The organism is Mucilaginibacter sp. PAMC 26640, assembly GCA_001596135.1.
Lineage (GTDB): Bacteria > Bacteroidota > Bacteroidia > Sphingobacteriales > Sphingobacteriaceae > Mucilaginibacter.
On the sequence record CP014773.1, the window covers coordinates 5,476,613 to 5,534,283 of the forward strand.

At 42.2% G+C, this 57,671-nt stretch carries 57 protein-coding genes and 2 pseudogenes (2 of these 59 running past the window's edge); 28 read left to right on the top strand and 31 right to left on the bottom strand.

Annotated features, from left to right (window positions below; genetic code table 11):
• From A0256_23880 to A0256_23890, 3 genes are all read left to right on the top strand, one after another.
• A protein-coding gene (locus tag A0256_23880; GenBank protein AMR34273.1) for a hypothetical protein crosses the window boundary here: on the top strand, positions 1-167 show its 3' portion. The gene continues 1,393 nt to the left of window position 1, outside the view; 167 of the gene's 1,560 nt are visible here — the last part of the coding sequence; its start codon lies beyond the left edge, outside the window; it ends in the stop codon at positions 165-167.
• Between the two features lie 299 nt (positions 168-466).
• Positions 467-1,216 carry an oxidoreductase gene (locus A0256_23885; protein ID AMR34274.1) on the top strand — a complete coding sequence of 250 codons (750 nt, stop codon included), beginning with the start codon at positions 467-469 and terminating at the stop codon, positions 1,214-1,216.
• Positions 1,217-1,304: 88 nt separating this feature from the next.
• Complete coding sequence (locus A0256_23890; GenBank protein ID AMR34275.1) at positions 1,305-1,886, top strand: TetR family transcriptional regulator; 582 nt, start codon at positions 1,305-1,307, stop codon at positions 1,884-1,886.
• A gap of 63 nt (positions 1,887-1,949) precedes the next feature.
• Here the strand turns inward: A0256_23890 and A0256_23895 are convergent, their stop codons facing one another.
• The 5 genes from A0256_23895 to A0256_23915 all read right to left on the bottom strand — a co-directional run bounded on the left by A0256_23895 (position 1,950) and on the right by A0256_23915 (position 6,056).
• The gene (locus tag A0256_23895; protein AMR34276.1) at positions 1,950-3,029 is read right to left on the bottom strand and encodes a hypothetical protein; all 1,080 of its coding nucleotides are present in this window, start codon (positions 3,027-3,029) and stop codon (positions 1,950-1,952) included.
• A 28-nt stretch (positions 3,030-3,057) separates the two neighbouring features.
• Positions 3,058-4,479 carry a hypothetical protein gene (locus tag A0256_23900; GenBank protein AMR34277.1) on the bottom strand — a complete coding sequence of 474 codons (1,422 nt, stop codon included), beginning with the start codon at positions 4,477-4,479 and terminating at the stop codon, positions 3,058-3,060.
• A gap of 130 nt (positions 4,480-4,609) precedes the next feature.
• Positions 4,610-4,978 carry a hypothetical protein gene (locus tag A0256_23905; protein ID AMR34278.1) on the bottom strand — a complete coding sequence of 123 codons (369 nt, stop codon included), beginning with the start codon at positions 4,976-4,978 and terminating at the stop codon, positions 4,610-4,612.
• Positions 4,979-5,084: 106 nt separating this feature from the next.
• Positions 5,085-5,375, bottom strand: a complete 291-nt coding sequence (locus A0256_23910) for a hypothetical protein (GenBank protein AMR34279.1) — start codon at positions 5,373-5,375, stop codon at positions 5,085-5,087.
• A gap of 96 nt (positions 5,376-5,471) precedes the next feature.
• Entirely contained in the window at positions 5,472-6,056 is a 585-nt protein-coding gene (locus A0256_23915) for a thymidine kinase (protein ID AMR34280.1), read from the bottom strand.
• 77 nt (positions 6,057-6,133) lie between these two features.
• On the opposite strand from A0256_23915, the gene A0256_23920 reads away from it, so the two are divergent.
• Positions 6,134-7,276, top strand: a complete 1,143-nt coding sequence (locus A0256_23920; protein AMR34281.1) for a hypothetical protein — start codon at positions 6,134-6,136, stop codon at positions 7,274-7,276.
• 2 nt (positions 7,277-7,278) lie between these two features.
• On the opposite strand, the gene A0256_23925 is transcribed toward A0256_23920, so the two are convergent.
• From A0256_23925 to A0256_23955, 7 genes and pseudogenes are all read right to left on the bottom strand, one after another.
• The gene (locus tag A0256_23925; protein AMR34282.1) at positions 7,279-8,178 is read right to left on the bottom strand and encodes a hypothetical protein; all 900 of its coding nucleotides are present in this window, start codon (positions 8,176-8,178) and stop codon (positions 7,279-7,281) included.
• Between the two features lie 54 nt (positions 8,179-8,232).
• Positions 8,233-9,507, bottom strand: a complete 1,275-nt coding sequence (locus A0256_23930) for a rod shape-determining protein RodA (GenBank protein AMR34283.1) — start codon at positions 9,505-9,507, stop codon at positions 8,233-8,235.
• A 103-nt stretch (positions 9,508-9,610) separates the two neighbouring features.
• Positions 9,611-11,500: pseudogene (locus A0256_23935) on the bottom strand (penicillin-binding protein 2).
• Positions 11,497-12,015: a rod shape-determining protein MreD gene (locus tag A0256_23940; GenBank protein AMR34284.1), complete on the bottom strand. Its 519-nt coding sequence runs from the start codon at positions 12,013-12,015 to the stop codon at positions 11,497-11,499. Before A0256_23940 ends, A0256_23935 begins: the two are co-directional and overlap by 4 nt.
• A complete protein-coding gene (locus A0256_23945) occupies positions 12,008-12,841 on the bottom strand; it encodes a hypothetical protein (protein AMR34285.1) in 834 nt (277 codons plus the stop codon). The genes A0256_23940 and A0256_23945 overlap by 8 nt, the downstream gene beginning before the upstream one ends.
• Before the next feature lie 96 nt (positions 12,842-12,937).
• Entirely contained in the window at positions 12,938-13,960 is a 1,023-nt protein-coding gene (locus A0256_23950) for a rod shape-determining protein (GenBank protein AMR34286.1), read from the bottom strand.
• Between the two features lie 419 nt (positions 13,961-14,379).
• A complete protein-coding gene (locus tag A0256_23955) occupies positions 14,380-15,906 on the bottom strand; it encodes a bifunctional phosphoribosylaminoimidazolecarboxamide formyltransferase/inosine monophosphate cyclohydrolase (protein ID AMR34287.1) in 1,527 nt (508 codons plus the stop codon).
• A 168-nt stretch (positions 15,907-16,074) separates the two neighbouring features.
• On the opposite strand from A0256_23955, the gene A0256_23960 reads away from it, so the two are divergent.
• Complete coding sequence (locus A0256_23960) at positions 16,075-16,482, top strand: hypothetical protein (GenBank protein ID AMR34288.1); 408 nt, start codon at positions 16,075-16,077, stop codon at positions 16,480-16,482.
• Positions 16,483-16,752: 270 nt separating this feature from the next.
• Here A0256_23960 and A0256_23965 read toward each other — a convergent pair whose 3' ends face one another.
• Together A0256_23965 and A0256_23970 are read right to left on the bottom strand one after the other, a co-directional pair.
• Positions 16,753-17,331: a phosphoribosylglycinamide formyltransferase gene (locus tag A0256_23965; GenBank protein ID AMR34289.1), complete on the bottom strand. Its 579-nt coding sequence runs from the start codon at positions 17,329-17,331 to the stop codon at positions 16,753-16,755.
• Between the two features lie 45 nt (positions 17,332-17,376).
• On the bottom strand, positions 17,377-17,886 hold the full coding sequence (locus A0256_23970; protein ID AMR34290.1) for a hypothetical protein: 510 nt from the start codon (positions 17,884-17,886) through the stop codon (positions 17,377-17,379).
• Between the two features lie 177 nt (positions 17,887-18,063).
• Here A0256_23970 and A0256_23975 point away from each other — a divergent pair, with 177 nt between their 5' ends.
• Together A0256_23975 and A0256_23980 are read left to right on the top strand one after the other, a co-directional pair.
• Positions 18,064-19,050: a 2,3-diketo-L-gulonate reductase gene (locus tag A0256_23975; protein ID AMR34291.1), complete on the top strand. Its 987-nt coding sequence runs from the start codon at positions 18,064-18,066 to the stop codon at positions 19,048-19,050.
• A 55-nt stretch (positions 19,051-19,105) separates the two neighbouring features.
• Positions 19,106-19,462, top strand: a pseudogene (locus A0256_23980) (DNA-binding protein).
• A 234-nt stretch (positions 19,463-19,696) separates the two neighbouring features.
• Here the strand turns inward: A0256_23980 and A0256_23985 are convergent.
• The 4 genes from A0256_23985 to A0256_24000 all read right to left on the bottom strand — a co-directional run bounded on the left by A0256_23985 (position 19,697) and on the right by A0256_24000 (position 21,933).
• Complete coding sequence (locus tag A0256_23985; GenBank protein ID AMR34292.1) at positions 19,697-19,990, bottom strand: hypothetical protein; 294 nt, start codon at positions 19,988-19,990, stop codon at positions 19,697-19,699.
• A complete protein-coding gene (locus A0256_23990; GenBank protein ID AMR34293.1) occupies positions 19,990-20,220 on the bottom strand; it encodes a hypothetical protein in 231 nt (76 codons plus the stop codon). Before A0256_23990 ends, A0256_23985 begins: the two co-directional genes overlap by 1 nt.
• A 62-nt stretch (positions 20,221-20,282) precedes the next feature.
• Positions 20,283-21,005: an RNA pseudouridine synthase gene (locus A0256_23995; GenBank protein AMR34294.1), complete on the bottom strand. Its 723-nt coding sequence runs from the start codon at positions 21,003-21,005 to the stop codon at positions 20,283-20,285.
• 112 nt (positions 21,006-21,117) lie between these two features.
• The gene (locus tag A0256_24000; GenBank protein AMR34295.1) at positions 21,118-21,933 is read right to left on the bottom strand and encodes a 3-methyl-2-oxobutanoate hydroxymethyltransferase; all 816 of its coding nucleotides are present in this window, start codon (positions 21,931-21,933) and stop codon (positions 21,118-21,120) included.
• Between the two features lie 505 nt (positions 21,934-22,438).
• On the opposite strand from A0256_24000, the gene A0256_24005 reads away from it, so the two are divergent.
• Positions 22,439-23,539, top strand: coding sequence for a carbamoyl phosphate synthase small subunit (locus A0256_24005; protein ID AMR34296.1), 1,101 nt, complete (start codon positions 22,439-22,441; stop codon positions 23,537-23,539).
• A 183-nt stretch (positions 23,540-23,722) separates the two neighbouring features.
• Here the strand turns inward: A0256_24005 and A0256_24010 are convergent, their stop codons facing one another.
• On the bottom strand, positions 23,723-24,262 hold the full coding sequence (locus A0256_24010; protein AMR34297.1) for a hypothetical protein: 540 nt from the start codon (positions 24,260-24,262) through the stop codon (positions 23,723-23,725).
• A gap of 246 nt (positions 24,263-24,508) precedes the next feature.
• Here A0256_24010 and A0256_24015 point away from each other — a divergent pair, with 246 nt between their 5' ends.
• The 5 genes from A0256_24015 (at position 24,509) to A0256_24035 (ending at position 27,803) form a co-directional block, all read left to right on the top strand.
• Entirely contained in the window at positions 24,509-24,835 is a 327-nt protein-coding gene (locus tag A0256_24015) for a hypothetical protein (GenBank protein AMR34298.1), read from the top strand.
• A gap of 25 nt (positions 24,836-24,860) precedes the next feature.
• The gene (locus tag A0256_24020) at positions 24,861-25,094 is read left to right on the top strand and encodes a hypothetical protein (GenBank protein ID AMR34299.1); all 234 of its coding nucleotides are present in this window, start codon (positions 24,861-24,863) and stop codon (positions 25,092-25,094) included.
• A gap of 369 nt (positions 25,095-25,463) precedes the next feature.
• The gene (locus A0256_24025) at positions 25,464-25,676 is read left to right on the top strand and encodes a hypothetical protein (GenBank protein AMR34300.1); all 213 of its coding nucleotides are present in this window, start codon (positions 25,464-25,466) and stop codon (positions 25,674-25,676) included.
• Between the two features lie 105 nt (positions 25,677-25,781).
• Positions 25,782-26,546, top strand: coding sequence for an ABC transporter ATP-binding protein (locus A0256_24030; protein AMR34301.1), 765 nt, complete (start codon positions 25,782-25,784; stop codon positions 26,544-26,546).
• Positions 26,547-26,645: 99 nt separating this feature from the next.
• A complete protein-coding gene (locus A0256_24035) occupies positions 26,646-27,803 on the top strand; it encodes an ABC transporter permease (GenBank protein AMR34302.1) in 1,158 nt (385 codons plus the stop codon).
• 117 nt (positions 27,804-27,920) lie between these two features.
• Here A0256_24035 and A0256_24040 read toward each other — a convergent pair whose 3' ends face one another.
• Positions 27,921-29,882, bottom strand: coding sequence for a potassium transporter Kup (locus tag A0256_24040; GenBank protein AMR34303.1), 1,962 nt, complete (start codon positions 29,880-29,882; stop codon positions 27,921-27,923).
• Between the two features lie 498 nt (positions 29,883-30,380).
• On the opposite strand from A0256_24040, the gene A0256_24045 reads away from it, so the two are divergent.
• The 9 genes from A0256_24045 to A0256_24085 all read left to right on the top strand — a co-directional run bounded on the left by A0256_24045 (position 30,381) and on the right by A0256_24085 (position 36,792).
• Complete coding sequence (locus A0256_24045) at positions 30,381-30,881, top strand: hypothetical protein (protein AMR34304.1); 501 nt, start codon at positions 30,381-30,383, stop codon at positions 30,879-30,881.
• A 137-nt stretch (positions 30,882-31,018) separates the two neighbouring features.
• The gene (locus A0256_24050; protein ID AMR34305.1) at positions 31,019-31,630 is read left to right on the top strand and encodes a 2-hydroxyhepta-2,4-diene-1,7-dioate isomerase; all 612 of its coding nucleotides are present in this window, start codon (positions 31,019-31,021) and stop codon (positions 31,628-31,630) included.
• 126 nt (positions 31,631-31,756) lie between these two features.
• The gene (locus A0256_24055; protein ID AMR34306.1) at positions 31,757-33,514 is read left to right on the top strand and encodes a peptidase M23; all 1,758 of its coding nucleotides are present in this window, start codon (positions 31,757-31,759) and stop codon (positions 33,512-33,514) included.
• Positions 33,515-33,516: 2 nt separating this feature from the next.
• The gene (locus A0256_24060; GenBank protein AMR34307.1) at positions 33,517-33,978 is read left to right on the top strand and encodes a peroxiredoxin; all 462 of its coding nucleotides are present in this window, start codon (positions 33,517-33,519) and stop codon (positions 33,976-33,978) included.
• A gap of 62 nt (positions 33,979-34,040) precedes the next feature.
• On the top strand, positions 34,041-34,595 hold the full coding sequence (locus tag A0256_24065; GenBank protein ID AMR34308.1) for an RNA polymerase subunit sigma: 555 nt from the start codon (positions 34,041-34,043) through the stop codon (positions 34,593-34,595).
• Between the two features lie 51 nt (positions 34,596-34,646).
• On the top strand, positions 34,647-35,570 hold the full coding sequence (locus A0256_24070) for a hypothetical protein (protein AMR34309.1): 924 nt from the start codon (positions 34,647-34,649) through the stop codon (positions 35,568-35,570).
• A gap of 9 nt (positions 35,571-35,579) precedes the next feature.
• Positions 35,580-36,080, top strand: coding sequence for a hypothetical protein (locus A0256_24075; GenBank protein AMR34310.1), 501 nt, complete (start codon positions 35,580-35,582; stop codon positions 36,078-36,080).
• Between the two features lie 64 nt (positions 36,081-36,144).
• Positions 36,145-36,537, top strand: coding sequence for a hypothetical protein (locus A0256_24080; GenBank protein ID AMR34664.1), 393 nt, complete (start codon positions 36,145-36,147; stop codon positions 36,535-36,537).
• A gap of 39 nt (positions 36,538-36,576) precedes the next feature.
• Positions 36,577-36,792: a hypothetical protein gene (locus A0256_24085; protein ID AMR34311.1), complete on the top strand. Its 216-nt coding sequence runs from the start codon at positions 36,577-36,579 to the stop codon at positions 36,790-36,792.
• Positions 36,793-36,904: 112 nt separating this feature from the next.
• On the opposite strand, the gene A0256_24090 is transcribed toward A0256_24085, so the two are convergent.
• Positions 36,905-39,355 carry a hypothetical protein gene (locus A0256_24090; GenBank protein AMR34312.1) on the bottom strand — a complete coding sequence of 817 codons (2,451 nt, stop codon included), beginning with the start codon at positions 39,353-39,355 and terminating at the stop codon, positions 36,905-36,907.
• A gap of 201 nt (positions 39,356-39,556) precedes the next feature.
• Here A0256_24090 and A0256_24095 point away from each other — a divergent pair, with 201 nt between their 5' ends.
• Positions 39,557-40,843, top strand: coding sequence for a hypothetical protein (locus tag A0256_24095; protein ID AMR34313.1), 1,287 nt, complete (start codon positions 39,557-39,559; stop codon positions 40,841-40,843).
• Positions 40,844-40,901: 58 nt separating this feature from the next.
• On the opposite strand, the gene A0256_24100 is transcribed toward A0256_24095, so the two are convergent.
• The gene (locus A0256_24100; protein ID AMR34314.1) at positions 40,902-41,375 is read right to left on the bottom strand and encodes an ABC transporter; all 474 of its coding nucleotides are present in this window, start codon (positions 41,373-41,375) and stop codon (positions 40,902-40,904) included.
• Positions 41,376-41,470: 95 nt separating this feature from the next.
• Between A0256_24100 and A0256_24105 the strand changes: the two genes are divergently transcribed.
• Positions 41,471-43,249, top strand: a complete 1,779-nt coding sequence (locus A0256_24105) for a hypothetical protein (GenBank protein ID AMR34665.1) — start codon at positions 41,471-41,473, stop codon at positions 43,247-43,249.
• Between the two features lie 58 nt (positions 43,250-43,307).
• Positions 43,308-43,499 carry a hypothetical protein gene (locus A0256_24110; protein AMR34315.1) on the top strand — a complete coding sequence of 64 codons (192 nt, stop codon included), beginning with the start codon at positions 43,308-43,310 and terminating at the stop codon, positions 43,497-43,499.
• Between the two features lie 50 nt (positions 43,500-43,549).
• Here the strand turns inward: A0256_24110 and A0256_24115 are convergent, their stop codons facing one another.
• The 6 genes from A0256_24115 to A0256_24140 form a co-directional block, all read right to left on the bottom strand.
• Positions 43,550-43,870 (bottom strand): septum formation initiator, encoded by a 321-nt coding sequence (locus A0256_24115; GenBank protein AMR34316.1) that lies wholly within the window; start codon positions 43,868-43,870, stop codon positions 43,550-43,552.
• Positions 43,871-44,022: 152 nt separating this feature from the next.
• Positions 44,023-45,384 carry a DEAD/DEAH box helicase gene (locus tag A0256_24120; GenBank protein AMR34317.1) on the bottom strand — a complete coding sequence of 454 codons (1,362 nt, stop codon included), beginning with the start codon at positions 45,382-45,384 and terminating at the stop codon, positions 44,023-44,025.
• A 405-nt stretch (positions 45,385-45,789) separates the two neighbouring features.
• Positions 45,790-46,314, bottom strand: coding sequence for a hypothetical protein (locus tag A0256_24125; GenBank protein AMR34318.1), 525 nt, complete (start codon positions 46,312-46,314; stop codon positions 45,790-45,792).
• Positions 46,315-46,504: 190 nt separating this feature from the next.
• Positions 46,505-47,803: a phosphopyruvate hydratase gene (eno, locus tag A0256_24130; protein AMR34319.1), complete on the bottom strand. Its 1,299-nt coding sequence runs from the start codon at positions 47,801-47,803 to the stop codon at positions 46,505-46,507.
• Positions 47,804-47,903: 100 nt separating this feature from the next.
• On the bottom strand, positions 47,904-48,626 hold the full coding sequence (locus tag A0256_24135; protein ID AMR34320.1) for a hypothetical protein: 723 nt from the start codon (positions 48,624-48,626) through the stop codon (positions 47,904-47,906).
• Positions 48,627-48,801: 175 nt separating this feature from the next.
• Positions 48,802-50,520, bottom strand: coding sequence for an amino acid transporter (locus A0256_24140; protein ID AMR34321.1), 1,719 nt, complete (start codon positions 50,518-50,520; stop codon positions 48,802-48,804).
• Positions 50,521-50,601: 81 nt separating this feature from the next.
• Here A0256_24140 and A0256_24145 point away from each other — a divergent pair, with 81 nt between their 5' ends.
• The gene (locus A0256_24145; protein AMR34322.1) at positions 50,602-51,261 is read left to right on the top strand and encodes a hypothetical protein; all 660 of its coding nucleotides are present in this window, start codon (positions 50,602-50,604) and stop codon (positions 51,259-51,261) included.
• Between the two features lie 3 nt (positions 51,262-51,264).
• Here A0256_24145 and A0256_24150 read toward each other — a convergent pair whose 3' ends face one another.
• Entirely contained in the window at positions 51,265-51,912 is a 648-nt protein-coding gene (locus A0256_24150) for a hypothetical protein (protein ID AMR34323.1), read from the bottom strand.
• 433 nt (positions 51,913-52,345) lie between these two features.
• Positions 52,346-54,046 (bottom strand): oligoendopeptidase F, encoded by a 1,701-nt coding sequence (locus A0256_24155; GenBank protein ID AMR34324.1) that lies wholly within the window; start codon positions 54,044-54,046, stop codon positions 52,346-52,348.
• 582 nt (positions 54,047-54,628) lie between these two features.
• Between A0256_24155 and A0256_24160 the strand changes: the two genes are divergently transcribed.
• Entirely contained in the window at positions 54,629-55,897 is a 1,269-nt protein-coding gene (locus A0256_24160) for an asparagine synthetase B (protein AMR34325.1), read from the top strand.
• A gap of 190 nt (positions 55,898-56,087) precedes the next feature.
• Complete coding sequence (locus A0256_24165; GenBank protein ID AMR34326.1) at positions 56,088-57,524, top strand: hypothetical protein; 1,437 nt, start codon at positions 56,088-56,090, stop codon at positions 57,522-57,524.
• A gap of 10 nt (positions 57,525-57,534) precedes the next feature.
• Here the strand turns inward: A0256_24165 and A0256_24170 are convergent, their stop codons facing one another.
• Positions 57,535-57,671: the 3' portion of a hypothetical protein gene (locus A0256_24170; GenBank protein AMR34327.1), read on the bottom strand. The gene runs 1,963 nt beyond the window's last position; only the last 137 of its 2,100 coding nucleotides appear in the window; its start codon lies off the right edge, out of view; its stop codon occupies positions 57,535-57,537.

The following is a 57,671-nucleotide window of genomic DNA, read 5'->3' on the forward strand; positions in this document are numbered from 1 at the left end:
CCCGTACGCACCATAGCAACCTGGACGATTACGACCACCTGCAGATAGCCGATCTCAAACAGGCCGCGATAATTGTAGCCTCTTTTGTTTACCAGGCCGCAAACCGCCAGGACATGATGCCGAGAAAACCGCAGGTTAAGGAAAGCTTCGTCTTTGACGGGTTTTAACAATTCTTCAAAATATTACAGAAAAAGCCGGGGAGATCCGGCTTTTTCTGTTTTCATTTAGCTACAACTAGTTCCAGGGCAACCGAGTTCCGCCTGATATATCCCAGCTTATCTGTAATGGATCCCCCACTAATGATTAATATTCTTCAATACTTGGTCGAAAATGAACGTTAAAACCGGTCATCGAAAAGCTATTTGTCATCTGCTTCTAACAATAAAATATTAATTGGAACAATCATTCCAAATCTCTATACATTTGCGGAACGATTATTCCAAAAACAAATCTTAAAACAAACAAAATGACAAAATTAGCAAACAAGGTAGCAGTAGTTACCGGCGCATCTAAAGGTATAGGTGCCCAAATAGCAAAAAGTTTAGCAGCAGATGGTGCTTCGGTTGTGGTAAATTATTCATCGGCCAAAGACGGTGCTGATAAAGTAGTTGCGGAAATTGTTGCCAACGGCGGCAGCGCCATTGCCATTCAGGGCGATGTTTCCAAATCAGCAGATGTAATTAATCTTTTCAATCAGGCAAAAAGCAGCTATGGCCCCGTAGATGTACTGGTGAATAATGCAGGTGTATACCAGTTCACAACATTGGCCGATGTTACCGAAGAAGAATTTCACCGCCAGTTCAATATCAATGTATTAGGCCTGCTACTGGCATCGCGCGAAGCGGTAAACAATTTTAACCCAAATGGTGGCAGCATTATCAACATTGGCTCGGCGGTAACCGCTATTACCCCTCCGGGCAGCGCTATTTACACGGCTACCAAGGCAGCTGTCGAATCGATCACACACGTATTGGCTAAAGAACTGGGCGCAAAAAACATCCGCGTAAATTCGCTTAACCCGGGCATGGTAGAAACAGAGGGCACACATACCGCTGGATTCATCGGCAGTGATTTCCACCATGAAGCAGTACGTACTACACCTCTGGGCCGTATCGGCCAGCCGGAAGATATTTCCCTGGTGGCATCCTTCCTGGCTTCTGACGATTCCCGTTGGTTAACAGGCGAAACACTGATAGCAAGTGGCGGCGTAAGATAATTCCTTTAAAGCAGGCTGCCGGGCAGCCTGCTGTTAATTTCATTTAAAATAGATAGCTTTGCTCTTTAAAGGGCAAAGCTTATCTGCTATGGCAAGAACTAAAGATTTTGATGAGGATGAGGTGCTGAAAAAAGCAATAGCACTTTTTTGGCGCAAAGGCTACAGCGCAACCTCCATGCAGGACCTGGTGGATGGGTTGGGTATCAGCCGCTCCAGTTTATATGATACCTATGGCGATAAGCACACCTTATACCTCAGAGCCCTGGAAAGCTACCAGGCCGCTGGCTCCGGCCAAATGTGTAACATCATTAGTAACGCTACATCTGCAAAAGATTCCATCAGGAAATTATTGGGGCTTGTAATTGGTCAGCTGGAGGCAGATGCTGAGCGTAAGGGTTGCTTTATGGTGAATGCTGAAGTAGAAACCGCCCCGCATGACGAACAGGTAAATTCGATGATCTGCCGGAATGACGAACAGGTAGAAAATGCTTTTTACGCCGCCATAACAAAAGGACAGGCTAACGGCGAGATCCCGGCAAATAAAGATGCACGGGCACTGGCCCGCTTTACGTTTAATACGGTAAAAGGTATCCGGGTATCAGCCAAATCAACTAACGATAAAGCATTTTTTGATGACATCATTAATGTATCGATGTCGGTATTTGATTGAGTCGTTCAAGATTTGACCAAGGTGGCGGTTGCCGCCGGCAATTTCGCTTGTTCTAGTGTACTATCAAGATTTTGTCTTCACCATTGTATGCTTCCTCAGCAAGTTAATCACTACATAAGCACCGATCATAGCCGGGAAAAACAATAAGAACGAGCGTTGTAACAGCGTGAAGATCGGCAGTAATGCGGCTGGCACAATTCTGCCAAACAATACCGAGATACCCACCTCGGCAAATCCACTACCACCAGGACTTGGTGCAAAATAGATCATGAACTGGATAAGCACCTGGATGGAGATTACCTGGATGAGGCTGGCCTGTACCCCTAGGCCCAGTAAGATCACATATTGCAAACAATATTTGTTCAGATACAGGCAGGTGGTGATCAGCAAACTTAACGGAAACAGCGATGGGTTTTTGGTAAGAATAACACTGCAGGTTTTTTGGTAACTGCTGATGCCTTTGTAAGAACTTTCGGCCCAGCGGGTAAGCTTGGGGCGACTTTTTGGAAAGATAGATGATAAACCCGATGCCAATTTTTTGATAATGATCCCCATCCAAACCGGTTTCCAGAAAGCAAGCAAAAATGCCATAAGGAATAGCAGGAAGAAAGTGAAGCCATACTTAAGCATAGCAGGAATGATACCGCTGATTTCCCCGGTATCCATCAGCATAATAGCTACAAAACCAGCCAGCGGCATAAAAATAAGTGTAGCGCCGAGGTTGATTAGGTTAATGGCGAAGGAATCAATAAAAGATACGCCAGCACTGGTATAAACGTAAATTTGAGCAGGGCCGGCGCCGCCATGGGCCGGTGTTACTGCGCCCATAAACATATTGGCTACATTTGCCCTGAAGCTTACCCAAGCCGATACCTCAGGGTTTAGTTTGCGAATATAGATATGGTTACGCCAAGCTCCCATCGTTAAATCTGCAGCGAGCATCACAAAACAAATGGCTATGTATTTATAGGAGATATGCGTTAAAGCATTGAGTGTATTACCTGTATTGGTGTAAAAGAAAATGCCGGCAATGGTAATCACCGTTATCAGAGCAAACCATACAATACCTTTGATGATAATACCCTTGTTAAAAACCCTGTTAACTTCTTGCTTCTGTTCCTTAACAACTTCCTGCTCAGTCATTACTAATACTCAAATTTTGCCTAATATATTAAAATAATGGTTCGCCTTCAGATTTTTCAGGAGTGATACCTTTCCACTTCAGAATGGTATCGAACAGATCTGCAGTACGTGCCGGGCGGGTGGCCCAATTCTTTTGATTATAGATCAAGGGTACATGAATATGCTGGCGATGCAATGAACCGTGTGAGCCTACATGCTCCGGATATTCCCAAAAGTCCCGCAGATCATAACCCACTGCTGCACTGATTACGATATCACCCGCTCTGCGGCTTTGAAACAATTGATAGATCTGGAAAACGGCATCCGGATAATCAGTATCAAAAGTAGCTTCTAAAATACCTCTGTGGCCGTGGGCGGTAACTACACCGCCGTATTTTAACACGTCTGCTGTTAGAGGGTCATAGGTAAATACATCGTCTTTAACCGAGATTTTAGCTTTTCCATCGCGGTTGTGTACAGTAAAAGTTTGTGGGCTGTCGCCCCGGTAAATGGCAAAATCCACGGCCTCTTCTTTTATCAACTTTTCCAGCTTATCACTTCCCATAGTTGCCATGATCTCGCTTTCGCGGAGCACATGGTCGCCTTCATGGTTCAGCAAGTGGATACTTCCAAAGGAGTTACCGGAGATCATCACTGCAGATTTCGGATTACTTTTCCAGATAACAGGGTAATAAACAGATTTAAGGCCGTTGTTGGTCATCCAGTCGCCCAGGTCAAGGTGCTTGGTGGTAGGCGTAAGACCATGGTCTGATGTAAGCACAAACAAGGTATCATCCCACCAGCCTTTTTGTTCCAGCTTGGCCCTAACGGTGCCCAGGCTGTCATCAACTATTTTATATGCCTTAATTGTACGCTCATCACGAATATCATGATAATGCGAATCCCAGTCCACGCTCGGGAAGACAGCAAAGAGGAAGTCAAAATCTTTTCCGGAATTAAGCATGTCCATGATTCTATTATGACCCTGCAAATCAACCGGATGATGTATTTGTTTAAAATGTGCTTTGGTGTAAAGCCAGCCCTTTCCCTTTTTACCCAGATCGTATTCGTCCGGAACGCTGCGGGTAATCATGTTATACACATTATACGATTCGCCCATTAGCTCAAACAGCGTGGGTTTATCGGGGTGCATATCGGTATTAAACCAAGCTGCCTCGGGGCCGCAATAACTGCGCATGGCATTTTTATTCCAGCGGGTACGTTTAAATTCCTTTTTATCAAACCAGCGGATACCGGTAATATCTTGTGTACCCGGAAAATGTCCGGTAAGGAAGGGCAGGTAGGCTGGCCCTGTAGTAGATGGAAAACAAGTAGTAGCTTTACGATAAGTACCCTCGTCAATGATTCTTTTTATATTAGGAAGAATGCCCCTAGCCAACAATTCGGGTAATACTTCACTATGGGCGCCGTCTACCAAATAAAACAGCACACGCTTTTTGCTTTGTATCAAAGTAAATTATATTTGCAACAACGCCAAAATGCAGCATATGTCGTTTTCAGTCAATGGTGCAAAGGTAAAGTAATTTAATAATACAAAATAGGCCGGTCTTACCAATAAAAGTTAAAATACGTTAAGGACTTTATTGGATATGTTTTTTAATGATAGCCGAGAGATCCACCAAGTCGAATGGTTTTTTCAAATATCCATCAGCCATCCCCGCTTCAGCAATTTCTTTAATATTGCTTACTGCAGATAGAATAATAACCGGGATATTGCCAGTGGCCGGGTTAGATTTAAGCTGCTTGCTTAATTGCTGGCCATTAGCATCACTGCTCCACTCAGTAAGCCAATTATCAAGCAGAATGATATCAGGCTGATGCTGATCAATCGATTTCAATATTTTTGCATCTTCAGAAGAGATCACTTCGTACCCCTCCTCCTGAAGGAAATAAGTAACCGTATCCCTAATGTCTTTGTCATCTTCAATAACTAAAACTTTCTTAGCCATAATAGTGTCCTGGTAGGTTGTAAAATATATCTGTAATTAACGTATCGGAAAATATATATTTTAACAGTTACATTTAAATTTTGTTTACACCGCTCATTAAACTGTGCTAAATTAGACGTGTTAAAATCTTAACATCTGCAGGGCTAACCAACAAAGCCGGGGATATATGAACAAAGTATTTGTAGTGCGAAGTCTCCATGTGCATTGCTAAGGCGTCTTCATCCTTCCATTCCTCTTCAATAACGTACCGGTTGGTTTCGTCTTTATATTGGTATAGTTCGTAAGCAATACACCCTTCTTCTTTCACAGAAGCGTTAACTAATTTTTTCAATTCGGTATCTAACGCGCCCTCTGCATCTTTTTTGCAGTGCAAAGAGGCCAATAAACTAATGCTCATAAGCTGTTTTTTTAAAATAAACGGCCAACAGATATTGTTTGTTTAGCAACTAATTGTAAAATTTTTTAACCATGCCTATATGGCATTGCTAACCGGTTAACCTATAGCGCCATCCAGATTGAAACAATTGCGGCAACGGGGTTCGTAGCTTTCTTTTTCACCTAGCAAGATTTGGCTTTCATCAGGAACCAGGCGGTAAGAGTTGAGGGCGGGGCTGCCACATTTTACGCATACGGCATGCAGCTTGGTAACAGATTCGGCCATGGCCATTATTTCGGGCATCGTGCCAAATGGGCGGCCTTTAAAATCCATGTCCAAGCCTGCTACTATTACGCGTACACCACTGTTAGCCAGGGTACTTACTACCCGCGGCAGGTCCGCATCAAAAAATTGCGCTTCATCAATACCCACTACCTGTACCTTACTTCCCAAAGGCAAAATAGCAGCGGCTTTTTCTACCGCGTTTGATGGTATAGAGTTAAGATTATGAGATACAAGAGCGCTTTTATCATAACGGGTATCAGCCACGGGGCTGTAGATCTCTACATTTACTTTTGCTATCCGTGCACGGTTAACCCTCCTGATCAATTCTTCGGTTTTGCCCGAAAACATCGATCCGCAGATCACTTCTATACTCCCGCCAATCTCATTACGCCTTCTAAAAACTTCCTCGGTATACAAATCTCAAAACTTTTGTGGGGGGCTAATATCAGAATTTTATACTATTTTTGATTAGCAATTTTCCTAACAAAATAGTGATGAAGCAACAGGAAGTTTTTAAGAAGATAGGTGTAATTATACAGGAAATAAATGAACAATATGAGTACCTGCAGGGTACAGCAGAAAACCTGAACGACCTTGAACTTGAGCTATTTGTTGCCAATACGCACTTTTTAAAAGACCATGGCGAAATACTGAGAAAGCTTAACGCGATAAAAAGCCAGCCCATTACCAAAAGCAGTATTAAAGACGAACCTAAGTGGTTTGAGCCCGTTGTGCAACCCGCAAAACCTGTTGCCGCGCCTTTCAAGCCGGAGCCCGCCAAACCTGCAAATAATGAACAAATCAAATTTGAAATAATAAAGTCAGAAGATGTAGCGCCTGTTGTGGAACCTGCTGCATCGATCGATTTAAGCAGCGATACCTCCGACGGCAGCTATTCTTTTGAACGGGAAGAACCAGAAGCCATAAGACATGAATTGGTGCTGGATGAGGCTGATACCTTTGAAGACGAAGGGGAAACACCCAGCCAGGATGAGATATTGTTAACACCAGTTGCCGAAATTGAAACTAAAGAGAAGGCAACAGAGGAAGAAGCTGAACAGTTAGACGAGGTTGATGCAAAAACAGAGGTAGTTAAATACCGCAAAGAACAAACAGCCCCGGAATTGCAAATTATTGTATTGCCTGAATCTGAAAAAGCAAATGAGCCTATCAGCTGGCAGCCAGCAAAAGATGTAACCAAAAACGCTGTCGCTGAAAGTATGGAAGACATCCAGGTAGACAACTTAAAGGCCTATGTAACAGAAGAACAAACCATTGTAGCGCTTCCTGCTCATCAGGATTCGCCTGCAATTGAAGAGGATGATAAAGTACTTACCCTCAATCAACGATTATCTGCACAGCGCAAAGAACAAGCTGTTAAACCAACAGAAGCTATAGAACCACTTGCAGATATTAAATCAGCCATCAATTTAAACGACAAATTACTCTTTGTAAAAGACTTGTTTAAAGGCTATAACCTGGCATATACCGAGGCTATTGAAATAGTGAACCGCTTTAGCACCTTTGAAGAAGCCGACCGCTTCCTGAAAAATAATTACGTTACCAAAAATAACTGGGAAGCCAAAAAAGAAACCTCGGATAAGTTTTACGCGTTGTTAAAGCGGCGTTACGCTTAACATTATCTGGCGTTTATTATTCTGCGTTTGTAAAGCTGCCTGAGTATTTCATGCCGCCCGGTATCTATAACTCTGTCCATTTGGAGCAGACTGTCCTTTGTGAAGCTATAGGTATAGCTGATTTTCTGATGATTGCCGGTGGTGAAATTTAATTGGTGCTTATGCTCGTCCAATTCGTAGTTGATACCATTCTGCTCATAAGTGGTATCAATAAGTTCGGTATAACTACCATAGGCACCATAATAAGCCTTCAACTCTTTCGGCTTTTGCAAACTACCGCCTATAGATTCTGAAATAAGCGTCCATTCGTTCGGATGATGATTTAGCCAATCGCCTGTCAAAAAATTGCGCTGTGACCGATACGCCAGCAATTGATTCAACGATAAAAAACAAGCACATCCTACCAGCAAAACATTTATCAATATTTCCCAGGGTGCAAATCTCAACTTCAGCCTGCCAACCACTATCCATAAAATCGCACCTATCCTTCTACATTCAAAAACCAATATCAGGCAGTTTAACAGCAATAATACCAGGGATAGATTTTTAGTGCCTTCCCACAGGTTGAGCGCCATATTGATCAGGTATATATTTAAGGTAACTGGTAGCATTAAAATAGCACCTGCAAGCGTAGTTCGCCTGAATAATAGTAACAATGCAGGAATTAGTTCCAAAAACCCTAATAATATTTGAAACCAATCAGAATAGCCCAGAAACGCCCATGCAATATTTTTTCCGGAAACAGACTCGAGAGGACGCTGCCAAAGGGCAAATGGTAAAATGACAAATTGGGTCCTTAAAATTTTTGAAAGTGCATAAGCGATCATGCGAAGGCCCAGCAGATATCTTGCTATACCGAGATAAAGGTCCTTTTTTTTTAGGAATGCCAGAATGCTATTCATTGCAATAATGTTAGATCAGTATCCTAATGTAACTATTAATATCGGCAATAAAAGCTAAGCGTATATAATCCCCATCCGGTTACTATCCAATTTTAGCAGAATAAAAAGCAGGATGGTAAAGCTCCATAAAGATGAACCCCCATAGCTGATAAACGGTAAAGGAATACCTATAACGGGCATTACGCCTATAGCCATAGCAATATTGATGAGCACGTGGAAGAAAATAATGGATGCCACACCATATCCATAAATCCTGGAGAAGGGCGCGCGCTGCCTTTCGGCAATTAAAATGATCCTGAGCAATAAAAAAAGGTAAAGACCCAACACTACTACTGACCCTGCAAAGCCCCACTCCTCCCCAACAGTGCAAAAAATAAAATCGGTACTTTGAGCAGGTACAAAAGCATATTTGGTTTGTGTGCCCTGTAAATAACCTTTCCCGAACACCCTGCCGGAACCGATAGCAATCTTAGCCTGGTTTTGGTTATAACCTACGCCCCTGTTATCCTTGGTAAGCCCAAGCACTACATCAATACGTTTCTTTTGGTGCGGCTTTAGTACATGATCATACAAAGGTTTCACACCAAAAACAAATGCTATACTAATAGCGGCCCCAATAATGATCTTGAAAACCAACGGCCTGTTACGCTTAATAGAAAGCACAATAAGGCTGGTAACAGCTATAATTGCTATCACTACATAAAAATGATTCAGCAATAGCGATGACACAAAAAGGGTGATTAGCAGCCCTATTACAATTAAAAAGTATGGTGAAAGCCCCTCCCTGTACAACACAAATATCAGCGAACAAAACACCAGTGTAGAGCCATCATCCGGCTGCATCTTAATCAGCAACATAGGCAGCAGGATAATGCCACCCGCTATGAGGAATGATTTTGGATCTGTTACCTTAACATTGGTTGCGCTCAGGTATCGCGCCAGCAGCAAACAGGTTGCAAATTTTGCAAATTCGGAGGGTTGGAGCCTGAAACCGCCGCCTATGTTTATCCAGGCCTGGTTTCCCCCAACGTTTCTGCCGACGACCAGCACAACCAGTAGCAGCAACACCGTAATGATATACACAGCCGGTGCCAGTGCCGATAAGAACTGGCTCTCTAACAACAAAATAACGGTAGCTAAAACAAGCGCCGTCAAAATAAACACGAATTGTTTACCGTACTCCGTATCCAGATCGATGATACTGGGATTATTTTCATCAAAAACTGCGGCATGAATATTAAACCAGCCAATAATGCAAAGGCACACGTAAATCAATACCGTTAGCCAATCTACATTTAAAAAAAAGCTGCGCTGCTGATTATTGCTCATCTTCCTTTCGTTTTGGCAACATAGCAGTAGGCTTAGCTAAAGGCTCTTTTTTTACAGGTAGGTTTGATGCCGCCTTCAATTTGAGGTTAGCTAAAGAATCAGCTTTTATTTTTTTCAAACTATCAGCTATATGTATTTTCCTTTTTTCTGCAGGCGTTAATGTTACTGCCGGCATCAGGTTAGCATTCATATAATATTCCGGATAAATGCCGGACGGCCTCGTGGTGATGGTATCTTTCAAATACTTTTCAACAATAAAGCTGGCAATAGGCGCCGCCCAGGTAGCCCCCTGACCGGAATTTTCAACAATTACCGCAATTGCAATTTTAGGATTATCGCGCGGAGCAAAGGCAACAAATACAGAGTTGTCACCCTTATTTTTCACTTCCGCCGTTCCGGTTTTACCGCACATGATGATGCCCGGGATTTTTGACCCGGCGGCCGTACCCACATCCACCACACTTTGCATACCAGATATTGCGGGTGCAAAATACTGCGAATCTACACCCACGTAATTACGCACCGTATATTCATGCTTAATTACCTGCTTATCGCCAATGGCCCTGATGAGGTGAGGATTATAATAAAATCCGCGATTGGCTATCGTAGCTTCAATGTTGGCCAATTGCAGCGGTGTTGCGGCTAACTCGCCCTGGCCAATACCTAAGGAAATAACGGTGCTCGAGCGCCATCCGCCTTTGCGGTACAACTTGTCGTAAAAAGATGCTTTGGGCAAATAACCTTTTCCTTCGCCCGGCAAATCCAAATCCAGGCGTTTACCTAGCCCAAACTTACTCACACTATTCCGCCAGCTAGTAAAGCTGGTATCGGTTTTACGGGGACCATTACGGTTGATCAGTTTCTCAAATACCATATCAAAATACCCATTACAGGAATGCGCTATGGCTTCGCTCAACGTAACATTACCGTGCACCTCGCCATGGAAACACTTAATCTTGCGATTGCCGGCTATGTAATAACCCCTGCAATAATAGGCTGTTTGCGGTGTTATCAAGCCCTCTTGCATGGCGATCAAAGCACTTAGCGGTTTAAAGGAAGAACCCGGCGGGTAATACGCCTGGGTCGGTCGGATAAAAAATGGTTTGTGTGGATCTTTATAAAGTGCAGCTGCATTATTGCCGCGCTCTTTGCCAACCAACAGGTTGGGGTCATAGGTAGGGCTGCTCACAAAGCACAGGATCTCACCGGTGGATGGTTCGATCGCTACGATGCTGCCAACCTTTTTACGCATCAATTCTTCCCCAAGCTTCTGGATCCGCATATCAAGCGAAGAAACCAAACGTTCACCCGCCACTGCACTGGTATCGAAAGCGCCGTTGGCATAAGAGCCCTTATTGGTATTGCGCGAATCTACCATCATGTTTTGTACACCGCGCTGGCCTCGCAATGCGGTTTCGTAAGATTTCTCAACACCGGTTATACCAATATAATCACCGGGTGTGTAGTAACCGCCTGATCTTTTAATTATAGGGTCGGTAACTTCACCGATATAACCCAAAAACTGCGCTGCTGAAGAATCAGGGTATTTACGAATAGGGCGCTGCAATGGAAAAAAACCCGGAAATTCTGAATACCGCTCCTGAAAAGCCGCATAAAGTTGGGGCGAAAGTTGTTTTTCAAAAACGGAGGCCCGCCATGGGGAATACTTTTTGGCTTTGACAATCCGCTTATCATAGCCTTCCCTGTCGATACCTAAAAGCTTGCAGAATTCTACGGTATCAAATGGTTTTACCTGCTTAGGGATCACCATAATATCGTAAACAGATTCGCTCTGCACCATTATTTTACCATGCCTGTCGGTTATAGGGCCCCTGGCAGGGTACTGGATCATTTTACGGATAACATTTTGGCTGGCGTAAAGGGCATACCGGTCATCAACCACCTGGATATAAAACAAGCGGCTCAGCAGAATTAAAATAAAAGCTATAAAAATGCCGGCAACAACGTACCGCCGTCCAAAAAAGATATTCATTTACGCTCTTTACTTTTGAAAAACAACAATCCAGAAACCAACATTAAAAATACGGTTAATATTGAACTTAATAAAAAGCGACTTAGTGTGTATTGAATTTCCGAAAAGTGAAATACCTCCAGGTTGAAAAGGAAAAAGTGATGGACTGCAGTAAGGATCAGCGCATATGAAAAAAACCACCGGAAACCCATAATACGAAGTGTCGGTTCCGGCTCATTGTCAAAACCATCCTTCTGTACGGTTATACTAATGAATAGCACTCTTATCAGCGCTAAAAAAACACATGCCGCAGCATGTAAACCCGGGGTATCGTAAAACATATCGATAACTATTCCCAAGATAAAAGATAGTAAAAACAATACTATATTAGGTGTTTCGAAGGGTAGTAAAAGAATAAAAAGGATATATAAATAGGGAGTACTCAAATCATATAGCGCCACGTTTTTTAGCAGAAATACCTGCAAAAAAACCAGCGTTACAAAACGGATTAAGTTTACCAGGATTATTCTACTCATCTTTCTTCTCCTGGGCCTCCAGTCCCGCTTGTTCGGTAGCCATTTTGTTATTTACCACGTAAACATATTCCAGTTTACCAAAATCAACAGCAAAGTTTATCTCCATATTGAGATAAAGCCCCACGCCTTTTGCATTTAGCTTAGCAACCTTACCAATTGGGATCCCTGCCGGAAAAAGCGACAACTGCGATGTTACCACCAGCTCGCCAATTTTAGGCTGCGCACTGTTAGATACATCCACCAGCAAACCCTTTTTAGGATCAAGATTATCGCCCCATTCGGTGTACCCTATTTCTTTTGTGCCGGCAAGCATAGAGCTAAAACGTGTATCCTTGTGGAGCATGGATTGCACGATGGACAAGTGCTCGCCCACATAAACAACCTTGCCCACAACCCCCGTACCGGATATTACACCCATGCCTTTGGCCACGCCATCTTTACTGCCACGGGCAATCGTTAAATAGTTATTTCGCTTATTTACCGAGTTGTTAATCACCTTTGCATCAATATATTCGTATTGCTGCTTATAAATAGTATCGTTAACTACATGCCGGCCAACGGTATCCAAATATTTTGATGATCTGAGCTGGTTTCTCAGCAAGGCATTTTCCCGGGCCAAACTATCATTTACTTCTCTCAGTGAAAGGTATCCTTTAAATTCATCAGACCGAGCGTAAAATTCGCTGGTAAACTTATTAGTACTGTTGATGAAACTGGCCTTTTGAAAAGAATTGTACTTAATATAGATAATAAGCGAGATGATCTCGAAAATGAGAAATAAAAAGAATGCGTTGTACTTATTAATGAAACTCCAGAGGTTACGCATGCTTGGGAGGTTTGAAAGCTGAGTCGGGATATCAAGAACCGGGAATCAGGAAAAGACTTTCTTGGTTCTTGATTCTTGATATCTAATGTCTCTTCTCTATTGCATTAAGAACTTAAAGTTACCAATATTTTTAAGGGCTGTGCCGGTACCCCGTACTACCGCGCGAAGCGGATCTTCGGCAACGTGCACCGGTAATTTTGTTTTGGCAGCAACGCGCTTATCAAGGCCGCGCAACAATGCACCACCACCAGTAAGGTAAATACCCGTTTGATAGATATCCGCAGAGAGCTCCGGGGGCGTTATCTCTAATGCTTTCAAAATCGCTTCTTCAATTTTAGAAATTGATTTATCAAGACAATGAGCTATTTCGGTGTAAGAAACGGTAATTTGTTTTGGCACACCGGTCATTAAATCACGGCCCTGTACAGCAAAATCTGCAGGTGGTTCCGATAATTCCGGTAAAGCAGCACCAACTTCTATTTTAATCTTCTCCGCAGTACGGTCGCCTATCATGATATTATGCTGGCGGCGGATGTATTGTACAATATCCGAGTCGAAGTTATCCCCCGCTACGCGGATCGACTGGTCGCAAACGATACCCGACAATGCAATAACCGCAATCTCGGTAGTACCACCGCCAATATCGATAATCATGTTACCCATAGGTTCTTCTACGTCGATGCCGATACCCACGGCTGCTGCCATTGGTTCATAGATCAGGTATACTTCTTTGGCACCGGCAATTTCGGCGCTGTCACGTACAGCCCGTTTCTCCACTTCGGTAATACCCGATGGAATACAGATCACCATCCGCAGTGAAGGAAAAAACCACCCTTTACCCTGGTTGATCATTTTGATCATCCCGCGGATCATCAGTTCGGCAGCGTTAAAATCGGCAATTACACCATCTTTAAGCGGGCGAACAGTACGGATGTTATCATGGGTTTTACCCTCCATTTGCATGGCCTGGCGGCCAATGGCAATAACTTTATTAGTTGTACGGTCAAAAGCAACTATTGATGGTTCATCAACAACAACTTTATCATTATGTATAATGAGGGTATTGGCAGTACCCAAATCTATGGCGATCTCTTGAGTGAAAAAATTAAATAAACCCATGTGGCGTTATTTCAAATATTTTGCAAAGTTAATAATAATGACTACGATTTTTAACGAATATGTTAAGTCCGGTGCGAATTGCAAGAATTAAAACTCTAATAGTTAATAACTCCTGTTTTTAGTAATTCGTGCCTTTGCGCTCGTTTTATTCTTATTTTGTTTCGTGTAATTTCGTCTTAATTTATCGCATAAACATCATTTACTTTTAGTAAATGTGTATTTAACCCTAATTGGTATCGATTTATAATTGCTCCTGCTATTTAACCAGTATGGCGTTGCCTCCGGCACGGGTTATCCGCTCATACTGCACAGGCATTAGCCACAGGCCGATATCCGCTGCTACCCCTAACGCGCAACGCTACCAACTAATAAATCAGCTACTTGATTTTTCCTCGCGCACCGTTCGTTGCCCGTTAACTTTAGTGCTTAAAGTGCCTCACCCCTGTGGTAACCATAGCAATGCCCTTTTGGTTACACATGTTAACCGAGTCCTGATCTTTAATAGAACCACCCGGTTGTAATACCGCCGAAATACCTGCATCCGCAGCTATTTCAACGCAATCCGGAAAAGGGAAAAAAGCATCAGACGCCATTACTGCACCATTTAGATCAAAGCCAAAGCTTTCAGCTTTAATAATAGCTTGTTTTAACGAATCTACACGCGACGTTTGGCCTACACCACTTGCCATTAACTGGTTATTTTTAGCGAATACTATGGTATTAGATTTAGTATGTTTAACCACCTTATTAGCAAAATAAAGGTCTTTCAACTCTTCGGCAGTAGCAGCCTTATCGGTAACCGATTTCATTTGGTCAGGGCCTTCTACAACCAGGTCCTTGTCCTGCTCAATAACGCCGTTTAGTAAAGTTTTAAATTGCTTCAGTGGCAACTCAACCACATTACGGATCAAAACGATCCTGTTCTTTTTGGCCGACAAAATTGCGATAGCCTCATCAGTATAAGCCGGTGCAATCAGCACTTCGTAAAAAATCTTATCGATCTCCGTTGCGGTTGCTGCATCAACTTCTCCGTTGGTGATCAGTACACCGCCGAATGCCGATACCGGGTCACAAGCTAAAGCATCTATCCATGCCTCTTTAACAAAAGAGCGTGAAGCGATACCGCAAGCATTTGTATGTTTTAAAATAGCAAAAGTTGGGTCGGTAAACTCATCGATCAATGCCACCGCTGCATCAACATCCACCAAATTATTGTAGGATAATTCCTTGCCGTTCAGCTTAGTGAACATGGCATCCAGGTTACCGTAAAACGTACCTTTTTGATGCGGGTTTTCTCCGTAGCGTAAAGTCTGGCTGGTTTGAATGCTTTGTTTAAAAACAGGCATTGGTTCCGTCTGGTCGAAATATTGAAAAATATGAGTATCGTAGTTGGATGATATATTAAAAGCTTTTTGGGCGAAAGTTCGGCGCTGATCAATAGTGGTTGCACCTTCCTGGCTTTTCAGCATTTCTTCCAGCATGCCGTAATCGTCCTTAGAGGCCACGATCACTACATCTTTAAAGTTTTTGGCTGCCGCACGGATCAATGAGATGCCGCCGATATCTATTTTCTCTATGATATCTTCCTGGCCTGCACCAGAGTTTACAGTTTCCTCAAACGGGTAAAGATCAACGATGACCAGGTCTATCTCCGGTATTTCATATTGTGCCAGCTGCTGATGGTCACTCTCCAAGCCACGGCGCGATAAAATACCACCGAAAACCTTCGGGTGCAGGGTTTTTACGCGGCCACCCAATATAGACGGGTAAGAGGTAAGATCCTCAACGGCTATCACATCAACCCCCAAATCACGGATAAAAGTTTCGGTACCACCGGTTGAATAAATATTAACTCCAAGTCGGTTCAGCTCGTGAATAATCGGCTCGAGGTTATCTTTGTAATAAACGGAAATAAGGGCATTTTTTATTTGAACAGACTGGCTCATCAGCGGTGCGTTTTTTGAGCCGCAAAGGTATGAATTACAGATTAGAGATCAGCGTTTTGTAATTAGTTTTTTTCAAATGGATAATGGCGTGTAATTTAATTTCTAGCGGGAAAAATCAAATACTGTAGCATTTTTCGTTGTGACTGCGTATTGTTAAAAAGGCCTATTATGAAATACCTCCTCAAAAGTTCATTGGTTATAACGGTACTGCTGGTACTATTGGCCGCATGTTCAAAAGACTATAGCCCAAAAAACAAAAAACCGAATGCATCGCTAACGGGCAAATGGACCTATATCGGCAGTAAACAAAGCAATGGCGGGCCACAATATTTTGTTCCTGCAAAAAACAGCAACGATTACCTGCAACTAAATGCAGATGGATCGATGACCTGGACACCCGCTAATGTGTATAAAAAATACACCATTAAAGATAGTGTGACGATCACCATGACCTATGCCGATGGCAGCAATTACGAAGATTATTTTTTTCGGATAGAAGGCAATTCGTTATCTCTCGGACCAAAAGGACCGGTTATTTGCATAGAAGGTTGCTCTGATCTTTTTGTGAAAAAGTAAAAGATTAGCGGTTACAGGTGAATATCCCATCCATTCGGATTTTTTCTGGTCGACTAGATTATTTTTTATTAGCCTTAGCTTTCAAATAATTCAGATAACCGTTTAGCATTTAGCTGATTTCTTCACAGTCATACATACAAGACCGATAAGTATTTTCATCAATTAATTTGGTGTCCAAAGCTATTATGAGATGATCCATAAAATCACCAATATTAGTTTTTATAATTTTATTTTAACTAAACGCTAACCTCCGGTGTTTAATCTCCAAAATTAGCTCCGCATCTTCTTCAATAAAGTCTCAATCACCTTCGGAAAATGCATATGTTCTAATTGCTGCACTTTAAATTTCACCATCTCCAAATTATCACCGGGCTCTATTTTAAACCGCGATTGGTGGATGATCTCGCCCTCGTCAAACTGGGTGTTGGCAAAGTGAATGGTAATGCCCGATTCTTCTTCACCGGCGGCTAAAACAGCTTTATGTACGTTATCGCCATACATCCCCTTACCGCCAAATTTGGGCAGCAGCGCAGGGTGCAGGTTAATGATCTTATTAGGGAAAGCGCTCAACAAACTTGGCGGCACCAGCCACAGGAAACCGGCCAGTACAATAATATCTACCTGCAGGTTTTTAAGCAGGGCAATAACGTCGTCGGTATCATAAAACTCCCGGCGGGTAAATACATGCGAGGGAATCTCGAAATTATCGGCCCGCTGTAAAACGTATGCTTGCGGGTTATTAGTCAATATCAATACAACTTCAGCGTCGGCGTTACGCTTAAAATGCTCCATTATCTTTTGAGCATTGGACCCTGATCCTGAAGCAAAAATGGCAATTCTCTTTTTCAAAATAACTAATGGGTTTTATGCTGCAAAATATAAAAATTAAACAAATTATCGATTAACAACCTTTTGCCGTATAAAACCATAGCGGAAAATCACCCGCGGCTGGTTGGCGGCGTAATAAGGCTGTATATCCCCCGTTTGCAGCACCAGGGAATACTCTCCCAGGTTAACAATCTGCGAGTTTAAAAAAGGTTTTGAAGTACCGCTACCAGTAATGGTATCCTGGCAGGTGATATCGGCAACTAAAGTTATTTTAGTGTCGCTAAGTTTCCATGTGCCGTTTGCTGTAGGCTGCGGCTTGCAGTCAAAGTTGGTATAAGTACAGCTGCCATCCTTAAAAAACTTAAACATCTGGGACGTATCGCAGTTAGTATTAAGCGTATCAACGGATATCTGGCTATCGCCTATGTTATGATAAACCAACAGCGAAGCCAGTTCCCATTGCCCTGTTGTTAACAAGCTGGGGATATTGCTCTTATCTTCTTTTTTACAAGAGTTAACTGCCATAGCAAATAGCAGCAGCACCGGCAAAAACCATAAACTTAGTTTTTTCTTCATTTGTTAATAACAGCAAAAATAGAAATTCCCTTTACATACCTGCTGAGGGCTAGGTAAATATAACTGCATTCTGACGGCATTATTTTAAAACCCCCTATATTACACCATATTTATGGCAGCTCAATATTAAGTTTCTAAATTGCGGCCCATAAGGATACATCAAATAATCGCAAAGTTATGCGCATTCCCTATTCTCAACTAAAAGCCGAATTTAACCGGGTATTGTTACTAATCGGATTTACCGAAGGTAATGCAGATGCCTGTGCTACCATGTTTGCCAATAACAGCAGAGATGGTGTGGTGTCACACGGACTGAATCGCTTCCCTGTTTTTGTTGAATATGTAAAAGAAGGACTGGTAATACCCGGCTCGGGGCCAACTAAAGTAAGCAGCTTTGGCGCTATAGAACAATGGGATGGCAATTTAGGACCCGGCCCCCTCAATGCAACCTTTTGCACCGCGAGGGCAATAGCACTAGCGGCGGAATATGGCATTGGCTGTATCGCCATAAAAAACACCAACCATTGGATGCGTGGCGGCAGCTACGGTTTGCAAGCCGCAGATGCCGGTTACCTCTGCATCTGTTTTTCTAACACTAAAGCCAACCTGCCACCCTGGGGCGGCACAGAACCGCGGCTGGGCAACAACCCGCTGGTGATCGCTGTCCCCAAAACGGGCGGACATATTGTGCTCGATATGGCCTTATCGCAATACTCCTTCGGTAAATTGTGGCAGTACCAGGGGCAACAAAAGCAATTGCCCCTGCCGGGAGGATACGACAGCGAGGGAAACCTGACAAATGATGCGGAAGCCATCATGGCCACTAAGCGCGCGCTGCCGATCGGCTTCTGGAAAGGGTCGGGCTTATCGCTGATGCTTGACCTGCTGGCCACTGTATTGAGCGGAGGAAACTCCACAGCTGCAATAACCGAACGTGGCGTAAAAGAAACCGGTGTATCACAAGTATTCATTTGCATAAAAGCAGATTTCGGTCAAAGCGAAGATTTGATCACCGAAATCATAGCATATGCTAAAAGCAGCGAAGTTATTGCGGGGGAGGAAATACTGTACCCCGGCGAAAATATGCTACGTACAAGGGAAAAGAATATGGAAGAGGGGGTAGTTGTGGATCCGGAGATTTGGAAGGTGGTGAGGGACATGTAATTGGTTGTATTTGGAAAAACTTTAAATTAGACAATTCTTACACACTTTGTAATATATGACAATCAAACCAATAAAAAATGAACAGGATTACGAGCAAGCCCTAAGTAGACTCGAAGTAATCTTTGACGCGCCAACAGGTTCGGAAGAATTAGACGAACTTGAAATTTTAGGCATCATAATTGAAAAATACGAGAATGAGCATTTCCCGATTGATCTACCTGATCCGATAGAAGCTGTAAAATTCCGAATGGACCAAATGGGATATAATTAAAAAGATTTGGCAAAAATAATAGGTTTAAAAAGCCGGGCCAGTGAAATTCTTAATAAGAAAAGAAAGCTTTCATTAGAGATAATTCGCCTGCTACATCAAAGCCTCAATATTCCGACACAAGTTTTAGTGCAGGCTTATTAGCTGTTATCCCCAAAAATATTCAATGAGTTTATTGAGACAACATACATCGTATTCTCCGGAGGAGATTATGGCAGCAGGTGAAACTACTGCCTTCGGCCTTAAAACCGGAAAAAAACAATGCTACGTTGATTAAAGCGGTTGAAAAATCCCCGTCAACGGAACCTTTTACAGATGAAGAGTGGGATAATCTCCTGGATCAGTTACAAAAGGATAAATAGGTTGTATTTAATTATTTCAGCGTTTCCAGGATGCGGGTTTACGGATTGTGTGAAGGATAGCAATGATTTTAACAGTCTTTGTTTCATCGTTCACGATATAGTGAGCCATGAAAGGAAATGTTCTCAAAACAGCTACTCGCGTACCATCATATCTTACTGCAAAAAGGTACGGACTGTTTTCTAAGACACTAATTTTGTTGTAAACTTCAGCCAAGAATTTTTTCGACAAGCCTGCCTTTTTAGACTCATACCAATAACTCGCATCCCTGATATCCTGAATGACTGATGGTAAAAAAACAATTTTATACATCAGAATTCTTTTGCGAGATCAGCCATCGCTTTACGGAAATCTATTATTTCATTAGGGTTTGTTTCATGCACATTAAGTCGATCCCGCACTATATCGACATGCCATTGCGGAATACTGACCTCTTCTTCCTCAAGATCTTTGTATCTGTCTTTCAATTCATTCCATTCGTTGATAGGGATAAACACGCCTGTCGTCTCTCCTGCACTGTCAGAAATATATTGCAAATTCATATTGTTGTCTTTTAAAACCGGTACTGTACTAAGTTATAAAAAATATAATTATGTACAAACATCTACTTCACCAGTCCCTCAAACTTTTCCCAGAAACCATCTTTAGGCAATGGCGCTACAATCAGTACCGGTTCATTTTTTACAGGATGGATAAACTGCAAACGGCGGGCATGCAGGCAAATGCTTTTGCGCAAACTTCCGCGAGGATAACCATATTTATTATCGCCAACAATGGGGCAGCCCAGGGTAGATAGCTGTACGCGGATCTGGTGCGGGCGACCGGTTATCGGATCTACTTCAATTACATAATAGCCATCGTGCTCGCCAACCAGTTTATAATTCAACTCAGACCGCTGACTGCCTGGCACTTCCTTATCATGCGCTTTGGTAACGTTTTTTTGCGGATTTTTAATGAGGTAATGCACCAGGTTACCGGCTTCGGGCTGCGGGCGTTTGCGAACAATGGCATAGTAGGTTTTATGCATCTCCCGGCCTTTAAACATCTTATTGATCCGCTCAAGCGCTTTGCTGGTTTTAGCGAATAAGATCACCCCGCTTACGGGCCTGTCCAGCCGGTGTACCACCCCCAGAAATGCGCCGTTTGGCTTACTGTATTTTTTAGCGATGTAATTTTTTACCTTGTCATCCAGCGATTCATCGCCGGTATCATCCACCTGTACAATGTCACCCGCCCTTTTGTTAACAGCAATTAAGTGATTATCTTCAAAAAGAATATCCTTATCGCTAATATCAAGATTAATATAATTATGTTCTGGTCGGGCCACTTTTTATTTCAAATTTAGGATTGTCAATTCCGGTTTGTCGTGTTTAATTTGCACATGCACTTCTTCGAAGTTCCAAGCCCTTCATTTGCATATTAGTACATCTGCAAATTTATCAATACTTTTCCTTCTCATTCGGGAAGTTTCGGGCCCTCACATCGCTCACATAATGAGCAATGGCATCATTCATTACATCGTACAAACTGGCATACTGCCGTAAAAAGCGGGGTTTAAAACCTTTGTTGATTCCCAGCATATCGTGAATAACCAATACCTGCCCATCGCAATCCTGGCCTGCGCCGATGCCAATGGTTGGGATACTTAAGCTTTCGCTAACTTCTTTGGCCAGCTTTGCGGGAATTTTTTCCAGCACCACACCAAAACAACCTAGCTCCTGCAGTTTTAAGGCGTCTTCTTTTAGCTTCGCGGCTTCTGCCTCCTCTTTGGCCCTCACCGTATAAGTCCCAAATTTGTATATCGATTGCGGTGTAAGGCCCAGGTGCCCCATCACCGGGATACCTGCTGTTAGGATCCTGCTAATGGATTCTGCTATTTCCACGCCGCCTTCCAGTTTAACCGCATGTGCGCCAGCTTCTTTCATGATGCGTATCGCAGACGCAAGTGCCTCTTTGGAATTACCCTGGTAAGAACCGAAGGGAAGATCAACCACCACCAGCGCCCGCCTGGCTGCCCGCACTACCGATGAAGCATGGTAGATCATCTGATCGAGGGTAATAGGCAATGTAGTTTCGTGACCGGCCATTACATTGGAGGCCGAATCACCAACCAAAATAATATCCATCCCGGCGTTATCAACTATAGCAGCCATCGAATAATCGTACGCTGTGAGCATGGCAATTTTTTCGCCGCGGTTCTTCATTTCCTGCAGGGTGTGCGTGGTAATGCGTTTTACTTCCTTGTTTACCGACATTTTAGCTGGTGCTTATTTAACGCAAAGTTAGAAACTCCGCTGGTATTTTTACCGAACGAAAATCCATGGGATGTTTTATACGTATATTCTTTGATATAATGAAAAACTTACTACTTTAGAGTCTCCTCCTTTTATAAACCGAACTATACTTTTTAATGGACGAAAAAATTTACCCTTGTATGTATTGCGGTAAGCCTATGAATCATACCGATCGTAAGCCGCGTAATTTTTATCTTAAAAATTTCCTTCCTTTTTTATCTGTAAGACCCTATTGGTGCACACACTGTTTAAAAACCACGTTTTTTTGGGGGCATCGGGATAAATAGCCATCATCAGCTACAACTGTTTTTCATAAAAAACAAAAGGCAACACTTCGCTTTTCTAAATTTAATTCCTACTTTTGCGCCGTGAATAAAGAGGTGTTTTACTTCATTCTTCCATGCCATTTTTACGGAACTTCGTGCCAGAAAATCCGATCAAATTACCCTTTTAATTTTTTTGCAAAATGAACCATTACACCAAGTTACCTGCGGTATTATTATTGGCCGACGGCACCGTATTTTACGGTAAGGCAGCAGGCAAAATAGGTACAACTACCGGCGAGATCTGCTTTAATACCGGGATGACCGGTTACCAGGAAATCTTTACTGACCCCTCTTATTTTGGCCAGATAATGGTGGCCACCAATGCGCACATAGGCAACTATGGCATCGCCAACGAGGAAGTTGAATCGGGACAGATTCAGATAGCCGGGCTGGTTTGCAAAAACTATAATATAGCTTACAGCCGCAAGCAGGCAAATGAATCTATCCAGGATTATTTCCAGGAACAAAATATCGTTGGGATTTCAGATATTGATACCCGCCAGCTGGTACGCCACATTCGTGATAAAGGCGCTATGAACGCCGTTATATCTTCAGAAATATTAGATCTGGAACAACTTAAAGCGAAACTGGCAGAAGCGCCCGATATGGATGGTTTGGAATTATCTTCCGTGGTATCTACCAAAGAAACCTACACCTTTGGAAACGAAAGTGCAGCCTACCGGGTAGCTGTGCTTGATTTGGGCGTAAAGAAAAACATTCTTCGTAATTTTGACGACCGTGATGTTTACGCCAAGGTATATCCGGCCAAAACTACCTTCGCCGAAATGGAGAAGGATTTTGCCCCATCCGGTTATTTTATCTCCAACGGGCCCGGAGATCCATCAGCGATGCCTTACGCTATAGCAACCGTTAAGGAAATATTGGAAGCAGATAAACCATTATTTGGTATCTGCCTGGGTCACCAATTACTGGCTTTGGCTAATGATATTCCAACTAAGAAAATGTTTAACGGGCACCGCGGTTTAAATCATCCTGTAAAAAATGTGATCATTAATCACTGCGAGGTTACCTCACAAAACCATGGTTTTGGTGTGGTACAGGAGGCGGTAAGGGCATCTGATAAGGTTGAAATAACCCACGTAAACCTGAACGATCAATCTATAGAAGGAATTCGTGTAAAAGATAAAAAGGCATTTTCGGTACAGTATCACCCGGAATCATCTCCAGGCCCGCATGATAGCCGTTACCTGTTTGATGATTTTATCGGAATGATGAAGTAATTGTGCAGATTTCGAATGTGCAGACCTGCGAATAAGCAGCAATATTTTTAAAGTTACATTTAGTACATCCAGCAAATCAGTGCTCAGATAAAAAAGCCTTTCAAGTTTAGCACTTGAAAGGCTTTTCATTTTTTATTGATGCATCAGCTGCACATTTGATCGGTGGCATCCGCACCTCTACATTTACTTCTGCAGGTAATAAGCCGGCACCGGCATATCTTTCTGCTCAACATCCCATATGATGCTGCTTACTTTCCAGCCTGTTGGAGTTTTTACCAACTGAAAGCTGTTCACCCCACGCTCGGATACGGTATCCATGGTATTTAAATAAGTTTTGTACGTACTTATACGGTGTGCAATTTTTCCAAATTGCTCGTTTTTACCATAAATTTCTTCTTCGTAAAATAACTGCACCTTGTTATCGGCCACATACTTTTTGTAGGCCGCAACAAAACGTTTTATACTGCTAACATCGGCTGTGTCGGTGCGAAAGTTGATCAGTTGTGCTTCGGGGATAAAATAGTTTTGGATCTCATCAAAACGGGGCTGCTCCCCTTTTTTAAAGCTAATGGCCAAGTAGGCTTCCCGCACAGCCTGCGTTATCGCTTTATCATCCGGCAAGGTATAGACGGTGGCCGTACTACCGGCAGCCGGTTTTTTATCGGCAGTTTTACAAGCCGTAACTGCCAATGCAATCACAGTAACGAGTAGAAGGTTTTTCATTGAAATTTATTTTGCTTATAAGCTAAATTAAGCATTGCCTCGCATAACAGCAAGCATTTGTGTTAAACTGAAACAGTACCTCATCTAAAAACATCCTTATTTTTATTTGGATTTATTCTAAATAACGCTTTACTTTGGCAGTATGAACCTAAATAAGTTCGGAAAAGCTTAAGACCTGCTTTACGGTGAGTAACGTTAAACGTCACAAATTGTTAAAGCAGGCACAAATTTTAAAATCATCTACCTATGTGCGATGCAAAAATTCTCAGTCAGAAAGGGGCCGCAGTAATCAGCCGGTGTGCCGAATGCCAATGCATTTTTATATGGAACCGTAACCTCATCCTCAGTTTTACGCCGGGGCAATTCACAGAATTTAAGGAGTTTTCGGCAGACCTGGATTTTGTGAAAAACTCATTCCCATTTCCGGATGGGCAGGAAAGGATAGTGATGCGTACCCCCACCAACGATATCCAGTTTACTTTCACTATAGATGAGTGGGAAGATTTTCAGGCAGCGATGGACGAAGCGGCTTATATGCAGGAAGTATATGCATTGGTAGAATCGCAACGATGAACGTTGTTCCGCCGCTATCCTATTTATGCAGAAAAAGCAGGCATTTTGGAAAGAATCTAAAATGCCTGCAAAATTTAAGACGCCAGCAACTGCCAAAGGTTTAATTATGCGCCGTGCAACAGGCATTGCAATCAATAAATGCAACGTTTCGGCGGAGCTTTACCGCCATTCACCGCTGCCTGCGCCATTCACCGATTACATCAACTTCGCTTATCGCTCCCGTTACGCGTTTACCGACAAATTAGGTTACTTCGCCTAATATCGCTAACTGAATTGCCTATCGTGATGCATTTTTGTAGTGTAAAACAACACAAATCCATCATGACAACCTCATTCACCATCCCAACACTTTATACCATGATCGCAGTAGCTATTAGCGCTGTAATGATCATCACCACCGTTGGCTGCATGTTGTGCCACGTTTAATACATTTATACTATTAATAATGCCTGTGAATCGCAAAACCAAAAACTTACTGCTGTTCGGGCTTGTTCGGGGGCGTTCGGGCTTGTTCGGGGACGTTCGGGCCTGTTTGTGAAGGTTCTAAATTTTAAACGTAAACAAGAAATACCAAAATAGCCTTCAATATTGGCAGCCTAATTGCTTTATCCACTCCAAACAATCTAGTATGAAAAAGGGAGATACCGTACACTGGAAATGGGGCGCATCAGAAGCTGAGGGCAAAATAGAAGCAAAGCATACCGAAACCGTAAGCAAAACCATCAAGGGGAGCATGGTCAAAAGAAAAGCCACCAAAGATGAGCCCGCTTATGATGTTAAACAAGAAAATGGTAGTAAAGTGCTGAAATCTGAAAGCGAGCTAAAAAAAGGCAAAAAGTAGTTTACCGATATAAAGCAATCCGCATCCTTGAAATCTAATTGAATTCTAATGCATTACTGTACTATTGGATGATGAAATTCAATAATTGAATTGCATATTTACAGTATGGTAAAACAACCTATTATTACCGTAAATAACCTGGTTAAAAACTATGGTGATTTTGCTGCTGTAAAAGGCATTAGTTTTGAGGTTTATGAAGGAGAGATCTTTGGGCTACTGGGGCCTAACGGCGCCGGCAAAACCACTACGCTCGAGATCATCGAAACTCTTCGGGACAAAACATCGGGCGAAGTTACGGTAGACGGCTTCTCTATCGATACTGATGCAGACAGCATCAAGAAAATTATCGGCGTACAGTTACAGGCAGCGGGTTATTATCCCAATTTAAACTTGTCCGAACTGATCACCCTTTTCTCGGGCCTCTATGGCATTAGCAAAACACCTGCGGAAATGTTGGAGAAAGTGGCCCTCAACGATAAGGCAAAAGCTAAGTACAAGGACCTATCCGGCGGGCAGAAGCAACGCTTTTCTATTGCCACCACGTTGATCAACAATCCACGTATCATATTCCTGGATGAGCCTACCACCGGGCTTGACCCGCAGGCCCGCCGTAACCTGTGGGATCTGATCAAAGAGATCCGCGATAGCGGCACCACCGTGGTCATCACTACCCATTATATGGACGAAGCAGAAGTATTGTGCGACCGTGTAGCCTTTGTAGATGGCGGCCATATCGTAGGCATCGACACCCCGGATCATTTTATTGATAAACTGATCGCCACCGGTTTTGAGCGTAAAAAACAAGTAAAAGAGGCCAACCTGGAGGATGTTTTTATCACCCTTACGGGTAAAGAGTGGCGGGAAGGGTAAGCATAGAGCCCCCCAGCCCCCTGAAGGGGGAGCAGAATTACCTTGTCAGAAAAGCAGACTACATACATAAGACCAATGAACTAATGAACCGCTGAACTAATGAACAAACCTTACAGTAACACCCGAGCTACGCTGGCAATTGCGAAGGCAAGCTTTACCTCAATTATCCGCAGCCCTTCGGCGGTGGTGTTTAGTTTGGCCTTCCCGCTTATTTTTATATTGGTTTTTGCCAACATCGGCGGCGGCGGTGTAAGCGTAGATGTGGGTGTAGCTAAAAGCTGCGATACCACAGGAATCGTTTACAAAGCCCTGAAAAAGGTTAAGATAGTTAACTTAATTACAGACCAAAGTGCTGATGAGATGAACAAGAACCTTTCAAAAGGTTCTATAGATGCTATTATCGATATCCGTAAAAATGGAAATGGATGGACCATTTATCCACAACTGCCCGCTTCACGCGGCTCTCAAGCAGAGAAATCCCAGCTAACGGTAAATGTGCAGTACACCACATCATCATCGAAGGGTGCCATATTGCAATCTGTATTAACGAATATCCTCAACAAAGTAAATTCTGCCTACCAATCAATGAGTGGGCAAACTCTGCCGTCACCAGCTGCGGAACTGAAAGAAACCACCCTTGCTGGTCGCAAGTATAAATATATCGATTTTATCCTCCCTGGGCAATTGGGTTTCTCGCTGTTGAGCAGCGGGGTATTTGGTACGGCATTCGTATTCATCAGCCTGAGGCTGACCTTAGTGATCAAACGTTTTTTTGCAACTCCGGTAAAGCGCTACAGCATCGTGTTGGGTGAGGCACTGGCGAGGATCGTTTTCTCATTGCTCGGCGCGTTGTTCATTATCATGGTGGGTCATTTTGTATTTGGCTTCACCTTGATTCATGGTATAATTACGGTATTGAATATGCTCGTCCTCTCCGCGATAGGGCTCATCATTTTTATGGGATTTGGCTTTACGGTTTCGGGCATTGCAAAAAATGAGAGTACCGTTCCGCCATTATCAAATATTATTACGCTCCCGCAGTTCCTGTTATCGGGCACCTTCTTTTCGGTAACAGCCTTCCCTAAATGGCTGCAGTATGTAAGTAATGCCTTACCCCTCACCCATCTTAACAACGCTATGCGTAAAGTTGCATTTGAAGGTGCAGGTTTAGGGGATGTGACCCATCAGTTATTTATCCTGTTACTTTGGGGAATTGGTGTTTATGCTGTTGCTGTTAAAACATTTAAATGGGAGTAAGCCGGTTTGGAATTTGCACCGCCCGATTAGTTAGCTGCGAATTACAACATCAGCTCCAATAAAAAAGGTTCCCTAATTTAATCAGGAAACCTTTTTTGCTATACATTGAAGGATAAGTTAAATCACTCTTTTCAAAGTTACCGCATCTGGTGAGGTGAGCATCAGTGGCACTTTTTCCACCGTTACAAAACTCAGATCGAGGCCAAAGTTACGTTCTTCGGATAAGCTTACCTTTTTCAATTGGGTGTAAATAAACATGATGGCTTTTTCGTAAAACGACAGGTTGTGCGAACGCGATAATACTTTCTCTATCACCACAAATCTAAAGTCACCTACGATTTTGTGTTTATTGAGCGATTTGTAGGTACTTGTAATATCTATTTCGCCGTTCTTCACCAAATCTTCCACCACCTTGCGGAAAAGCAAGTTAATCTGCTGTTCTACACGGAAGCCCAGTTTAAAATCTACCCGGATCAGTTTACCCGGGATCAAGAAATCAACTTCGTATTCGCTTTTGTAAGGCTCATCCACCACATCAACATGAACCAGCCAATAAACATCTGCACGTTTCGGTTGCTTTTGCAAAATCGAGTAAATGATTTTTGATTCTACTTCAGAATTGAAATTTGCACTGGTTAGGTAAATGAGTTGCGAAGCGTACTTAGGTACGGTTTCGTCTTCGCTCATTTCTTTGATGATGTTGAAATAATCATCTATCTCAATGAATTTAACATAACGATTCTTGATACGGCGGGCACTGTGCCATGTCCACATGATAATAAACAGCACGAGGCCGATAGATAAAGTAAACCAACCGCCGTGTATAAATTTAACCAGGTTACCTAGAAGAAATGTACCTTCTATGATCAAATAAACCCCTAAAAATGTGCCTATAATGTAGGTCGGATATTTTTTGCGCTGAAGGAATTTTGACACTAATATAGTTGTCATCAACATGGCTACGGTGATACTTAAACCATATGCCGCTTCCATCCTTGCCGAATGCTGGAACAGTAAAACTACGCCGATACATCCGAAACATAACAGCCAGTTTACACTTGGCACATATAACTGGCCTTTCTGCTCGCTTGGGTAATTGATGCGCACCTTAGGCCACAAGTTAAGCCTCACTGCTTCGGCAATAAGCGTGAATGATCCGGAGATCAATGCCTGCGAAGCTATAATTGCAGCGATAGTTGCTATTCCGATACCGAAGATCAAAAACCATGTTGGCATGATCATGTAAAATGGATTAAACTTGCCGAGATCAATAGACTGGCCCGTGCGTTGCAGCAGCCAAACAGCCTGACCAAGATAATTAAAGATCAAACAGGTTTTTACATAGATCCAACTGATCTGAATATTCTTTCTGCCGCAATGGCCAAGATCTGAGTATAAAGCCTCGGCCCCTGTAGTACAAAGAAATACGGCACCCAAAATAATGAATGCATTATAATTACTGGTAAGTAACTGAATGGCATAGTAAGGGTTAAGCGCCCTCAGTATGGATGGCATTTGCACAATGTACGATACCCCTAAAACTCCCATCATGGTAAACCAAAGGAACATGATAGGCCCAAAAGCTTTACCAACAAGTGAGGTGCCAAATTGCTGAATAATAAATAAACCCGCTATAATGGCTATTACAATTTGAACCGTGGGTAAATTGGGGTAGTAAACCTGCAGCCCTTCTATAGCCGAGGATATGGTAATTGGAGGTGTAATAATACCATCGGCAAGTAAAGCACATCCACCTAATACGGCAGGTACAATTAACCATTTAGCTTTACGCCGAACCAATGAGAACAGGGAAAATATACCACCCTCCCCTTTGTTATCTGCACGAAGCGTTATTACCACGTATTTTAAAGTGGTTTGCAGCGTAAGCGTCCAAAAGATTAGCGAAACGCCACCTAATACCAAGGTTTCTGAAATTTTTTGAGAAAAGCTTGAATGTTCTTGCCCTACGATGGCTTTAAAAACGTACAACGGGGATGTACCAATGTCTCCGTAGATTATTCCTAAACTAATAAGCAGGCCTGCGGCCGTTAGTTTTTGTAGATCTTTATGATTTGACACAGTGTTATAAAAAGTTTACAAATTTATAAAAATTACATTAGCACAACCTTAAATTTAAAACTGCCCTTCATTAGCAACCACATTTATGGAATTATGTTCAAACCGATAATTCTTTTGCATAATTTTCAAACACAACAAGGAAAAGCAATGCAGATTTAGTAAACTTTTAAATTGGGATTAAAGTTTGAAATAAAACAATACACATAATTACGGAGCTCAGCTGATATTTTGCAAAAGAAAGCGACGATACTTGAACCTTACTTGCGAAGAAAATTAAAGTAGTCAATTAGCATTTAGTTAGTATTTGCAGGAAATATTCGAGAATTTAATTTCGTCATCAAACTTAAACCAATCATGAACGTATAAGTCAATAACAATAAGTTTGCAATACAAACTGAAAAAATATGTATTTTGTTAAAAATTGTTAAAACTCCTTATTAATTGACAGCATCATGAATAAGAGAGAACAATATTTATACTTTTGCATATAATATAGATATGGGTCGAAAATTTACTAAGCTTAATTCCTGGTTCACTTTAATACTGCTTGCGGTAATGGTGAATGTTGCGCTCGCTAAAGGAGTAGTGGCCCAAAATACTGACACATCATATCTGAAGTATCTGAAGGGAAAGGCAAAGCCCATCAATACAAGAAACATCTTGCATTTATCATTACCCCCCCTTAAAGCGGCTGTGATATCTAACACTAAAGTATACGTTCCACGCCCGGATGATAAATTATTGTCGAACGTGCAGGTTTATCCAAACCCGGTAAATGACATACTTAATGTTAAGTATACCGTATCACGTGGTGCTTTTGTCAATGTGAAAATTATGGATGTACTGGGTAACGACGTACTTACCGTATTCTCTCAGCGTGTTGACGTAGGCGAGCAAAACGTTACTTACAACCTTAACAGCAAGCTTACCCGCGGTTTTTATTTCCTCCGGATAAATGTTGGTACAGAATCTATCAACAAGCGGATCTCTGTACTTTAAGAACACAATCCTCTTATTGTCTTATAACTACCTTTTACAATCAGACAAAGGCCAGCCCAAGCGCAATAGCTCTTCCATCTAAATTTGTGGATCACAAATTGTGCTTTAGCATTAAGATTTTTTTTACTTTCGTCTATATGAAGATTATCGCTATCGGCCGCAACTACGCCGAACATGCCAAAGAACTGAACAACCCTGTACCAACTGTTCCCGTTATATTTATGAAGCCGGATACAGCTCTTATAAAAGACAACAAGCCTTTTTACCACCCGGAGTTTTCACAGGATATTCATCACGAGATTGAACTGGTATTAAAGGTTTGCAAAGAGGGCAAACATATCAGTGAAAAATTCGCTGCGAATTATTATGACGAAGTCGCCCTCGGTATCGATTTTACGGCCCGCGATATACAATCGAAACATAAAGAAAAAGGCCTGCCCTGGGAATTGGCCAAAGCATTTGATGGCTCGGCTCCAGTTAGTAATTTTTTACCGAAAGGACAGTTTGCCGACCTTTACAATTTAAACTTTAGGCTGGATGTAAATGGAGAACTGCGCCAGCAGGGAAATACAAAAGATCTGCTATTTTCTTTTGAACAGATCATCGCCTTTGTATCAAAATACATCACCTTAAAGAAAGGTGATCTTATATTTACCGGCACACCACAAGGTGTAGCCAAAGTTGCCATCGGTGATAAACTGGAAGGCTACCTGGAGGATGAAAAATTGCTGGATTTTGAAGTAAAATAGGTATCGCTAACATCTTGTGATTTATGCAGACCAAAGGGCTGTAAGATATTAGCGCGTTTCTTCTTTTCACCAATAATGCAACAAAAACCAATACCTGTGGTTTATCTCTAAATTTTACAGATCAATATGTCAATCCGAACGTGCTCAGGCACTCACAAAAACATAAAAAAAAACCTTTTTTCATCCGTTCGGGCTATTAGTCTATTAATGCTGATTTCAGTGTCCGGTTACGCACAAAACCGGATACAAAGCAAAACCTACCCACAAATATTCCGCTATCCGCTTGATTTGCAACCTGTAACTGCCGGGGCTTTTGGCGAGCTGCGGCCTGCACACTTTCATTCAGGTTTAGATTTCAAAACCATGCAGCGCACCGGCTACCCGGTACATACCGTATTTGACGGATATATATCACGGGTACGCGTTCAGTTTGGAGGTTTTGGCCAGGCCATTTATGTAACACATCCCAACGGATATACTTCCGTTTATGGCCACATTCAGAGTTTTACGCCAGAGGTATTCAAATACATCCGAGATTACCAATATAAAAATCAAACCTTTGAGGCAGATATAAAAGTACCGCCGGGGGTATTTAAAGTCATTAAGGGAGATGTGATAGCAATGTCCGGCAATGAGGGCGCTTCTGCCGGGCCGCATGTGCACTTTGAGTTGAGGGACACCCTTACCGAAGAAACCGTTAACCCGCAGCTATTCGGCCTCACTATACCTGATGCAGTCCCCCCTACTATCACTGCGATAGGTGTATACCATCTTAATGGCAATCCGTTCAGCGAAAAAACGCCAAAAGAGTTTCTTTCGGTGACGGGGGCGGCCGGCAATTACCACTTAGCAGCGCCCAGGGTGTTACAACTAAGCGGCAATACGGGTTTTAGCATCGCAGTCACCGATCAAAACAGTGCATCGGCTAATCATAACGGCATCTATTCTATCGAGCTAAAAATGGACGGGCAAACAGTTTATACTTTTGTAGTGGAGCGCTTTGCATTTGATCAAACCCACGCTATTAATGCTTACATAGACTATCCTGCATTCTTAACAACCAGACGCGCGTTTCAAAAATGCTTTATACTACCTGGCAGCCGAATTTCACTTTACCCGCAATCTATCAACCGCGGCATTATCCCTTTTAATGATAATGCGCAGCACGATGTAGAGTTTGTTTGTAAAGATGTACTGGGTAACACTTCCTCGGTTAAAGTTCAAGTGCAATCAAATACATCCGTTACCAATATACCCACAATGCCTACAGGCAAACTTTTCCATTACGATGAAAAGAATGAATTGAATACAGATCAGCTGAAGGTGCAGATCATGCCCGGCAATCTTTATGACGATCTGGATTTTATTTACAGTGCCTTACCTCAAAAACCCGGTGCTTATTCCGTTACCCACCGCATCCACAATAAATTTACCCCTGTACACGAAGGGTATGATATTTGGATAAAGCCCGATATTAAATTAGGCAACCTGGCAGATAAAGCAGTAATTGTAAACTCAGCAACCGGCAGCATTGGCGGAACCTGGGATGGCACGTATGTAAAAGCCACAGCGAAAGCCTTTGGGGATTACTACATTAAATTAGACACTGTTCCGCCGGTAATAACGCCTATGAATATTAAACAGGGGGCAAGTATGACTTCAATTAAGGCAATTCGCTTAAAAATGAGTGATAATTTAAGCGGGATAAAAAGCTATACCGGTAAAATAGATGGGAAGTGGGTACTCGTTGAGTGGAGTTATAAAACAAGAATTTTAAGTTATACATTTACCCCTGATTTCACGCCCGGTAAACATCAATTTGAATTTACAGTGATAGACGGTAAAAACAATAGTTCTAAATTTACAGCAGACTTTACAAGGTAACTATGGCAACTTTAACAGCAGGCGATAAAGCACCCGATTTTACAGCAAAGGATCAAAACGGGAAGACGGTATCTTTATCAGATTATCAGGGTAAAAACCTGATATTGTATTTTTACCCAAAGGACGATACGCCAGGTTGCACGGCCGAATCTTGCGATTTCAGGGATAACTATCAATCGTTATTGAGCCAGGGTTTTGAGGTGATTGGTGTTAGTGTAGATGATGAAAAGTCGCATAAAAAATTTGAGACTAAATACAGTTTGCCTTTTACGCTGATAGCGGATACCGATCACAACATTGTAGAAGCCTACGATGTTTGGAAAGAAAAGAATATGTACGGTAAAAAATATATGGGCACCGCGCGCACTACTTTCATTATTAACAGGGATGGTATCATTGACCACGTTATTGATAAGGTGGATACCAAAGCGTCGTCTCAGCAGGTGTTGGAGCTTATAAAATAGCACTGCAAAAAACATATTTGGGCAAAAACACTTTATATTTATTTAAAAATAACTTTTAATAGATGGCCATCCAGGCAGACGACGAAGAAATACTCAATAAATTCCGTGATGAAAAGACCCGGAACGAAGCCTTTAATTTGCTGCTGAAAAAGTATCAGCAAAAAATATATTGGCATGTGCGCCGTATGGTGATTGATCATGATGATGCTGACGACCTTACCCAGGATGTATTTATTAAGGTGTGGAAGAACTTACCTGGTTTTAGAAATGATGCCCAGCTTTATACGTGGATGTATCGCATTGCGACTAATGAATGTATTACATTTCTGAACAAGAAAAAGCAAAAGAACAATATCTCACTTGATGATGTAGACTATGAACTATCTAACACATTATCCAGTTCGGACCAGTTCACCGGCGACCAGATACAGATGAAATTGCAGCAGGCTATTTTAACCCTGCCGGATAAGCAAAGACTGGTATTTAATATGAAGTATTTTGATGACATGAAGTATGAAGAGATGAGCGATGTATTGGGCACCAGTGTTGGGGCCCTAAAGGCATCGTTCCACTTAGCAGTCAAAAAAATTGAAGCTTTTATTACTAATTCTGATTAAATTTTTAATTTAGGTTAAACCTTTGGTAGTTTTATTCATCTATAACAGGGTATGAAAAGCGATATGGATAATAACGAATGGACAGACAATGAAATGTCACTTGAACGGTTTTCCCGAAAGAACCCGTTTACAGTGCCGTCTGGCTATTTCGAAGAAGCCGGTCAGCGCATTTTATCATTAGTGAATTTAGATGAATTAAAAAGTACAGACCCGGTAAACGGTTTTAAGGTTCCTGCAAATTACTTTGATGAGCTTTCGGCTACCATCAGCAACAGGGTAAATATTGAAGTTGGCAGGGATGCAGACCACAACGGCTTTGCTCTGCCTGCAAATTACTTTGATGAATTGACAGCTAATATTTCCTCGAGGGTAACCATCGGGGCAGAAATAATGGCTGAGGATAATGGTTATACACTTCCTGCTAATTATTTTGAGGAGTTAGCCAGCAGCATTCAAAATCGCATTGCGATTGAAGAAATGTTCAATAGCGGTGACCCTACTTTTACTGTACCCCAAAATTATTTTAGCACCATGCAGGAGCAGATTAATGCCCGCATAGCTGTGGAAGAAATATTGGGAGCGAAAACGGCTGACTTTGCCGTGCCGGATAATTATTTCGAAGTGCTAAATCGAAATATCTTAAATAAAACGGTAAATAAGCAGGATGTAATCCGAAAAACTATCGTCCGGAAATTATTTGCAAACAATTCCTTCAAGTATGCTACTGCGGCTTGCCTGGCATTAATTATCGGTGCGGGTGCATTTTTAAGGGAAAATGGCTCATCGGTTTTAGTGCCAACACACGAAAAAACATTATTACACACACAGTTATCAAATATACCTGTGGATGAAATTAAAGATTATCTTCAGCTGCATGTTGATGGTGCAGATAATAACGTAATAATGGATAATGAAAAAGCAATTAACGCCCAGGATCCAGATGGAGAAATTGGCGATTATATTGATATTAATTAATACAGTTACATGATCAAACTGCTCAGATATACTTACATTTTATTAATAATAGCGGCAGCAACCGGCTATGAAGTTTCTGCGCAGGGAACCGACCTAAGAAGTAATTTCAGACCGGGGAATACAGGAACAAACAGGACAGTGAAGCCAGCTTCGAGGGTAGGTAAAAAACTGGAAGTTGCGAGGGATAATTTCTTATCGCAGCAACTTGATCTGACTGATGATGAAGCAACTAAATTTTGGCCCATTTACCACCGCTACCAGGAGGAGCTAAAAGCTGTGCGTATCTTGAAACGCATTAATAATTCCAGCGCATCAACAAACGGCACCGACCAGATCAATAAAGATATTTATTATGAAAACCAGTTGCTGATGATTCGCAAGCATTACCGAGATGAGTTTTTAAAGATCCTCCCTCCGGAAAAAGTAAGCGAATTATACAAGGGCGAGCGGCAATTTACCGATGAGCTGATTAAGCAGCTGAGCGAACGCAGTATCCGCGCCGGCAATTAGTTGCATAGTGTTATAATAATTTTGTGATAAGCCATATATAGATATGGCTTTTTTTTTAGCATTTATGGATAATAGCACCAGTAATTTTACCGAGAAAGATATGCAGGCTGTAATTGGCTGGGTATTGCGTGCAGGGGTGATTATATCGATATCAATCGTGTTTTTTGGAGGCGTATTATATATCTATCGTCACGGCCATGCCACAGCGGATTATCACATTTTTAAGGGAGTACCTGATTTTGTCCACAACGCATCAGGGATTCTTAATGGCATAGCAACGCTTAGGGGCCGGGCTATAATTCAGGCAGGCATCATTTTATTGATCGCTACCCCCGTAATTAGAGTAGTGTTTTCGGCAATCGGATTTATTTTAGAGAAGGACCATTTGTATACCGCTATCACACTTATTGTATTGCTCATCATAGTGGCAAGTATGTTGAGTGGCCATGCTGGCTAAATTCAAAAAACCTTTTTTGTTTTGTCTTGCTTTACTAACATGCAACGGCATCATGTAAAATCATCCGCACTGCAAAGCATAGGTTACGATCCAGGCACCCATGTATTGGAATTAGAGTTTCATGAAAATGGTGGGGTTTGGCAATATCTCAATTTTAAACCGGCTGCGCTAAAAAAATTCTTGAGCAGTCAGTCGCTGGGGAATTACTTTGTAACCCAAATAAAAGGCAAATACCCGGAGCGTAAAATGAGCTGATGCCATGTCTTCCCAAAATATTTAAATCTCGATAAAAGTTAGATTTTAGCCTTTGATCTCAACCGTAAAACATTAGGTTAACGACTGATTAAATCAAACAATTACTGCGCAACTAATTGCTGGTTTTCCTCATCCTGTCCTGCTCCCCTTCATTTCCCGTGTCGTGCCTTATTGCCCCTTTAACTGTGCCTTTGCCAAACCGGTAACTGAAACTTAACCGGCCAATTCGCGTTTCTGGTTTGCCTATTATACGCAGATCGAGGTTATTAATATTGATGTATGCTCTGTCGCGGTTAGTGTTGAAGATATCAGCAACGTTCAAACTCAATTTGCCCCGTTTACCAAATACCTGGGTGCTGATACCAGCATTAACATAATAATTGGATTTATACTGCCTTACGCCATAAAAGTTAGGCGTTTCGTACCTGCTGCTGATCTCGGCAGAAACGCGACTGCTGATAGAGAAACTTTGATTTAAAGATAGTATCAGATCGCCTGTGCTTTTATCCAGATTACCATTTTCCGGATAAGCTTTATAATGCTGATAAGATGCATCTGCATCAACCAAAACATTCCACCACTTGGTGATCGTTACGGGGGCATTCACATTTACACCATATACATACACCTTACCCACATTGCGGGTTGTGGTTAAGCTAACCTTTGTTGTATCGTTTTGCTGGTAGTAGGTAAAATTGGCGTCAGTAACGAAATTAGCATAAAACGACGTGGCTATGGTTTGATTATAATTATGCGTAAGCTTCAACGAATTGGTATATTCGGGTTTTAAAAAGGGGTTGCCGCTTTGGTAATTATACGGGTCCACATAATATAAAAATGGGTTCAGGCTCTCGTAATCAGGCCTTAATATACCTCTGGTGAACGAAAGGGAATATTCGTTTTTATCGTTGTACCTGTAAGTAAGCAGTAAGCTCGGGAATATTTTAAAATAATTGCGGGCGTTTACCACAGCGCCCGTACCCGAGGTACCAGCAGATACACCCTCAGACTTTGTAAATTCGCCACGTGCCCCAGCAACCAGGTCAACTTTACCGTAAGTAGCATTATAGTTAACGTACCCGGCGTTTACATTCTCGGTGTACCTGAAACTGTTGCTAAAATTAGGATCGACCGTGTATACTCCGTTTACCCGGGGCCCAAAAACCAGGTTATTATCGCTGCTGGTATGGCTGATCTTAATACCTAGTTCCAGCTTAGTTGTCTTGTTAAGCGGGTTTATATAATCCAAAACGCCGGTATAATTAATCCGGTGTGAAGGTGAAAGGTTTTGAAGCAAGGTTGGCTGCCTGTAAACGGTACCGGCATTATTTAAAAAAGCATTATTGATGAACTCATCCGATTGCCTGTTATATGGAGAGTAGGTAATGGCAGCAGAAAGCATTTTGCCGGAAGTATCTAGCTTTCCGCTGTAATTGATATTGTAATTGATATTACGCAAATCTCGGTGCATATTAGAATTTACCAAAATCATAGAATCCAGCTGGCCATTATTAGCGATTTTTAGCGTATTATTTTTTCTAAATGAGTTATCGTTAAAAAAGCCAAACGCCTGCAAACCCAATGTATGCTTGGCTGATAGCAAAAAATCAGCCCCTAACCTGTAGTTATGGTTAACTGTTTCCTGCGTGCTGTAATAGTTTAAATTGTAACTGCTGGCAATTCCGTCTGTATTAATGTTACGATCATAAGTAAAAGTCTTAAAAGTCTTATTGGCATTCGCATTATAGCTCCCGTAGATATTTAAAAACTTGCTGCGGTTATTAAAAGTAAACCCGGCCATACTTTTGTAGTACTTACCATAACCCGCTGTTAAATTGATGGTGCCATTGGTACCTATGTTTTTCCCTTTTTTTAAAATGATATTAATTACACCACCAGCGGCTGCGTCATATTGGGCGGCGCCACCGCTAATCAACTCTATCTTCTCTACATTAGCACCCTGCGTACCTTTCAAAAGCGCCGTAAGATCGGAGCCCGTCATGTTGGTTGTTTTACCGTCAATAAGTATCAAAGCATTTTGCCTACCGCTGATGCTTACATTATCATCATTATCAACCCTTACACCCGGCGATTGCGCCAGTATCTCCAGTACATTCTTGCCATCCGCTGTAATACTTGCCTGGGGATTGATAATTGTTTTACCCGGTCGAACCTCAACCAATGGTTTTCTGGCAATAACTGCAACGCCTTTTAGCTCGGTACTGGATGTGATTAAGTAAATTGGGGGGACAGTTACGTGCTGTCCGGCAGCTAGCGTATAATTTGCAGAATATGCCTTAGTATAACCAAGGCGGTATGCCAGTACAAGGTACTTGCCTGGTGCCAAGCCCTTAAAAATATATTTACCGTCATTATTAACCAAAGCAGATTTAACTATAGCAGAATCGCTCTGGTTAAGCAATATCGCAGTGGCTGCGTCTGCAGCAGTGTTATTTTCCAGAAAAATATTGCCCCTTAATGATGACGAAGTGTTTTGGGCGCCACAAAAACCAATAAAGCAAACGATAAACGCAAGTAGCAGACACCCTTTTTTAGCCCTCATTAACTGTTTTGTAGATTTATCGCAGATATCGTTTAGGAAACTTCTAAATTAAAAAAAATATTAATTTAATATAAATTTAATATCGTTTTTACGAAAGCGCATAATAAATGGTGCTGATTGTTATCATAATACCAAGTTGAAAATGCTTCATTTTTAGTAAATTCGCCAATTAGATCCCCTAATGTAAACAGGTTAAACCCAATGAAAAGAATTTATTTAATAACGCTGGCTTTTGTACTTACCTCAAAGTTAATGGCCCAAACGCCGCCGGCTAATTTCACACCGGTACTTAACAAGTTTAAACAATTTTATAACAGCGGCCAGCCTGATAGTATTTACGCCATGTTTGCGCCGGATATGAAGGCGACCATTACCCTGGATAAATGGAACAGCACTACCGTACAGCTAAAATCGCAATTGGGTGCGCTGTTAAAAACCGAACCTGATAAATACGTTGCGCCCACTGCCATTTATAAAGCAACGTTTGCTAATAATGTATTTTTCCTGAATCTATCATTAAACAACCAAAATAAGCTGATCGGCGTTTTCTTTACCCCATACCAGGAACCATCCAAAACCATCGCGATGGACGCTTCATTAACTGAAGAACCTGTATTACTAAAGACATTCACCGGCACTATACCCGGTACTTTAACTATTCCTAAAGGCCCTTCAGGCAAAGTACCCGTAGTACTTATCATAGCAGGCTCCGGCCCTACAGACCGTAATGGTAACAGCCCTAAACTTGGCATTAATGGTAATACTTATAAGTTGCTGGCCAATGAGCTCGGTAAAAATGGCATCGCCACATTGCGTTACGATAAACGTTTAGTTGGACAAAGTGTGACCTCTACCAAAGAAAAAGAATTGCGCTTTACAGATTATGTAGACGATGCCGTTGGTCTCATTAATATGCTGAATGACGATAAGCGCTTTTCCAAAATAATTATACTGGGGCACAGTGAGGGATCATTGGTGGGTTTACTATCCGTTAGGGACCAGCCCGTAAAGGGATTTATATCTGCTGCCGGCGCTGGCCAAACAGCTGAAAAAATAGTAGCCGAACAGGTTAAAAAAACTTATCCTAAATTCCTGGTAGACCAATACACCACAATAGTGGACAGCCTGAGAAAGGGAAAACAAACCGACTATGTTGACCCGGCTTTATATGTTATTGCCAGGCCCAGTATACAGCCCTATTTAATGTCGTGGTTTCGGTATGATCCTGTGCGGATGATGAAAACCCTTAAGGTACCGGCATTAATTTTACAGGGAACAAATGATGTGCAGGTATCGGTAGATGATGCACAAAAATTAAAAAAGGGTGATTCCGACGCAAAGTTGGTAATCGTACAGGGAATGAACCATATTCTGAAAGATGCTCCGGCAGATCGTGAGCAAAACATAGCCACTTACAGCAAGCCTGATCTTCCTCTCAATGCGGAGATGGTCAAAAACATTGTAGAATTTGTTAAAGGAATTAAATAAATAACCGAGAAATGTGCAGATAAAATTAGCGAACGGTTTTATCTGCACATCTCCCAGCTTATTTCCAAATTCCGAGCAGTCTTCGCAGCAGAATAATTTCTGATGTATGATATGAAGTATGATCCGCTACCTGCAGGGCCTCCCGCAGGATGTTTTGGCCACTACCATGCGCTATTGGTTTATAAATATCCTGGGAGTGTAAAAGCGCAATAAAAGCAGCACGATCACTATTTATCTGGTCAATTGTCTTATCCCATGCATCATCATTTGCAGGTTCATTTTCTTTTGGCCAGTAATCATCCGGCCACTTTGGTGATTGGTGATTACCATCTTTGCTAAACTCGAGCATGTCCCATTGGGCTATGCGGATGTGTTCCGCCAACTGCCAAATGCTATAAGGGAGGTTATCAGGCTTTATACCACGATATTTTGAAGGGATGTCTTTTAAAGCATCCTCCAGGGTGGCGTGTGCGCCGCCGCCTTCAATCAATTTTATTAGCTCGGCAATTAAGATTTTATGCTCCTCGTTCATTGTTGCTTTTTTTCAATGTAACAAAACATGACCCGATTTGATTTATAACTGACAAATTTTTAAGTTTATGCACCAAATAAAACCGGTATAAGGTGATAAAAAAATTCCTCCTGCTTTCCCTGTACGTTGCTGCTTTTACGGCTTGTAAGAAAGATAGCCAATCCATGGAATCGCAAACTGCCAAAGGCGATGCTGCCTTTGCTTTATATGAAGAACATTTTCTCGACGATCTATGGAAACAAAACCCGGATTGGGCTACCAGCGTAGGCTACCATAAATACGATAGTTTATTGCTGGCACCCAGCGATGATAACCGAAAAAAGGCTATCCAATTTACCAAAGTGCAAATGGACTCTTTAAGCCGCTTCCAGGTGAACGAACTCTCGGATGCCAACAAAATGGACCATCGGCTAATGCAGAACCAGCTGGAATCCATTCAATGGAATCTGGAACAACTCCGGGAATACCAATGGAACCCTGCATCTTATAATGTAATCAGCACTTTTGCAGTTATCCTGAACGAGCATTATGCCCCGTTGGACAAGCGCCTTAAGAGCTTTTACCAACGCCTGGCGTTCGTGCCGGCTTATTACAAAGAAGCCGAAAAACAGATCAAAAACCCGGTGGTGGAGCTTACCAGCCTTGCGATAGATCAACACCTCAATGGCGTTAGCGTAATTGAAAGCGATTTTGCAGATTCACTCAAAAAATCAAAAATATCCACGGCAGAGCAAAAGCAGATGCTGGATCGCGCCCGAACTGCAGCTGAAGCGATCAAGAGCTATGCAACATGGCTAAAAGCACTCAAGAACGATAAACCGCGTAGTTTCAGGTTAGGTAAAAACTTTTACGAAAATAAATTCAGATACGAGATCCAAGCCGAGGGTACTGCCCAGCAGACCTATAACTCGGCAATGGAGCGCAAAAAAGCAGTGCATCTGGAAATGGCCAAATTAAGCCGGACACTATGGCCAAAATATTTTGGAACCAAGGCCATGCCTGCGGATTCACTTGATTTGATTAGTAAAATGATCGATACGTTGTCTGCCAATCATGTTGCACCTAAGGAGTTCCAGTCCGCTATCGAGGCACAAATACCAAAACTAACAGCCTTTATCAAGGCTAAAGACTTACTCACGCTTGACCCATCCAAACCATTGGTGGTTCGTAAGGAGCCGGGATACATGGCAGGGGTGGCAGGCGCTTCGGTAAGTTCCCCCGGCCCATATGATAAAGGCGGCAACACCTATTTTAATGTAGGCAGCCTAGACGCATGGGCACCGGAACGCGCAGAAAGTTACCTGCGCGAGTATAACCAGTACATCTTGCAGATCCTTTGCATCCACGAGGCTATACCTGGGCATTACACACAACTGGTATATGCCAACCAATCTCCAAGCATCATTAAATCGGTATTTGGCAACGGGGCTATGGTAGAAGGCTGGGCGGTTTATACCGAACCAATGATGCTGGATGCCGGCTTTGGTGACAACTCCCCGGAAATGCGCTTAATGTGGTATAAATGGCACCTGCGCAGCGTTTGTAACACCATTTTGGATTACAGTGTACACGCCGGCAATATGAGCAAGGAAGACGCCATAAAAATGCTGACCCGGGAAGCTTTTCAGCAACAAGCAGAAGCAGATAACAAGTGGAAACGCGTCAGCGTTAGCAGCGTACAGCTTACCAGCTATTACACCGGTTATAAAGAGATCATTTCACTGCGTGACGCCTACAAAAAGAAACAAGGCGATAAATACCGCTTAAAAGATTTTAACGAGAAATTCTTAAGCTATGGTAGTGCTCCTGTAAAAATGATTAAAGAGGCCATGTTTGAAGTACCTAAAATAGACACCAAAGCGGGCGGCGGTTGATGCAGCTGGTTAAAGCAACCGGCAAACAAGTTTTTAGGAAATTTATTTAAAGCTGTAAATGAACGAATTAGACAGAACAAATAACAACCTTTGGAAATGGGGAATAATTTACTATAACCCGAACGATGCTAAATTACTGGTAACCAAAAGATCTGGTTTAGGCTGGACGTTCAATTTTGCACACAAAGGCTCGTGGTTCTTTATGCTGGCTTTGGTGATAATAGTAGTCGCGGTATCGGTGTGGAAATAAAAAATCGTCTAACGGAAATTATTGCTCTTGGGAGAACAGCTTGATCCCTGTTACTCATCTTTTTTTTCGTGCTCAATTACAAACACATCTTCGTTATCTTTTTTCATCAGGTACTTTTCCCGGGCAAACTTTTCAAGTTTGGCTTTGTCTGATGTAAGTTCATCAAGATCTTTCCCTACTTGATCTGTTTCTGTTTTATAAAAGTCCCGCTCGTGCCTTAATTTGCTCAACTGTTCGTGATATTGGTATTGCGAGAACAGGTCATTCCTATCAAAAAATATCATCCACACGATAAACACCATCGTCACCAGGAAGTATTTATTCTTTACAAGATTAACTAAGCGGGTGATCATTGTAGCGTCTATTTTCATCTAAAGCTATTTATTTTTAACAACGACTGCAAATATCATTATTAACTTATTAACAAAAAAGAGATTAGCGTATAGTTTTACTTGCATGAAATGAATAGAAATATCCAAACCTGCACCGCTAAAACTAAACACTAATCTCCAGTCTCTTGTCTTTATTTCCTTCCGGTATACTTACCTGCAGCACCGCTCATACCGCTGGCTCCGCCTGCTTTACTACCTCCGGCAGCATTACGGCCACCACCGCTACGGCCGCCACCACTTCGGTTGCCGCCAGTTGGTCGGCCACCAGAACGACCAGCCCCGCCACCACCGCTTTTGCTTTTAGCAGGTGCATTTTTAGCTTTGCTCATCATCTTCTCCGTCATGGCCTGGATGCTTAGCGGATAAGGGTGCCCCTCTTCTACAGGGATCTCTTTCGCAATCAGCTTATGTATATCCTTCAGATAATCAATTTCTTCCTCGCCATCGCAAAAAGTAAGCGCTATACCACTTGCCCCCGCCCTGCCGGTACGGCCGATACGGTGTACATAAGTTTCAGGAATATTCGGGATCTCGTAATTGATCACATGCGTTAAATCGTCAATATCGATACCACGTGCAGCAATATCGGTAGCTATTAAAACACGTGTGGTACGATTTTTAAAGTTAGTTAAAGCCCGCTGGCGTGCGTTCTGCGATTTGTTACCATGAATCGCCTCTGCAGTAATGCCGGCCTTTACCAAATCCTTAACCACTTTATCTGCGCCATGCTTGGTACGGGTAAATACCAGCGCAGTCTTAATATTTTTATCTTTTAAAATATGGTTTAGTAATAAGCGTTTATCATTTCGCTCTACAAAATATAAGGACTGTTGTATCGTGTCAGCTGTAGACGATACCGGAGCCACTTCAACTTTCGCAGGTTTCTGCAGAATAGAATCAGCCAGGCTTTGGATCTCGGCAGGCATAGTAGCACTAAAGAACAAAGTTTGTCGGTTGGAAGGTACTTTAGCTATGATCTTTTTAACATCATGCACAAAACCCATATCCAACATGCGGTCGGCTTCATCCAATATCAGCATTTTAATCTGATCCAGATGTACAAACCGCTGGTTCATCAAGTCTAATAACCTACCCGGGGTTGCTATAAGAATATCCACACCGCGGCGCAAAGCATCTGTTTGCGGGCCCTGAGATACTCCACCAAAAATAACCAGGTTTTTAAGGCCCGTGTGCTTACCGTAAGCCGTAAAGCTTTCGCTGATCTGTATAGCCAGCTCGCGCGTTGGCGTTAAAATAAGTGCCTTAATTGCCTTCTGTTCCTTGTGTTTTTGCCTATCGTTAAACAATAATTGCAGAATAGGAATAGCAAACGCCGCAGTTTTACCGGTGCCGGTTTGTGCGCAGCCAAGCAAATCTCGGTGTTGTAATATATATGGAATTGCTTGTTCTTGTATAGGAGTTGGGGTTGTATAACCCTCTGTTTTTAGAGCCTTCAAAATAGGCTCAATTAAATTTAAATTTTCGAATGACATGTAATAAATGTGTGTATTGTGTGCTAACGCGAAGCATTAAGCGGATCTGAAGAGTGTCTGATGATCAAAACCGTAAATCAACGGGTAATTATTTATGCAAAGATACGCTTTTTATTATGAACTAGTATAAATGTGCGTATGGGCGGATATTGTGCGTGAAATGACCATACATTCAAACAGTTGTAAAACATTAAAATTGAATTTGGGCTGCAGGTCTGCAGCTTCAGATGCGTTTGCAATAGTTGCTAACTTGTTGCCTACAAATACTGAATAACATGGACGTTGCCTTTTGCCCCCGCTTTCCGCTCATACGGCATTAGTCTTAAGCACAAAACCGGTATCCGCTTCAATCGTTAACGCAAAATTGTAGTTAGTGAGTCCCCTTGAAGAAATTTCCGCATACGATTATTCCGGCTGTGCCTCTGCCTCGTCGATTGATTCTTGCTTATTTTTTACAAAAGCATCCAGCACGATTAACCCGATGCCAACCATGATGGACACATCAGCTACATTAAAAATCCCTGTTTGCAGTGATCCAAACCGAATGTGCATAAAATCGGTTACCGAACCATGCATTACACGGTCATAAATATTCCCAAATCCGCCGCCAATTACGCATACGATACCCAGTAGCACTAAATTGCTTAAATTCTTGGTGGTCACAACAAAAACTACGGCAGCAAACAATGACAGCATAGGCAAAAATGTAAGTAAAATAAAACGATAAGGATTTGCCAACTGATCACCTGCACTTAAGAAAGCACCGGTATTTTCTATTTTGATGAGCGTAAAATGATCTTTTATAACAGGGATTGGATACTCGTAAGTTAATTCTTTACGCGCAATGGACTTAGATACCTGGTCGCACCCAATATTAAGTGCTAAAATAAACAGGATCACAAGGGCCCTGTAAAAACCTTTTTTGTTCATCAATACGAAAGTATGAAAGGGATTTTGAATTTACTAATGACCGCGCGGGTAGTTTCAGAATTCATTGTTTGAGAAACTAATGAAACCAATCTAGCCTGTCGAACCGATTAAATTTCCGCCTTGCATAAAAAAAGCCCCGGCAAAACCGGGGCCAAATTTATCCTACTCCTTCTTTCGAGGGATGAGGCTACTATCTCTTCTTGAAATACTTAAAGTTCTTGCCGATGAATTTAGCAGCTTCGCCTAATTCCTCTTCTATGCGCAATAACTGGTTGTATTTTGCTATCCTGTCGCTACGTGATGCAGAACCTGTTTTAATCTGACCACAGTTTAACGCCACAGCTAAATCTGCAATGGTAACATCCTCAGTTTCGCCCGAACGATGACTCATTACCGATGTATAACCGTTAGATTGAGCTAAAGTAACCGCGTCGATAGTTTCAGTTAATGAACCAATTTGGTTTACTTTTACCAGGATAGAGTTTGCTATGTTCTGATCTATTCCTTTCTGTAAACGTGTAACGTTAGTTACAAATAAATCATCACCTACCAACTGTACCTTATCGCCAAGACGGTCGGTTAACATCTTCCAGCCCTCCCAGTCATTTTCATCCATCGCATCTTCAATTGAAATGATAGGATATTTGTCTACAAGTTGTGCAAGATAATCTACTTGCTCGGCACTGGTGCGGATAGCACCTTTTTCGCCTTCAAATTTGGTATAATCGTATTTGCCGTCTTTGTAGAATTCAGAAGCAGCACAGTCAAAAGCAATGAAAATATCTTCGCCTGCTTTGTAACCTGCTTTTTCTATTGCCTGTAAAATAGTTTCAACACCATCTTCAGTACCTTCAAAAGTTGGTGCAAAACCACCTTCGTCTCCTACTGCTGTGGACAGGCCACGGTCATGTAAAATCTTCTTCAGGTTGTGGAATACTTCGGTACCCCAACGGATAGCTTCAGAAAAAGATGACGCACCTACTGGCATGATCATGAATTCCTGGAAAGCGATAGGTGCATCAGAGTGCGAGCCACCGTTTACAATATTCATCATCGGGATTGGCAAAGTGTTAGCATTTACACCACCAATGTAGCGGTATAATGGCTGACGGCTTTCCTGTGCAGCAGCTTTAGCACACGCTAAAGAAACACCAAGAATAGCATTAGCACCTAAGTTGCCTTTATTTTCGGTACCGTCAAGTGCTATCATAATAGCATCGATAGCATTTTGTTCAAATACATCAACGCCTTTCAGTTCGGCGGCAATTTTCTCGTTTACATTGGCTACGGCTTTTAAAACGCCTTTACCCATATATACGGCTTTGTCGTTATCGCGCAGCTCAACTGCCTCATGCATACCGGTAGAAGCACCAGAAGGTACTGCGGCACGGCCAAGCACACCATTTTCTGTAATTACATCTACTTCTATTGTAGGATTGCCACGTGAATCGAGTATTTGCCTCGCATGAACGTCAATGATTAAGCTCATATTAAAAGTGTATTTTTTTGGATTACTATACTAATTTGGTGGGCTAAGTTAAGCGCAAAATCATTTAATAGCAACGGAAATTTTGTATTTGTTATGATTATTAATCAGTTGTGGTGGGCAACTGTTCCCTTTGCGTGCTGTTTTTACGGTTTATACGATACATCAGCATTAACATAATGTTATCTTTAGCACTCCCCGTAGTGGCGGTGAAGTTGGCCTGCCTTAGCCAGCCTGCCTGCCCTATCCATGATTTAGTGAACTGATAGCCTAGCGCAGCAGATGCACGGTTACGCTCAAAGTACGATGCCTTATTGGTGATAAATACTTCATCAAAAAAAGATAGAAACCAGGTTTTGGCTACTATCTTTTTATTATTAAGCGGGATGAACATATTAATACGGTAACGAAAACGGTTGCGGTAAACGTCATTCACCCAGCGCTGCTCTGCCCGGTAACGGTGCTCGAATTTTAGGCGCGAAAGATACTGGTTGATGGTCAATTGCTCCCAAAAACGCGTTTCGTTGATGGTGGCACCAGCGCCAACGTCATGATAATCAAACGTGTGGTACGTACCTGTACCTACCAGGGCGATAAAATTCTTATCGATATCATAACTTAAACCTGCCTTGGCCTCATAATACTGAAACTGACTAAATGGCCCGTTGGTACGGGTTTGAAACTCGGTATAGCCACCCCATTTGTGTGCACTATCGCCTGGCATTACTAAGGTAACAATCCCCCATGTACCTAATTTAGAATCCTGGGCCTTTAGGATAGATGCAAAACAAGAATACACTAACACTAAAAGTATAAATTTACGCATGTTAATTAATTGTTAACCAAGTCGCAAATATATCAATTGATGATTTTAATTTAATATTCAATTGCAAATTTTATGAATTGCAAGTAGGGTGTTTTAATTTAGATGAATTTTAAATTATTGTAGATAACAAGGGTTTTTAGTAAAACTCAAGACCTTAAAAGCTTTAATAAATCAGCTAGGCTTTCAAACTCCCGCCTTCAGCCTTTCCGATCAGGCTGTGCTTATAACCGTATAAAGCATAAATAACAAGCCCCACAACTAACCAGGCGAGGAATCGGATCCAACTTTGATAGGTCAGTTCCGTCATCAGATAAAAGCAGCTCAACAAACCTAACACAGGTATAAGCGACAGGTTTTTCATCACTGCTGCAATTGTTAATCCTATTGAAAGAATGATAAAAAGGAAGAAAGGAAACTTTTCATGCAAATTACCCTGTGATAACATTGCCATAAAAGGGGACCAAAATAAAAAACCCATAATTACAAGTATTACCGGCGCAATATATTTGGCATTTACATAGGGGAGGTGAAATTTACCTTTTACAGCAGCTTCACGGGGCATAAGTAAAACACCGCCACAAACAAGTACGAATGCGAATAAAGTACCAATACTGGTCAAATCGGTCACCTCGGTCAGGTTAAGGAACAATGCTGGTATAGCTACCACAAAACCGGTTACAATTGTGGCAAAAGATGGTGTTTGAAACTTAGGATGGATACGGGAAAAAGCCTTTGGTAACAAACCATCGCGGCTCATACTCATCCAGATACGGGGCTGCCCCAGTTGAAAGATAAGTAGCACACTTGCAGTAGCAATTACTGCACTAACGGAGATCACATAACTGATGTTCTTTAATCCTACTTTGGCAAATACAAATGCCAGCGGATCGCCAACCTGTAAATCTTTATAATTTACCATGCCCGTAAGCACAAGAGAAATAAGGATATATAACACGGTGCAGATTATGAGCGAGTAGATCATCCCTCGGGGGAGATCCTTTTGTGGATTTTGGCATTCTTCTGCAGTGGTAGAAATGGCATCAAAACCAATGTAGGCAAAAAATACACCTGAGACGCCCTTCATTACACCCTTAAAACCATTTGGCATGAACGGGTGCCAGTTAGCCGGTGTTACATAAAAGAAACCAATGGCAATCACTGCGATAACGATCAGTACTTTCAATATCACCATGGCATTTGTAGCCTTTTTGGTTTCTCGGATACCGATATATACAAGATAGGTAATAATAAAAACGATGCCCAAAGCCGGTAAGTTAGCGATCAGCTTAAAGTTACCAAAGCCGGGAGCATTGTTCCAGGCTGTTGCAGCGGTTTTCAGGTTTTCGGTAATTTCTGCCGCTTTGCCGCCAGTGGTTAGCTCAGCTATTTTTTCATGGGCCCGAAATGCCGAGAAGTAATCCATTGTTAAATACTCGGGCATATGGAGATGAAATCCTTCCAGCAGGTTAACAAAGTAAGTACTCCAGGATATGGCTACCGCAATATTACCGATAGCATATTCCATCAAAAGATCCCAGCCGATGATCCAGGCGATAAGCTCACCAAAAGATGCGTAGGCGTAGGTATATGCACTGCCCGCAACAGGTATACGCGAAGCAAATTCAGCATAGCATAATGCAGAAAACCCACAGGTTACCGCAGTGATAATAAACAGGATAGACACACCTGGCCCGCCGTAGAACGATGCCTCGCCAATTGTTGAGAAAATTCCTGCTCCTACAACAGCAGCGATTCCCATCAGGGTAAGGTCTTTTACATTAAGTTCTTTTTTGAGTTGGGAGGCTGAACCAGGGTGTTCAGCATCGCTGAAACCAGAGGCAACATCAGCCAAAATCTTATCAACAGATTTTCTGCGAAATACGCTTTTAGACATTTATTTTAATCAGTTTGATTAGTGCAACCAAAACTAACCATTTTTTTGCATTGAAAAAGTATATCCGTTACTTTGTAGGCAATGGAAACAGGCCTGCGATTTGTTTTAAACAAGATTAAATACTTTTTCATCCCGTATTTGATCATGTTAATTATCTGTGTGGCTGTTAAAATAGAATATGACCGGGAAACGGTATATCACACTGTCAACGCTATCCATAACCATATTGCCGATTACCTTGCGCCCTACATTACCGATATAGGAGATGGCTTAACAGTAGTCGTCTTGTCAGCTATATTAGTACTATTCAATTACCGGCGGGCGTTCCTGCTTTTTAGTAGTTTTTTGCTTACTGCCATTGTAGCTCAGGCTTTAAAATACTGTATTAACATGCCAAGGCCGGGCACTTATTTTAACGGCCGCATGGAGGGCATCTATTTGGTAAAGGGCGTGTACATAATAGGCGGCATCCAAAGCTTTCCGTCCGGGCATACTGTAACGGCGTTTTCGGCTGCGGTTACTATCACCTATCTGCTTAAAAATAAATTTTGGGGAATGGCTCTGTTGATAGTGGCCATATTAGTAGGTTACTCGCGTATGTACCTCAGCGAGCACTTTTTTGAAGATGTTACAGCCGGATCGGCAATTGGCACTTTTGTAACTGTTTTGTGGTTGGGCTATATTGATAGCAAAGATTTTTTAAGATCCCCCCGCTGGAACAGGGGAATCTTAAAAAAATAGGGTTTAGACTTCTGTCTGCTTTTTCCTTTTCATCACGAAAACGATGACCAGGATGATGACCAATGCACCACCTCCAAAAATGCCAATTTTAGCCACTGTTGAAAGCCCCTTGGCATTAGAAAGATATTGATCAGTACGCTTCAATTCTGGGGAAACCTTAATAGAGCTCGAGAATTCTTTATACTCATTTTTCACCAAATCAGCGCGTTGCTGCTCATAATAATATTCGAAGGTATAAGTTACATCCTGCGTATATATGATGATAAAGTTACGCAGCTGCACGCCTGCACCCTGATCTGTAGAAAGCGTGAAGGTTTTGGCTTTGAGGTGACCGATAAGCGTATCGCGCACATTCATTGTGCTGCCCGCTGCCTGTCCCTTAATCCCTGCTATGTAGTCTTTAAGTACTTTATTGAGGTCTCTTTCCTTTTTTAAAGGCGCATTGTCTTTCGCATTCGGGGCCCGGATAACAACCATGTAGCCCAGGGCCGCATTACCAGAATAGATCTGCTGGCCGAGGGTATCCTTTTTAATATATTTCTCCGGTAATGAAACTGTAACAAGGCTATCAACCTTTATCGGCTTTAATGTCTGTGCAAAGCCTGCTAACGACAGCAGTACCATGCTAAAACTTACAAGTATCTTTTTCATAGATAGTTTAACCTATAATATACCGATAAGTTTTAAAATGGATTTAAATATGAAATAAATAGCACCAATCATAAATAGAAAACAGACCATTATTACTGCCTTCTCATCATTCTATTTATTCCCGCCAATCTGTACTGAGGCTATAAAACGTAGCAAATATTATATATCAATTTTAATAGCAAATTAGTCTCAATATTTTATTATTGCGCCAATAATAGCATCAGCGCAATCATAAACAAATAGCAGGCAAAGAGGATGATTTGCTCTTGCATAGTACAAGTGCTTCAATATTTTATCGCAGGGGTATTATCCTTCACTAATTTACAGTCAGGATTGCGCCCTCACGATGGACCAAGTGATCAAGAAATATAATGTAAAAGTTCAAAGCAAAATAAAAAAGCCTTCCCGGTGTGCAGGAAGGCTTTGGTAAGGCTTATATTTTATCCATTTCGGCTTTCACAAACTCCGCAAGCTCTTTGACGTACCCGGCACTGAAATCAAATTTAATACCGGCTGTTTCATATATCTCGGTAATGGTTTTGGTATAGCCTAGTTTTAGGGCATCCAGATATTGCTGCAAGCCTTTCTCCGGGTTTTCCTTATAATTTTTCCAAACCGCAATGGCACCAAGCTGTGCCATACCGTATTCAATATAGTAAAACGGCACTTCGAAAATATGCAGCTGCTTTTGCCATAAGTTCTGCTCTGCTTCAGCATGTTCACTCCAATCAACAAACCCGGCACCAAAAGGCTCGTAGATCTTTAACCAGGCTGCCGTGCGTTCGGCATCGGTATGATCCGGATTGGTATAGATCCAATGCTGAAACTGATCTACCACCGCTACCCATGGCAGAGTTTTAAGCACATCAAAAAGCTGATCGCGTTTGGCGCGCTTCAGATCTTCCTCATTATCGAAATAAACATCCCAGTTGTCCATCGAAATCAACTCCATCGACATAGAGGCCAGTTCGGCCACCTCACTTGGGCAATGTTTAAAATCGTTAAGTTCCAGGTCGGCTGTCAGAAAAGTATGTACTGCATGGCCGCCCTCGTGTACCATGGTTGTTAAATCGCGGAAGGTATTGGCGGAGTTCATAAAAATGAATGGCGCGCCGGTTTCCGACAATGGGTAATTGTAACCACCGGGGGCCTTGCCTTTTCGGCTTTCCACATCGAAAAGACTATTATCCTTCATGATGGATAAGCGCTCGCCCAGGTAGCTGCTGATATTGGTAAAACACTGAATAGATTTGTCAACCAACTCTGCGCCATTGTTAAAGGGTTTTAAAGCCGGTTTGCCCGATACATCAACGTCCATATCCCAGGGCTTTAGGGCATCAACTCCGAGAGCTTCCTTGCGTTTTTGGGCCTGATCGCGCAATATGGGTACAATCTCGGTCTCTATAGCCGCATGGAAAGCGTAGCAATCCTGTGCCGTGTAATCAAACCTGCCCAATTCCTGAAATTTATAATCGCGGTAGTTTTCAAAACCGGCGTTGAGTGCTACTTTGTGGCGCAGGGCACGCAGATGATCAAAAAGAGTATCCAGCACGGTTTTATCCTGCAGGCGGCGCGCGGTTATCTTTTCCCAAACCTCCTGCCTTTTGGCACGATCGGTTCCTTTTAAAAATACGGATGCTTGTTCCAATGTAAATTCCTTTTCATCGATATGAACGGACATACTGCCGGTGATCGACTGGTATTTTTGCTGCTCTACCTGGATCTCCGTTTGCAGTGGAATGTTCTCTTCGCGGAACAGCTCCAATGCCTTCTTTACACCACGAAGCATGATGTAATACTTCTCTTCTTTCAGCTGGCTTACAAACTCGTTCTCAACAAGCTTTTTGTTGAGGTTGTTATTGTAAGGTGCTGTTTTGGGCTCGATCTCGGTAGCAAAATATTGGAAGCTCTCCAGCAGATCGGGGTTCATGGTATCGCAGGTCATGCGAATATAGCGCCAGGCAAAATCTTCTTCCAAAGCAGCCTGTAATTCGCTGCCATCTTTAAGCCATTTTTCCAGTTCCTCAACCGAGTTGATAGGGCGGTCTGTTAATTCCTGGTAAAGCGGTTCCAGCGTTTCCCATTTTATCTCTAGGTCAGCCGGGATGTATGTTCGTGTTTTTTTAGTTATCATGGTGAATAGACCCGCATATATGCGGATGTGCAAATATGCAGATTTTAAATAATGTGAAGAGAATGGAGATTGGAAAAGCGCAGCAGCATCCCAGGTACCTTATTGTATTCGCCACCAAGGATTTTTTTATTTTGAGCTTTGTTTTAACGTTTATTATTTCACAAGCTTAAATGTATGCTTTAATACAACTAAACATAATTCGATGTCAACCCATTTAGTAAATTAATATACAGCACTTTAATTAGATTTTCAAAATAGCATTTTAACCCTCTGGTTAATTCTAAGCGAATTCTGTAGCAGAAAAAAGACACCAATACTTTCCGGGACTGCTAGAAAGTATATTGGATGAAATTCAACTCAAAAAAGTTTATTTGTGCCGATTAAAAATTTGGCGCAGGAAACGGGAAAGATCACGATTAATATTGCCCAACAATAATCCTTACAGAAAATGGGTTCAAAGCCGTCAATATAAAATACCCTGCTATAGGTTTTCATTGATATATCCCATGGAATTCTATCCGGCTGTAATACATTTATTCTTTAATCGTTACATTTGAATATCATCACCAAGCAAATTATCAAGTGATTAAATCCCGCTGCCGTTATCTTTTAGTTTTGACCTTGCTCCTTTTACCTTTTGTAACGCGGGCCGCTTCCATCCTTATCCCAATGGATGAAGAGCAAAAGGATCACCTGAAATCTTACGGCATTGCCTTTTGGGTGTTAAAGAACCAGCAGGAGGTAGACTGGCTTTTGAATTACCGCGGCGGCAGCTTTATGATGCGTTACGATAAGCGTGTAGAAGACGAGTGCAAGATCCGGGGGGTGAGTTACCAGGTGCTTGCCGATGCCGCCGCAACGCAGATTGTTACTGAAGTAAGCGATCCGTCGGTGAATATGGACCTGGTGAAATTGCAGAAAGCGCCAAAAATGGCGGTGTATTCGCCGAAGAGCAAACTGCCCTGGGATGATGCCGTTACACTGGTATTAAAATATGCGGAGATCCCCTATGATGTTTTGTATGATGAGGAAGTAATAAAAGGCGACCTGCCAAAATACGATTGGCTGCATTTGCACCACGAAGATTTTACAGGGCAGTTTAGCAAATTCTACGCGGCTTACCGATATGCCCAGTGGTATAACGAGGATGTGAAAAGCCAGAATGCTATGGCTAAAAAGCTTGGCTTCCAAAAGGTATCGCAAATGAAGCTGGCGGTGGCCCAGCATATCCGCGATTTTTGCGCAGGCGGGGGTTTCCTGTTTGCCATGTGCAGCGGCACCGATACCTTTGACATTGCTCTTTCAGCAGCAAATACCGATATATGCGGACCAATGTTCGACGGGGACGCAACGGATCCATCGGCGCAATCCAAGCTGGATTTCACCCAAACTTTTGCCTTTCAAAATTTCTCGCTCGACATGAATCCCGAATCGCACCAGTTTAGCAATATAGACGTAACCCCTACCAGGCAGGTAGATCGCCCACGCGACTTTTTTACGCTGTTTGATTTCTCGGCCAAATGGGATGTGGTACCCAGCATGCTTACGCAGGATCATGATAAAGTAATTAAAGGTTTTATGGGATTAACTACTGCCTTCAATAAAAACAAACTCAAACCGGGTGTTACCATTATGGGAGAAATGAAAACCGCTAACGAGGCAAGGTACATCCACGGCGAATATGGTAAAGGGCAATGGACCTTCTACGGCGGCCACGATCCTGAAGATTACCAGCACGCAGTTGGCGACCCGCCAACAGATTTAAAACTCCACCCCAACTCCCCGGGATACCGGCTGATATTAAATAATGTACTGTTCCCTGCAGCTAATAAAAAGAAGCAGAAGACCTAATACCCCAGCCAAAAATCGCACATTAGTTTTAGCTTTAATAGTGGCGCGAGGGGGAGCAAGTAGAACTGTGGTGCCAACTATTTGCTTGGATGCTAAACACCTGCAATCCCTGTAGCGTTTCTTCTCAATAGCATAAAATTTAATTATATACAGCGTAAGCTTAACTTAGCAAAACACTGTTCTATAGTCAATGAAGATTTCCGTTAAAGCACTTGGTATATTGCTGCTCGTTTTACGGGCAGCGTTATGCTTTGCCGCGGATGCACCTACAGTTACTATCGCTACAGAAAGTGATCCCTGTGAAGGCTCTCCCGTAACTGTTACTGCCACGCCTGCCGGTGCTGGCGTAATGCCTGCTTACCAATGGACCGTTAATGATATTATCCAACCAGAAACCGGCCCTGTGCTCTTAATTAAAAATGGCGTTGGGCGGCAGGAAGTGCGGTGTAAGGTTAGTAATACCATTACCGGAGAAAGCGGACTCTCCAATTTGCTTATTGTTGATTATTTATTGAATGTGACGGCGTTTACCGAGATCTATTATTTGAATGATGACAGAATCAGTAACGATCTTCAGATATGTTCCGGTAAGGAAGTTATAGTTGGCACCATGTACAATAGCCGGCAGTATGAAAAATTGCTGAACATCAATTTTTCATGGCAAATAAACGGATTAGATATAGGGGCACCCAATAAAGGTGTTTTATACATCTCTACATTGGTGCCGGGCGATGTGATAACCTGCAAAATATCATATTCGGGGAAATGCATCGTAAAAGAAACAGCAACCTCCAACGCATTGCAGCCAACAATCATTCCCGCGGTAAACCCCACAGTTACTATTGCACCGGATCCGCCGGGGCCGTGTATCGGACCATCTTACAACTACACTGCTACCGCTTTAAATGCCGGGCCAAATCCATCCTACCAGTGGTTGTTAAACAATGTAATGTCAGGAAGCGATGCTCCGCAATTTAACACCACTGGGCTGCAAGCAGGCGACCACTTGATTTGTAAAGTAACCGGTGTTACCCCATGCGGCAAAGGCGAAGGATTATCTAATGAGATCATTCTGATCAACGCCATACCCGAGTTAACAAATTCGGTCACTATAGCATCTTCTGTAAAAAATAATATTATAACAGCCGGACAGGCAGTCTCCTTCACGGCCACTGTAGCATCTAGCACTAATATTAGTTATAACTGGCAGGTTAATGGTGTAGATATTGGCAACAACACTGCCGTGTTCAGCAGCACCAACCTTAATAATGGAGACGTAATAACTTGTAACGTAAACACGCCCGGGCTATGTGTAGTGAACCCGCTAACCACATCTAATGCTATAACGGTGCTTATGAAAACTGCAATAAATATTCCCAATACCTTTACCCCAAACGGCGACGGTGTTAATGATACCTGGAACATTACATCGCTCCTTGCGTACCCGGGCTGTACCATTAATATCTTTAACCGCTATGGTGGGCAGGTATATAACGCAGTAAACTACGTAAAGGGTTGGGATGGCACCAACAATGGCAAAGATTTGCCCGCCGGAACTTACTACTATATTATCGACCCAAACGATGGCAGCAACAAATTGTCTGGCTGGGTAACTATTTTAAGATAAGGACCGGTTACTAATTATAAAACGTCCACGCTACACCAAACTTTAATGCAGCATCCTGTTGAGGATAACGATTGACGGTATAGTAGCCGCGGCTAAATAAGCCCTGGTTAGCGTAATCGTATTGAACAAAGATATTGGTACGCTGCA

What these genes read in the sequence shown, in the direction of transcription:
- A0256_23885 (AMR34274.1), top strand. Translation starts at nt 467, where the DNA reads ATGACAAAATTAGCAAACAAGGTAGCAGTAGTTACCGGCGCATCTAAA.
- A0256_23890 (AMR34275.1), top strand. Translation starts at nt 1,305, where the DNA reads ATGGCAAGAACTAAAGATTTTGATGAGGATGAGGTGCTGAAAAAAGCA.
- A0256_23895 (AMR34276.1), bottom strand. Translation starts at nt 3,029, where the DNA reads ATGACTGAGCAGGAAGTTGTTAAGGAACAGAAGCAAGAAGTTAACAGG.
- A0256_23905 (AMR34278.1), bottom strand. Translation starts at nt 4,978, where the DNA reads ATGGCTAAGAAAGTTTTAGTTATTGAAGATGACAAAGACATTAGGGAT.
- A0256_23910 (AMR34279.1), bottom strand. Translation starts at nt 5,375, where the DNA reads ATGAGCATTAGTTTATTGGCCTCTTTGCACTGCAAAAAAGATGCAGAG.
- A0256_23920 (AMR34281.1), top strand. Translation starts at nt 6,134, where the DNA reads ATGAAGCAACAGGAAGTTTTTAAGAAGATAGGTGTAATTATACAGGAA.
- A0256_23925 (AMR34282.1), bottom strand. Translation starts at nt 8,178, where the DNA reads ATGAATAGCATTCTGGCATTCCTAAAAAAAAAGGACCTTTATCTCGGT.
- A0256_23930 (AMR34283.1), bottom strand. Translation starts at nt 9,507, where the DNA reads ATGAGCAATAATCAGCAGCGCAGCTTTTTTTTAAATGTAGATTGGCTA.
- A0256_23940 (AMR34284.1), bottom strand. Translation starts at nt 12,015, where the DNA reads ATGAGTAGAATAATCCTGGTAAACTTAATCCGTTTTGTAACGCTGGTT.
- A0256_23945 (AMR34285.1), bottom strand. Translation starts at nt 12,841, where the DNA reads ATGCGTAACCTCTGGAGTTTCATTAATAAGTACAACGCATTCTTTTTA.
- A0256_23950 (AMR34286.1), bottom strand. Translation starts at nt 13,960, where the DNA reads ATGGGTTTATTTAATTTTTTCACTCAAGAGATCGCCATAGATTTGGGT.
- A0256_23955 (AMR34287.1), bottom strand. Translation starts at nt 15,906, where the DNA reads ATGAGCCAGTCTGTTCAAATAAAAAATGCCCTTATTTCCGTTTATTAC.
- A0256_23960 (AMR34288.1), top strand. Translation starts at nt 16,075, where the DNA reads ATGAAATACCTCCTCAAAAGTTCATTGGTTATAACGGTACTGCTGGTA.
- A0256_23970 (AMR34290.1), bottom strand. Translation starts at nt 17,886, where the DNA reads ATGAAGAAAAAACTAAGTTTATGGTTTTTGCCGGTGCTGCTGCTATTT.
- A0256_23975 (AMR34291.1), top strand. Translation starts at nt 18,064, where the DNA reads ATGCGCATTCCCTATTCTCAACTAAAAGCCGAATTTAACCGGGTATTG.
- A0256_23985 (AMR34292.1), bottom strand. Translation starts at nt 19,990, where the DNA reads ATGTATAAAATTGTTTTTTTACCATCAGTCATTCAGGATATCAGGGAT.
- A0256_23990 (AMR34293.1), bottom strand. Translation starts at nt 20,220, where the DNA reads ATGAATTTGCAATATATTTCTGACAGTGCAGGAGAGACGACAGGCGTG.
- A0256_24000 (AMR34295.1), bottom strand. Translation starts at nt 21,933, where the DNA reads ATGTCGGTAAACAAGGAAGTAAAACGCATTACCACGCACACCCTGCAG.
- A0256_24005 (AMR34296.1), top strand. Translation starts at nt 22,439, where the DNA reads ATGAACCATTACACCAAGTTACCTGCGGTATTATTATTGGCCGACGGC.
- A0256_24010 (AMR34297.1), bottom strand. Translation starts at nt 24,262, where the DNA reads ATGAAAAACCTTCTACTCGTTACTGTGATTGCATTGGCAGTTACGGCT.
- A0256_24015 (AMR34298.1), top strand. Translation starts at nt 24,509, where the DNA reads ATGTGCGATGCAAAAATTCTCAGTCAGAAAGGGGCCGCAGTAATCAGC.
- A0256_24020 (AMR34299.1), top strand. Translation starts at nt 24,861, where the DNA reads ATGCAGAAAAAGCAGGCATTTTGGAAAGAATCTAAAATGCCTGCAAAA.
- A0256_24025 (AMR34300.1), top strand. Translation starts at nt 25,464, where the DNA reads ATGAAAAAGGGAGATACCGTACACTGGAAATGGGGCGCATCAGAAGCT.
- A0256_24030 (AMR34301.1), top strand. Translation starts at nt 25,782, where the DNA reads ATGGTAAAACAACCTATTATTACCGTAAATAACCTGGTTAAAAACTAT.
- A0256_24035 (AMR34302.1), top strand. Translation starts at nt 26,646, where the DNA reads ATGAACAAACCTTACAGTAACACCCGAGCTACGCTGGCAATTGCGAAG.
- A0256_24045 (AMR34304.1), top strand. Translation starts at nt 30,381, where the DNA reads ATGGGTCGAAAATTTACTAAGCTTAATTCCTGGTTCACTTTAATACTG.
- A0256_24050 (AMR34305.1), top strand. Translation starts at nt 31,019, where the DNA reads ATGAAGATTATCGCTATCGGCCGCAACTACGCCGAACATGCCAAAGAA.
- A0256_24055 (AMR34306.1), top strand. Translation starts at nt 31,757, where the DNA reads ATGTCAATCCGAACGTGCTCAGGCACTCACAAAAACATAAAAAAAAAC.
- A0256_24060 (AMR34307.1), top strand. Translation starts at nt 33,517, where the DNA reads ATGGCAACTTTAACAGCAGGCGATAAAGCACCCGATTTTACAGCAAAG.
- A0256_24065 (AMR34308.1), top strand. Translation starts at nt 34,041, where the DNA reads ATGGCCATCCAGGCAGACGACGAAGAAATACTCAATAAATTCCGTGAT.
- A0256_24070 (AMR34309.1), top strand. Translation starts at nt 34,647, where the DNA reads ATGAAAAGCGATATGGATAATAACGAATGGACAGACAATGAAATGTCA.
- A0256_24075 (AMR34310.1), top strand. Translation starts at nt 35,580, where the DNA reads ATGATCAAACTGCTCAGATATACTTACATTTTATTAATAATAGCGGCA.
- A0256_24080 (AMR34664.1), top strand. Translation starts at nt 36,145, where the DNA reads ATGGATAATAGCACCAGTAATTTTACCGAGAAAGATATGCAGGCTGTA.
- A0256_24085 (AMR34311.1), top strand. Translation starts at nt 36,577, where the DNA reads ATGCAACGGCATCATGTAAAATCATCCGCACTGCAAAGCATAGGTTAC.
- A0256_24090 (AMR34312.1), bottom strand. Translation starts at nt 39,355, where the DNA reads ATGAGGGCTAAAAAAGGGTGTCTGCTACTTGCGTTTATCGTTTGCTTT.
- A0256_24095 (AMR34313.1), top strand. Translation starts at nt 39,557, where the DNA reads ATGAAAAGAATTTATTTAATAACGCTGGCTTTTGTACTTACCTCAAAG.
- A0256_24100 (AMR34314.1), bottom strand. Translation starts at nt 41,375, where the DNA reads ATGAACGAGGAGCATAAAATCTTAATTGCCGAGCTAATAAAATTGATT.
- A0256_24110 (AMR34315.1), top strand. Translation starts at nt 43,308, where the DNA reads ATGAACGAATTAGACAGAACAAATAACAACCTTTGGAAATGGGGAATA.
- A0256_24115 (AMR34316.1), bottom strand. Translation starts at nt 43,870, where the DNA reads ATGAAAATAGACGCTACAATGATCACCCGCTTAGTTAATCTTGTAAAG.
- A0256_24120 (AMR34317.1), bottom strand. Translation starts at nt 45,384, where the DNA reads ATGTCATTCGAAAATTTAAATTTAATTGAGCCTATTTTGAAGGCTCTA.
- A0256_24125 (AMR34318.1), bottom strand. Translation starts at nt 46,314, where the DNA reads ATGAACAAAAAAGGTTTTTACAGGGCCCTTGTGATCCTGTTTATTTTA.
- eno (AMR34319.1), bottom strand. Translation starts at nt 47,803, where the DNA reads ATGAGCTTAATCATTGACGTTCATGCGAGGCAAATACTCGATTCACGT.
- A0256_24135 (AMR34320.1), bottom strand. Translation starts at nt 48,626, where the DNA reads ATGCGTAAATTTATACTTTTAGTGTTAGTGTATTCTTGTTTTGCATCT.
- A0256_24140 (AMR34321.1), bottom strand. Translation starts at nt 50,520, where the DNA reads ATGTCTAAAAGCGTATTTCGCAGAAAATCTGTTGATAAGATTTTGGCT.
- A0256_24145 (AMR34322.1), top strand. Translation starts at nt 50,602, where the DNA reads ATGGAAACAGGCCTGCGATTTGTTTTAAACAAGATTAAATACTTTTTC.
- A0256_24150 (AMR34323.1), bottom strand. Translation starts at nt 51,912, where the DNA reads ATGAAAAAGATACTTGTAAGTTTTAGCATGGTACTGCTGTCGTTAGCA.
- A0256_24155 (AMR34324.1), bottom strand. Translation starts at nt 54,046, where the DNA reads ATGATAACTAAAAAAACACGAACATACATCCCGGCTGACCTAGAGATA.
- A0256_24165 (AMR34326.1), top strand. Translation starts at nt 56,088, where the DNA reads ATGAAGATTTCCGTTAAAGCACTTGGTATATTGCTGCTCGTTTTACGG.